This is a genomic window from Nonomuraea sp. NPDC049504 (assembly GCF_040676845.1).
Classification (GTDB): domain Bacteria; phylum Actinomycetota; class Actinomycetes; order Streptosporangiales; family Streptosporangiaceae; genus Nonomuraea; species Nonomuraea salmonea.
Window position 1 is genome coordinate 164986 of the sequence record NZ_JBFAPT010000014.1, and the last position, 55460, is coordinate 220445.

The window sequence follows — 55460 nt, forward strand, 5'->3', positions numbered from 1 at the left end:
AACGTGGCCAGCGCGACCAGCCCCGCCCCCAGCGACTCGGACTTACCGGGCAACGCGCTCTGCCAGGCGCGCCGGACGGCGTCCTCGGCCACCAGCGCGGAGGCGCCGTACAGGTTGACCGCTCGCTCCAGGCTCACCGTGCGAGTCTAACGACACGGGGAATCGCCCGTCAGCGCAGGAGCCGGCCGAGCCGTTTGCGGGTCTCGACGACCGGGGTCGTCTCCACGTGGGTGATGGCGGGCAGGGCGGCGACGCCTTCGGTGAGGTACCGGTACGCGTCGTGCGCGTCGGTGCAGAGCACCCTGGCGACCAGGCTGGTCGGGCCGGTGGTGGCGGCCCGCGTACCCGCCGGCGCCGATGCCGTGACCGGCACCTTGGAGGACCTGCCCGGCGCGTTGTCCGGCATCCACACGGTCTTTCTGATCTGGCCGTTCCTCACCACCGAAGGAGCGCCCGCCGTCGTGGAGACGATCGCCCGCCACACCCGCCGCCTGGTCTACCTGTCGTCGACCGGCGTGGGCGGCGACGAGGAACGCGACGACCCCATCTTCAGGATGCACGCCGGTATGGAACGCCTGATCGAGCAGTCCGGCCTGCCGAGCGCCATACCTACCGCCTGACCGGCCCCCAGCCGATCGGCCGCCTCGCACCTTCCGCCAGTGGGCCCACGACCACCGCGACCTCTTCCGCTGAGTGGCCCCATGTTAGGGAGCCGCCCTGCGCGGTATATGTGCTTGACGCACGCAAACAATGTGCATCGCCGGCGCATCTGGAGGAGCCCCCATGGCCAGAACATCCCGCCTGCTCACCAGGGAGGACCTGACGCGTGGTGCCTGCCAGGACTGGGTGAGGGAGGCGTACGAGGACTACCGGGCCGTGATCAGCGACCCGGACTTCCCCTGCACCTTCGGCACCACCGCCGAGGCCCAGGGCCACATCCGCTACACCTGGGTGGCCGGCGAGCAGGACCTCGGCGTGCTGCCCCCGACCCTGACCGACTTCATCGCGCTCTCCCGCGCGCACCCGCGCCGCCGCCACCTGCTCATCGCCTTCTTCCCGGACACCGGCGAGCGCGACTTCGCCGCCCACGAGCGGCGGTTCTGGGAGATCCTGCGCCGGTTGCGCGAGCAGGACCCGGAGCCGTGGCCCGCGCACATCCCCAACGACCCCGACCATCCGGAGTGGGAGTTCTGCTTCGCCGGCGACCCCATGTTCGTCTTCCCCTGCATCCCCGCCTACCGGCAGCGGCACAGCCGCCGCATGGGCGACCACTTCCTCATGTGCTTCCAGCCCAGAAGGGTGTTCTTCGGCACCAACCGCGACGACCCGGGCGGGGAGCGCATCCGGCAGCGCATCTACGAGCGGGTGGGCCGCTGGGACGACGTCCCGCCGCATCCCCAGCTGGTCGAGCTGGCCTATGGCGACACGGAGATGCGGGAGTGGAAGCAGTACGTGCTGCCGGACGCCAACGTCCCGCTCGTGGACCGCTGCCCGCTGCAGGAAGGGAGACCGGCGTGACCACGCTCGCGGACCCCGGCACCGACTGCGGCCGGATCTTCGCCACCGGGCGCTGGCAGGACGCCTGGCTGGCCGGCGGGATGGAGGCGACCGCCGCCCACGTCCGGCTGCGGGCCGGCGACGTGCCGGTCACGCTGCAGCTCGTGACGGACTCGCCGCTGTGGCGCGGGTACGAGGGCGACGCGGACCTGCCGCCCGTGTGGGAGGGCCCGGTGGCGTACCTGTCCACCGTGTACGCCGTCGCCAACCCCCTCAACCAGGTCCCCGACGCGTCGGGGACGGTGGCGCGAGCCCTGGGGATCGCCGGTGAGTGGGACGCGGAGGCGCTGGTCGTCACCAACCTGGAGCCCGGCCCGGCACTGGAGTCCCTGCCACGGCCCGACGCGCTCGTCCGGCTCGACGCCACCTGCCGCGTCCGGCTGGCGGACGGCATGGACGGCTACCTCGACGGGCTGGCCACCTCCCACCGGGGCCGGCTGCGGCGCTACCACCGGCGCGGCGCGCAGGCCGGGCTGACCTACCACGACAGGGACCGCACCGAGGCCGGCCACGTGCTGCCCGCGTTCGCCCGGCTCACCCGCCAGTCCGCCGAGCGGCACGGCACCCCGCCGCTCTACAGCGAGGCGGCGCTGCGGGCGCTGCTGGAGGTGCCCGGTACGCGGCTGCTCAGCGCCGATCTCGACGGGCGGCCGGCCGCCGGGCTGCTGTCCTTCGAGCGGGACGGCTGCCTGGTGCTGTGGGCGGCCGGGATCGACTACGCGCTGCTCAAGACCCATTTCCCGTACTATTTCCTGATTTATGAGGCGATCGCGGCGGCCGCCGAGCGCGGTTGCCGGTGGGTGGACTTCGGGCGCGGCAACCTGGAGTTCAAGCAGCGCCTCGGCTTCCACCCGGTCGATCTGTGGAGCCCGGTCTACCTGCTCGCCCGCAGGCCCGCCTACGCCGGACGGCTGGCCGAGATGCACCGCCGCATCAGCGACTTCTTGGGCAGACCCGGATGAGCGGCCGGGCCGGCGTGCGGTTACGGCTGGTCGCGCTGCTCGGCGCCGTCGGCGTGGCGAACGTGGCGTACACCGTCCTGATCCCGTTCGTCCCGACGCTCAACACGGTCTTCCAGATGAGCGCGGTGCTCATCGGCGTGGCCTTCGCCGGGTTCGCCGCGACCAAGGCGCTCTGCCAGCCGCTCGGCGGCTGGCTCGTGGACCGGATCGGCGGCAGGACCATCGCGATCGCCGGCCTGGCCGTCACCGCCGCGGCCACCGGGGCGCTGGCCATGGCCACCACCTCCGGCCAGGTGGTGGTCTGCCGGTTCGTGTGGGGGATCGGGGAAGGGCTGGCCATGCCGGCCCTCTACCGGCTCACCGCGCAGCTCGGCACCGAGTCGGGGCACGGCTCCGACCGCACGCTGGGCTGGTTCGGGACGGCGGCGGTGGCCGGGATGACCGTGGGGCCCGGCCTCATCGCGGCGCTGTCCGGGGTGATCGACTTCCGGTCCGCGTTCGCGGGCGGCGCGGTGCTGACGGTGCTGGCCACCGTGCTGGTGGCGCTGGCGTTCCGTCGTACCGGACGGCCCGCACAGCGCCAGCCGAGCGGCGATGCGCCGCGCGCGCCCGCCGAGCGGCTCTCCCGGCTGCCGCTGATCCCGCTCGTCGTCGTGCTCGGCCTGCTCGATCTGGCCAACAACGCGGTGTACGCGGCGCTGGAGCCGCTGTTCCCGCTGCACGGCACCGGGCCGCTCGGGGCGGGGGAGCGGGCGGTCTCGCTCAGCTTCTTCGCCGGGCTGGCCGTCTTCGCCGCCTTCTCCTGGGTGGGCGGCCGGGTCATGCACCTGTCGCGCCGCTTCCCCCTGGCCGCGGCGGTCTTCGCCGTGCAGGCGGCGGCCCTGGCGGTGGCCTGGCTGACCGGCGCGTACGGGGTGTTCACCGCGGCCTTCATCGGGCTCATGGCGGTGCAGCCACTGGTCTACGTCAACATGCGGGCGGTCATCGGACGGCTCGGGGAGGGACGTCAGGGATGGGCGTTCGGCTGGTTCGGGCTGATCTCCGACCTCGGCTGGGTCGCGGGTCCGCTCGTGGCGACGGCCGCCTACCAGGTGTTCGGCGGCGGCAGCTTCGCGCTGCTCGCCGTGGTGGCGCTGGCCGCCTCGGCGCTGGGCGCGGCGGCCTTCCCCTGGCTGCGCGCACCGTTCCTGCAGGACTCCGGGCCGCCGCCGGTGCGCGAGTCCACCTCCGCCTGAGCACGCGAGAACCGGGAGGACGGGCACCGTCCTCCCGGTCTCTCCCGGCCGTCGGCCCGTCAGGCGGGCTTCACCGCTTCGGCCAGGATGTAGTAGCCGAACCGGCTGAACGGCGGCGTCTCGTTCAGCGCCGTCTCCAGCCGCTCGACGATCGAGTAGATACCGGGGTCGGCGAGGATCTGGTCGGCCATCCACGCCGCGACCACGCAGTTGCCGCGCAGCCGCGCGGGCCGCAGCCCGGCGTCGGAGAACAGCTCCTCCAGCTCGTCGGGGGTGAAGCTGAACCAGGGGGCCTCCCGCTGCTCGCCGTCGCGGGTGCCGGTGAACACCAGGGTCTTGTTGTCGACGTCGGTGATGTCCACCGTCGCGAACCGGTCCGCCCGGGTGAGCTGCTCGAACGCGGCGTTCTTCACCCCGGTCAGGAGGCGTCCGCCGGGCCGCAGCACCCGGGCGATCTCGGCGAACGCGGTCCCCCGCGCCTCCAGCGGGATGTGCATGAGCGCCAGCGTGCTGGTGACGACGTCGAAGCTGTCGTCCGGGTACGGCAGGTCGCACATGTCGCCCTGGTCGAACCGGATGTCGGCCCCTTCCTCCTCCGCCTTGCGCCGCGCGACGGCCAGCATCCCGTCGCAGAGGTCGAGCCCGACGACCTCCTTGGCCAGCCCCGCGAGAGGGATGGTGAGCCGGCCGGTGCCGCAGCCGAGGTCGAGCACGGAGTCCTCGGGACCGACCCGGCCGAGAATGAAGTCGAGCTCGGTGTCGATGAATCTGCGGTCGGCCGGAGTGAGGCCGGGAATGCGGTCGTCGTACTCGGCGGAGATGAATTCGTAAACCTGCCGGATGGCTTCTTTCGGCTGCGTGGTCCGGCCATTGTACGGGCGATGCACGGTTTGCGTCATGCCTTTTTCTCCGGAATTCTGATGCAGGATTGTGCGTACGTTTCATCCCCTGCTTGAGCAGGAGTTATGAGCGCATGCGAGAGCCTGTTCTCCCATGGGGGGAAGGCTTGCGGAAACTGCGCCCGGGCTGACTCGACCTCCTTTCCTGGGGGGTGAGACAACTCCATACCCAGGAATCCCGGATAAAGCGCGGTGGCCTGATGATTTTTTACGCCCGGCGCCCTTCTTGGGAAAGTCCAGGAAGGGCGCGATGCCTTTTACCTCGACTTCTTCACTTTCCGTGAGCGAAGTGGCGAGAAAAGCAGTTGGAGCTTTCCGCCCGCCGGCGCGTCTTCTGGGCATGTACGAGGAGGGGACCGGCCGGATCAAGCTCGCCGTTCAGCCGAAGAAGCGGCCGGACGCCGCGGTGGGCGCCGGGGAGGCGCCCGACCGGACGATCTCCCGATACCGCCCTGGCGTGGTGCCGAACTCCCGCTCGAAGGCGTGCGAGAGCGCGTACGGGCTGCTGTAGCCGACGCGCTCGGCGATGGCCGCCAGCGTGTCCTTGGTGTCGCGCAGCAGCGAAGCGGCCCTGATCACCCGCCACCAGGTGAGGTACGCCATCGGCGGCCGCCCGACCAGGGCGGTGAACCGGCGCGCCAGCGTGGGACGGGAGACGCCCGCCTCGGCGGCCAGGCGGTCGATGGTCCACGGCGCGGCCGGCTGCGAGTGCATCGCCCGCAACGCGGCGGCCGTCACCGGGTCGCCCAATGCGCTGGGCCAGACGCCGCTGGTGGTCTGGGCCATCCAGGCCCGGATCATGTAGACGAGGAGCAGGTCGAGCAGGTTCGGGAGCGCGATGTGGGAGCCGGGCCGCACCTCGTCCAGCTCGCCGGCGAGCAGGTCGATCGCGGCGCGCAGCTCCAGGTGGGTGCCCACGCGGCTGGGCAGGTGGACGACCTCGGGCAACTCGGTCATCAGCGGGTGCATGCGGCTGCAGTCGAGCCGGTATTTGCCGCAGAGCAGCTCCGTCGCGCCGTGCCGGCGCGGCTCCGCCGCGGCGAGGCACCGCTCGAACGACACCGCCTTCTCCAGGTCGCCGGGGGAGTCGGCGATCACGTGACCGGTGCCGTGGGGCAGCAGCACCGCGTCGCCCACGTTGAGGCATACGGCGGTGCCGCCGTCGGTGCGGAGCCAGCAGCTGCCCTTGAGGACGATGTGGAAGCCCGCGCCGTCGTACGGGTCCAGCCGCGCGGACCAGCTCCCGTCCATTGCCACCCGATCGAACCGCGGGTGCCCGAGATGAACGGCGGAGATCGCGTCACTGACCACGTCCATCCGTCCACGATATCGCGCGTGATACGCATTCGTATTTATGTGAGCAGAACGAGCATTGAGCGGATCGCCCGCCGCTTCCTAGGGTCGTTGACCATGACGAACGAGAACACGCAGCGCATCATCCTGGGCGACGTCGAGGTCATCCGGGTCCTCGAGTGGCACGTGCCCTTCCTGCCCACCTCCGAGTTCTTCGCGAACGCCGACGACGAGGTGTGGAAGGCCAACGCGGGCTGGCTGGCGCCCGACCACTGGGAGCCCGCTACCGGCCGCATGGTGAGCGCCCTGCAGAGCTGGGTGCTGCGCAGCGGCGGGCGTACCGTGCTGGTCGACACCGGCGTGGGCCGCGACCGCGAGCGGCCCGGCATGGGACCGTTCCACCGGGCCAGGAGTGAGTTCCTCGCCCTCCTGGAGCGGGCCGGCGTCCGGCCGCAGGACGTGGACGTCGTGGTCAACACCCACCTGCACGTCGATCACGTCGGCTGGAACACCGTGGACGCGGACGGGCAGTGGGCGCCGGCCTTTCCCAACGCCCAGTACCTCATCCCGGCCGCCGACGACTTCCACTACGGGCCGGACAACGCGTACGGCGGGGGCGTACAGGAGGCGGACCGCCTGCTCTACGAGGACAGCATCGCGCCCATCCACCGCGCAGGGCAGGCGGTGCTGTGGGACGGGCACCACCGCATCGACGACCACCTCACCCTGGAGTCCGCGCCCGGCCACACCCCCGGCTCCGCGGTGCTGCGGCTGGCCTCGGGCGGCGACCGCGCGGTCTTCGCCGGCGACCTGCTGCACAGCCCGGTCCAGATCATCGACCCCTGCCTCAACAGCAACGCCTGCCTGAACCCCGCACAGGCCGAGGCCAGCCGCCACCGGATCCTCGCCCGTGCCGCCGACGAGCGCGAACTCCTCATCCCCGCCCACTTCGGCGGCCCGGGCGCCCTGGAAGTCCAGCGCAACGGCGCCGCCTTCGCCCTCGGCCCCTGGGCGGCCATCTGAGCCCCCCGGCCCTGTCCTGAGGCATCGGCCTGGGGCGCGCGGCCCGTGGCCTGAGGCGTCAGCCCGTCGGCTACCTGCCCCTGGTTCGTCGGCCCGTGACCTGGCACGGGCCGACGCCTCCCGCACGCAACACCTCTCGTTCTGGAGATCGTCCTTCATGACCCGCAGCTCAAGAGCCCTCGTCCCGGTGCTCGTCTTCGTGGGCATCGTGGTCTCGGTGATGCAGACCCTGCTCATCCCGGTGCTCCAAGACCTGCCGCGCCTGCTCGGCACCGGCCCGGACGACGCCACCTGGGTCATCACCTCGACCCTGCTCGCGGGCGCCGTCGCCACCCCGATCATGGGCCGCCTCGGCGACCTGCACGGCAAGCGCCGCATGCTGATCGTCAGCCTCGCGACGATGGTCGCCGGCGCCCTGATCAGCGCCCTGACGAGTGACCTTTACGTGATGATCGCCGGCCGCACCCTCCAGGGCGTCGTGATGAGCGCGGTGCCCCTCGGCCTCGGCCTGCTGCGCGACCTGCTGCCCCGCGAGCGGCGCGACCCGGCGATGGCGCTGCTGAGCTCGTCCATGGGCATCGGCGGCAGCCTCGCGCTGCCCGCCGCCGCGCTGGTCGCGCAGGTCGCCGACTGGCACGTGCTCTTCTACGGCTCCGCCGGCCTCGGCGCCCTCTGCGTCGTTCTCACCCTCCTCGCCGTCCCCGAGTCACGGGTACGCGCGCAGGGCACCTTCGACGTACGCGGCGCGGTGGGGCTGTCCGCCGGACTCGTCCTCCTCCTGCTGCCGATCAGCAAGGGCGGCGACTGGGGCTGGACCTCCGGCGTCACGCTCGGGCTGTTCGCCGCGGCGGCCACCGTCCTCGTCCTGTGGACGGTGATGGAGCTGCGGCTCCCCGCGCCGCTGGTGAACCTGCGCATCTCGGCCCGCCCGGCGGCGCTCTTCACCAACCTGGCCTCGATCATGGTCGGCATGGCCTTCCTGGTCGTCTCGCTGGTCCTGCCCCAGCTCCTGCAGTTGCCGACGAGCACCGGTCACGGGCTCGGGCAGTCCATGGTGGTGGCCGGACTGTGCATGGCCCCGCTCGGTCTGGCCATGATGCTCACGACCCCCGTCCACGCCCGGCTGTCCCGGACACCCAAGGCCGCCCTGATTCTCGGCATGCTCATCATCGCGTCCGGCTACGTCGCGGGGCTCGGGCTGATGAGCGCCGCCTGGCAGAGCCTCGTCGTCACCGCGATCCTGGGCGTGGGCACCGGCCTCGCCTACTCCTCGCTCCCCGCCCTGATCGCCTCGGCCACCCCCGCCGCGGAGACGGGTGCGGCGAACGCGCTCAACACGCTGATGCGGATGATCGGCTCGTCGATCGGCAGCGCGGTCATCGGTACGGTGCTCGCCGGCACCGCGTACCAGCTGGGCGGCGTCACCGTCCCCAGCCTGGCCGGTTTCCGCGCCTCCTTCCTGATCGCGGCGGGCGCGATGGCGATCGGCGTGCTCACCGCGCTCTTCCTGCCGCGTGAGCCGCACCGGCACTCGCGGCCCCGGCACCCGTCAGGGGTAGGGCCTTCCCTACCTCAAGTAGGGGGACGGCGGGCATGATCCGGGCCGGTCGCACGGTGAAGACTCCAGGGGTACGCACGCATCTGAGGAGGCCGTCATGACCGTCACCGAGCCCCGCACCGCCCCCGCCACACCTCCGCCCGTCCTCCGCACCGCCGCCACGCTGTGGCTGGCGGCGGTGGCGTGCGGCGCTTTCGAGGCCGCGCTCATGGTCGTCACGATGCTGTACGACGGCGTCCCGGTGACCGACGTGCTGCCGGGCATGGGGTTCCGGGTGGCCGTGTTCGCGGGGGCGACATTCCTGGCGCTGCGGTTGCGGCGCGGCGCGAACTGGGCGCGCTGGGCCCTCGCCGTCACCCTCGGCGTGTTCGGCACGATCTCGCTGGTCAAGGAGCCGATCGAGTACCTGCTCGCGGGCGGCTCGATCGTCGAAGCCGTGGCCGGTCTGGACGCGGTGGGCTGGGTCTTCGCCGCGAGCCGTGTCCTGCACGTGCTGGCCGTGGCCGGGGCGCTGACCCTGATGTTCCAGCCCCGGGCCAACGCCTACTTCAGGCACGAGCCGGTCTCGACCAGGTGAGGGCGGCGGCCAGGCAGGCGACGGGGATGACGGGCAGCACGTACCGGTGGTCGAAGTCCAGAACCGCGACCGGGCCGATCAGCAGGCCGAGGGACACGGCCCACGGCAGCAGCGCCGCGCCCGGCCGCCGGATCGCGGCAAGCGCTCCCAGCAGCAGGATCGCGGCCAGGAACGGGCCGCGCAGGTAGGCGACGTACTGGTAGGCGATGAGGACGTCCGCGTACGGCGAGACCGACGTCAGGCCCCGGATGTCCGGGTCGTACTCCCGCTTGACCTTGTCGATCAGCGGCTGGGCGGGCAGCTCCCATCGGCCCTCGCCGAAGCCGAAGGCGGGCGTCGTCCGGTCCGGGTGGGGGATCGGCGTCCAGGAGAAGGCGATGGCGGTGTCGCGGGCGACGTTCGCCAGGTAGTCCAGCGGCTGGGCCAGGATCGCCCGCACGGCGAACGCGCGGGCCAGGTCGTTGTGCGCGAACCGGTCGCCGGGCAGCAGGTTGAGCGAGGCCGCCGGTGCCCAGACGTACTCGGAGGCCGCGTCCACCTCGGTGCCGTTCGGGCACAGGCGGGCGAGGCCGGGCGGCGGCTGGATGCGGGCGCAGTCGGCGAACGTCATGGTGCGGGCCCACAGGGCGACACCGTCCGCGCCGCTGATCGCGAACCGGCCGTGGTGCTGGGCGTACCAGCCGGCGTAGGCGGCCAGCGGCAGCGCACCCGCCAGTGCCAGCGCCCCCACCGGCCGCCACCCCACCCGCCGCACCGCCAGCACCAGCACGACGAGCAGCAGCAGCGGCAGCGCGATGGTCCTGGTCAGCGCCGCCGCGGCGAACAGCAGGCCCGCGCCGGTCGCCGCCCGTAACGACAGCCGCGGCGACCACATGAGCACGGCCAGACCGGCCACGACGAGCAGGATGAACTGGGTGTCGGACAGGATCCCCGTCTCCAGCCGCAGGAACGAGGCGTCGAACAACAGCGGGACCGTCGCGACCGCCGCCACCCGGCCGGGCACCGACCCGCGGCGCAGCACGGCGTAGAGGATCAGGCCGGTGGCCAGTCCCATCACGTGCTGCACGGCCACGACCAGCTCCACGCTGTGGAACGGCAGCAGGGCCCGCAGCAGCAGCGAGTAGCCGATCGGGTGGAACGAGCCCGACGGGGCCGGGTGCACGGCCATGTCGAGGTAGGTGAAGGAGTCGTACCAGTAGAGGGTGGCGGGGCGGTAGCCGAGCATCGTCACCACCCGCAGCGCGGCGGCCAGGGCCAGCAGGACGGTGAAGAGCCGGTGGCCCGCGAGGGCGGAACGGCGCGGCGACGGCAGCGCGACGCGAGTGTCGGCGAGCACGGTGAATCCGATCGTGTGAGGGCATGCCGAGGAGAACGCACGGCGGCCGGAGAGCCGTGCGATGGGGAGGGCAGCCAGCGGCCGGCCGTACGGGGGGCGTGCGGCCAGGGAGGGCAGTCAGCGGCCGGCCGTACGGGGGGCGTGCGGCCGGGGAGGGGTCAGCAGCCGGCCGGCAGCGGGCGCTCGTCGCCGGGCTTGTCGTCGACGAGCAGGAGGGCCTGGCCGTCGGCGCTCATGACGCCGTCCAGCACGTACCAGTCGTCCGGAGGCGTGAAGCTGCGCTGTCGGCTGTGGGCGGTGTACGACGGGGTGACGCCGCGCTCGCGCAGCAGGGCCGTGACCTCGGCGACGGTCCGGTTGGCGTAGTCCACGCAGTGCAGGGGCTCGCCGGGCATGGCGATCCCGGTCGGCATCGCGTACCGCTCCCCGGGCGTGGCCCGGCGGCCGAGGATGACGCGCGCGCTCTTGTCGAAGCCGACCGGCACCTTGAGACCGACGGGGCAACCGCTGGGCCGCTCGCACGGCCCGGGACCGTCGATGGGCTTGATCGGCCCCTCAGCGGGCACCGGCTCGCCCGACCGCAGCCGGTCCATGTCGTTGATCACGAACAGCTGCCCGGCCTGGGTCGGGGACGTGGCCGCCAGCGTGAGCGTGATGTTGATCCCCCTGGCCCGCAGCTCCCGCTCGTACACCTCGGGCTCGGCCGCCAGGTCCTTGACCGTGATCACGTAGTGGTCGTCCACCAGCTTGATGTCCAGCGCGGCCGACGCGGGCGCCTGCGCGACGCCGAACGACATCAGCGCGGTCAGCGTGGCCAGCACCGGAACGGCCGTCCACCTGCGCAGCCTCGGGACGCTCGGCCGACGGCGGGCGGCGACGGGCACGGCGACGGGCACGGCGACGGGCACGGCGACGGGTACGGCGACGGGTACGGCGACGGGTACGGCCGTGACCTCGTCCAGCAGCTCCCTGGCGATCGGCGTCAGGCCGGGACCGGGGTCGGGCGCGATGCCGGCCACCAGGCGGTCGATCTCGTGCATCACAGAGCTCCCTTCGTCATCGCGACGGCACGCAGGCCGATGCGGGTCACGTCCACGCCTCTCGCCGCCAGTTGCTTGGCCAGCCGTTTCCTGGCCCGGTGCAGCCGCAACCGGGCGTTGCCGCGCGTACAGCCGAGCACGGCGGCGATCTCGTCGGCGCTCAGCCCCTCCCACCCGGCCAGCGCGAGAATCTCCCGGTCGCCCGGGCTCAGCCGGCCGAACGCCTCCCGCACGCCGCGCAGCTCGTCGCCGGGCTGCGCGGACTCCGCCACCCACAAGGCGAGCTGCTGCCCGAGCCGCTCGACCAGCTCACTCCGGCGCGACTCGGCCCGACGGCCGTTGGCGAGCACCCGGCGAGCCACCCCGAACAACCACAGGCGCGCGTCCCGCCCTTCGGGAACGTCGTCGAAGCGCCGCCAGGCGGTGGCGAACGTCTCGGCGAGCGCGTCGGCGGCGTCCTCGGGGGACTCGGTACGCCGCCGGACGTAGGCGAGGATGTCGGCGTAATGAGCAACGTAGATCACCTCGAAGCGCTGCTTACGGTCCACGTCGCCTGCCTTCTTCCGTACGAGTCCGACACCGGGTACTTGTCCGGACCCGCCCGATGGTTTCACCCCGATCGTGCGAGTATCGCCCGATGCTGACTGAAGAGCTGGTGGTCGACGCACGTCTGCCCGTCGGGCCGGCGATCTCGCCGGACGGGCGCCGGGTGGCCTACGGCGAGATGCCCGGCAGGACCATCTGGGTGGTGGACGTGGACGGGGACGCGCCACCGAGGGAGCTGGGCCAAGGGATCGACCCGAAGTGGTCGCCTGATTCGCGGTACGTCTACTTCCGGACGGAAGGCCAGCTCCATCGGGAGCCGGTCGAAGGCGGCGGCCGAAGATCGTGGAGCGGCGAGGCGGCCGCTTACCTGCCACTCGCCGACCACCACACCGTGGCCGTGCTGTCGCCGGACCCCGATGAGAGCGACCCGTGGGTGTGGAGCGAGGCCGCGGGCCGGCACCGGCTGCGGCTGCTCGACGTGCGAAGCGGCGAGGTCTACACGCCAGAGGTCTTCCAGGGGCGGCATGCGGCCGAGGTGGCCGAGCGGCCCGGGGGCGGCATGCTCGCCGTACTCACGCAGGAGTCGCCCGACCCCGGCGACCTGATGCCGCGCCTGCACCTGTTCGACCCGGCCACCGGCGAGACGCGGGAGCTGGGCGCGTGCGCCGTGCCGGCGGGATCGCTCACCTGGTGGGAGGCGGTGGACGGGTGGCACGTCGCCTACGTCGCGACGACGCCACCCGGCCCCGTCGGCGGGAACGCCGTCCTCGACGTCGCGTTGACGGACGGCAAGCACCGGAATCTCACCGAAGGTCTGCCGTTCTGCCCGCTCACCCTCACCTCAGGCGGGCTGGTGCTGGTCGCGGACGGGCTGGACGCGGCGATCCACCGCCTCGACCCGGTCACGCGACGGCTCGTCGAACTCCTGCGGTTGACGGGGCAGGCGTTCTGGCTGACGGCCGACGCGGACGGCGCGACGGTCGCGGTGGCCAGGAGCGAGGCGTACGAGCCACGATCGGTCTTCGCGGGGCCCGTCCAAGGCCCGCTGGTACGGCGCACCGACACCGCACCCGAGCTGCGCGCGATCGAGTGGGGCGCCCAGGAACGCCTGTCCTACCGGGGGCACGACGGGCTGGACCTGGACGGCCTGCTCGTCCTGCCACCCGGCAAGTCCCGCGATGACGGCCCGTTCTCCCTGGTCACGTTCGCGCACGGCGGCCCGTACGGACGCTGGGCCGACCAGTTGCTCCTGCAGCATCACGAACCCGCGCAGTGGCTGGCCGGCGACGGCCACGCCGTCTTCCTGCCCAATCCCCGGGGCGGCCAGGGTCACGGGCACGCCTTCGCGGCGAACGGCACCGTCGGCCGCGAGGAGTGGCAGGACGTGATCACCGGCATCGACCTGCTGATCGAGCGGGGGATCGCCGCCCCGGACAGGCTGGGCATCGGCGGCTACAGCCACGGCGGTTACCTGGCCGCCTGGGCCGTCGGCCAGACGGACCGCTTCAAGGCGGCACTCGTCGGCGCGGGGATCAGCGACTGGGGCATGCTGGCCGCGACGGGCGAGTTCGGCCCGTTCGAGGCGGCGCTCGGCGGCAGCCACGGCTGGGAAGGGAGGGGACCACATCCGCATGACGAGCGCAGTCCCATCTCGTACGCCTCCAGGATCCGTACGCCGGTCCTGATCGTGCACGGCGCGCAGGACACCAACGTCCCGCTCGGCCAGGCGGAGTTCCTGCACCGGGCGCTGCGCAGGTTCGGCGTCGAGCACGAGTTCGTCGTCTACCCGCGCGAGGGCCACGCCATCGCCGAACGGAACCACCGCATCGACCTGCTCCGCCGTACCAGGTCGTGGTTCCGCCGCCTGCGGTGAAGCGCTCACACCCTGGCGTGCGCCCGGCGGGCGGCGGCCAAGGAGGCCAGGACGAGGGTGGTGAGCACGCCCCAGTACAGGAAACCGCGGGCGCTGGTGTGCGGCAGGTTCTCGGCGAGGTAGACCAGGCCGGGGAACAGGTGGACGGCGGCGGCCAGCGCCCAGCGGCCGTCCCTGGCGGCGATCGTGGCGGCCAGCACCAGCAGCAGGGCCACCACCTCGAGGCCGGCTCGCGGGACGACCCAGGCCGCTTCCCACGTCGGCATCTGGGTGAGCTGCAGCATCCAGCCGGCCGGCGGGACGAGCAGCCACCACAGGGACCGGGCGGGCATCGTCGCGCCCCGCCGCACGGCCAGGGTCGTGGACACGACCGCGATCACCCAGTACGGCGCGACGGGCGCGAGGTCGCCGAACAGCGGGCCGATGTCGAGCGCCGGGGTGAAGAACCCGCCCGCGATCATGGGCCAGCTCGTCCACAGCGCGGCGAACAGCGCGAGAGGAGCCGCGACCCACATCCAGCCCCGCACGAGCGCCACCGTCAGGACGACGCCCAGCACCGTCCAGACCTCGTAGGCGAAGTAGGGCAGGACGGGAAACCGGGCGAAGGTGAATAGCGCCACGACCAGCGCGCCGAGGTGCAGCCCGTCGGCCCACGGCGGCACGCCGGCCGGACGGGCGGCCCGGACGCGGACGGCGAAGGCGCCGGCGAGGAGATGCCGCGTCTCGCGGAGCGACGGCCGGCGGGAGCCGGGCCGGGCCGCCTCCATCAGCGTGCCGGCCAGCTCCTCGCCGTGTGCGGCGCGGTACTGCTTCGGGTAGGCCCGCAGGAGGCGGCGGTAGCGCCGTTCGAGATCGTCGGTCATGCGCCGGTCGCTCCGCCCGGCCGCAGGACGAGTGCGGCGGCGCGCCGCATCCGCGCCGCCTGAGCCCGGACGGCGTGCACGCCGTCGTCGGTGATCCGGTAGTAGCGCCGCGGCCGCCCGTTGACGGTCTCCTCGCGGTCGAGCCGCACCCAGCCGGCCTCGGAGAGCCGGTCGAGCGCGCTGTACAGCGTGCCGACGGCGAGGTCGACCTCGCCGAGCGACTTGGTACGGGCCCGTTTGATGATCCCGTATCCGTGCAGCGGCTCCTCCATCAGGGCGGCGAGGATGAAGTACGTCGCCTCGGTCATCCCGATCACGTACGGACTATATATCGGCGGTCGAAGTATTGTCAGGCGGGCTGGCCCAGGGGGCGGATGGTCAGGGTGTTGAGGTCGACGCCGGGTGGCTGGTCGAGGGCGAAGCAGATGGCTTCGGCGATGGGCTGGGGTGGCAGGGCGAAGGGCGGGACGTCGGCGCCGCCCCAGAACGGGGTGTTGATCATGCCGGGGTTGACGAGGGTGACGCCGACCCCCCGGGACGTGGCGAGCAGGCGGAGGTTCTCGGCGAGCCCGGTCGTGGCCCACTTGGTGGCGGAGTAGAGGTTGCCGGGGGAGTTCTTCAGGCCGGCGACGCTGCCGATGAGCACCAGCCGCCCGCCGCTGGCCTCCAGGTGGGGGAGGGCGGCGTGCGCCAGCAGGGCGGGGCCGAGGACGTTGGTGAGGATCATCGGCGCCCACGACGCCGGGTCGCCGGCTCCGATGGAGTCGCCGGACATGAACCCGGCGTTGGCCACCGCCGCGTCGAGGGCGCCGAAGTGCGCCACGGTCTGGGTGACGGCCGACTCGGTGTCGGCCCAGTCGGCCGCGTCCGCGACGAGACCGAGCAGCCGGTCGGGGTGCCCCGCCTCGTCGAGGAACGTCTTCAGCCTGCTCTCGTCGCGGCCGGTGACGGCCACGCGGTGGCCGCGGTCGAGGAGCGAGCGCGCGGTGCGGGCGCCGATGCCGCTGGTGGCGCCGGTGATCAGTACGGTCTTGCCGGTCATGGTCAGGGCTCCTTGAGGTGAGGATGACACCTTCATGGAAGCGGCGCCGTCCGAGGGGGCCAAGGTCGCCTTTATGGGGGGTACGAACGCAACCTCCCTGGCGGCGGGACCACGGTTACGGTGGAAGCATGGAGGTCCCCGCCGACAACCGGTCGGACATCCGTGATTTCCTCGTCAGCCGGCGCGCCAAGCTCGCCCCGGAGCGGGTCGGGCTGCCCGCCGGCGGGCGCAGGCGGGTTCCCGGCCTGCGGCGCGAGGAGGTCGCGGTGCTCGCCGGCGTGAGCACCGAGTGGTACACCCGGCTGGAGAAGGGGCACATCGGCGGCGTCTCCGAGAGCGTGCTGGAGGCGGTCGCGCAGGCGTTGCGGCTCGACGAGGACGAGCGCACGTACCTGCTCGATCTGGCCAGGGCGGCCCGCCCGGCCCGCCGCAGGCCGCGGCGCCGCAAGGACGTCGCACTCCCGCCCTCCGTCCAGTGGATGGTGGACTCCATGACCATGGCCCCAGCCCTCGTCCGCAACGGGCGGCTGGACATCGTCGCGAGCAACGCGCTGTGCAGGGCCGTGTACGCGCCCATGTTCGCCAGCGGCACCACCGCCGACCGGGGCCGCGCCAACTTCGCCCGCTACCTCTTCCTCGATCCCGGCTCGCAGGGCTTCTTCGCCGACTGGGAGGACGGCGCCAAAGCCACGGTCGCGGTGCTCCGCGCCGAAGCCGGCCGCGAGCCGCACGACCAGGCCCTGCGCGAGCTCGTCGGCGAGCTGTCCACGCTCAGCCCCGACTTCCGCGCGATGTGGGCCGGTCACGACGTCCGCATCCGTCACGAAGGCGACAAGCGGCTGGACCATCCCGAAGCCGGCCGCCTGGAGATGACGTTCCGGCACCTGGACCTGCCGCTGCCGCAACGGGCCGTCCACGACCTGATCATCTATACGGCCGAGCCCGGCACCCCCACCGAGGAACGCCTCAAGCTTCTCGCGAGCTGGACCGCACCTACCGGCCGAAGGTGAAAGGTCCAGGTGTCACGCATGATGTGCCACCTCACGAAGCAGGTGGGTGGAGCGGGCGTGCCGCGTCCGCCCGTACGGTTCGACCAGATCAACGGCGGTACGCCCACCGGCATGGACCGGCCGATGGGCGCGGACGGCCTGCGGCTCATCCTCCCCCTGGGCGGCCATCGCGTCGTCGTAACCTGAGAGACGGAACAGCGGTGCATGGCGAGATCCGGCCTGGAACCGTCTCACGAGGTGAGAACATGGACGACCGCACCAGCGCATCGACCCGTACCGTCGCGAACCCCTCGCTCCCCTCGCCGGCCGGGCGCGCCGTCGCCGGGCGCGCCCTGACCTTGGAGCGCGCCGATCTCCTGCCCGAAGCACCCGGCCACCTGCATCCCGACTACGGCGGCCTGGTGGTGTGCGGCGCCGGCTCCTCGACCCGGCTGAACGCGCTGCGCCGCACCTTCAATGGAGTGCTGGCCGAAGATCGCGCCGCCTACGAGAAAGAGGTCGCCACCCCCGACGCGCCGTTCCGCCTGCCGGAGGACGCCCTGTTCGGCGGTGACCTGGACAGCGCGCTTCAGGAGCAGCTCGACAACGGGGCATCCTTCGCCATCACGCCGACCCGCTACATCAGGGCCGGCGACCCCGCGCCCTTGGAATCCGTGGTGAGGCAGGTCAAGGCGCTGCGGCGCGACGACGTCGTGGTGACGCTCCCCGTCTCGATCGGCTGGCTGCGGCCAGAGGCGCGCCCAACGCTGGTGGCCGCGATCCGCGCGATGGAACACCCCGTCGCGCTCGTCCTCGGCGGGCAGTACGACCCCCTGCAGCAGTTCGCGGCCGCCCCGCAGCAGCTTCGCCGGCTGCTGGCCGAGGTGCCGGGCACCGGGCTGTGGCGTACCGACCTGGCCGGGTTCGACGCGCTGGCCCACGGCGCCGGCTTCGCCGGCATCGGCGCGGGCGGCTCCTTGCGGCACCTCGTGCCCGCCGGTGAAGCCGCCGAGACCTCCGGCGGCGGAGCGATCCATCCGTCGGTGCTCATGCCTGAGCTGCTGCGCTTCAGCAGCGCCAAGTTCATCGCCGATCTCTATGCCAACACCGCCCCGCCCACCTGCACCTGCAGCCGGTGCCAGGGCAGACCGCTGGACGGCTTCCTCGGCCTCACGAACGCCATGAAGGCGGCGGCACACGCGCACAACAGCGCCACCTGGAACGCGTGGCTACCTGACCTGCTGGACCAACCCACCCCCGCCGACCGGCAGATCTGGTGGCGCGCCCGGTGCAAGCAGGCCGTGCAGGCACACGAGCTGGAGAACGCGCGCCTCAAGCAGCCCCATCGCCTCAAACCGCCCAAGTCATTGGAGAAGTGGGCCGACCTGCCGCTCGGCACCGATGATCAGCCGGTCATGCCTCCGCAGACAGCAGAGTGATCCGCCGGTAGGCCTGCTCAAGGAACAGCCATCCTGCGGCGGTGCGTCGGCGGCGTTCGAAGGGCGCTGGTGGCACGAGCACGCACGATTCGCCCTCGGCACCGACGATCACGCCGATGCCGTAGAAGTCGGCTTCCATCCGTACCACGTCGAGATCACGCGGCGGCTTGGGGAGCAGCATCGCGCGGGCACAGAACGGCGCGAACCGGCCCGCCCGCTCCAGCCCCGCACGCCACGATCGGGCCGGCACGAGCGCCAGGCGCGCCTCGATCGGCGCCACCGCCAACCGGGTCACCCAGCCTCGGTCCACCTGGATCGCGCCGCTCGGGAGCAGGTCGAGCGCAGCCCGGTCGATGACCGACAGCGGCACCGGCACGTTCACTGGCAGATCCAGCAGTACGCGCAACGCGTCCGGTGACGTGATGGCCCCCAGCCCGCAGCGCCGCCGCCGACCGAGCTCGGCCTGGACCGGCTCGTAGTGCAGCACGACCGAGGCGCCCCGCAGGACCACACGCGACCAGGAAGCCCGGCTCAGGGCGAGGTCCGGTGCGTCGGCGACGGCCTGGGGGAGTCCCGTCACGTCTCCACCTCCTTCGGCTCGCCGGCAGCGTACTCATGGCACGGCACCCGCCGTCGGCGCCGCACACCCGTGATGACGCACGAGCATACGCCTGCCCATCGCTCAGACCTGGAAGGTCCGCCTCGGCGGAGCCGGGCAACGCCGCCCGTACGGCCGCGGTGTGTCTGCCGCACGACTGGCTGACCTGGCGACTGTCCGGAGCCCCGGGGCTCGATGCGCTGCGCACCGACCGCAGCGAGGCCAGCGGGACCGGATCCTGGTCGGCCGCGACCGGTGAATACCGCCTGGACCTGCTCCGGTTGGCGTTCGGTCGTGACGACGTACTGCTGCCACAGGTGCTCGGGCCGACCGGTCAGCCCGGGCTGCTGCGCACCGGCGCCGCTGGGGGAGTACGTCGCCGACGGCGCCGCTCGTCAGGCGGCATGGATGTTGTCGGGCGGGCAACGGCCGCCGTCGTGGACGGTCGGGCAGGTTGAGACGCGCGAGGGGACAGCGCGCCGGAGATCCGCGAACGGTACGCCGTGGCCCGCGCAAACGTCCTCGACCGCGCTGGCTGTCGGCGGCAGAGCGTACCACTGCGATTGATCTACTTTGTAAAGGCGCCCGCTGATCGCCACCGTACATCGGATCAAGGCGCAGGCCGACAGCAAGGTGACCAAGGAGCTGATCAACGCGTTCAAGCGGGTGACTGGCAAGGAGAACATCCTGTTCAAGGTCGCCGACGCCGCGCTCGGCAACCCTGACGATCCGGTCCGCGCGGCCATCTTGCCGGCCGTCACCGGCGGTGAGCAGCCGCTCAAGGACCTGGTGCACAAGTTCACGGCCAAGGGCCCGGTCTACCGCACCACGGTGCAGACCACGCTGCGTGCCTCCTGCGCCAATCACTACAGGCGTGGCCTGATCGCGCTGCGGACACGTTGAGGGGGGCGATTGGACCACAGCACGGGAAATCCGGGCACAATCACTGCGGTCTGATCACGGTGGGAGGTCGCGCCAGCGTTCGGCCGACGCCAGAGCGTCCAGGCTGATCCGCTCGAGGAACGCACCGCCCCTGGCCAGGCGGCGTCCCACGGGTGTGTCGAGCCCGAGCGTCTGCCCCGCCGCCTTCGTGATCTCCGCCGCTGCGAGCGTCTGCTGGGCGCTGATCACGGTCGAGTGGTACCAGGCGTCGTCGTCGACCACGTAGATGTCGCGGCGCCGCTGCGGATCACGTTCGCGCCTGATCAGCCCCTGCTGGGTCAGGTAGCCCACCGCCATGGAGATCGAGGCGGGACTGACGTTCAGTCCGCGCGACAGCTCGGCCGCGGTGAGCCTGCCGTCCTCGCTCAGCCACAGGCCGATGAGCACGCGCGCCACCATCTTCGGCAGGCCCATCCCGACCGCCAGCTCGACGGCTCCCGCTTCCACTTCCAAGACCGTGCGGTCCTGGGGTCCGGGCGAACGGGCCGGAGTGCCGCGCCGTGCCCGCCGCGCCGCCGCCTGGTGCGCCCGCTCGGGGCGGTAGTCGCTGGGACCGCCGTTGCGGCCGACCTCGCGGCTGATCGTCGAGGTCGGCCGGTCCAGGCGCCTGGCGATTTCGGCGTACGAACGCCCTTCGGCGAGGCCGGCCGCGATGCGCTGGCGGTCCTGCCGGGTCAGCCTTCCGTCTGGCATGACGCCAGTATTGCGTTCGGCACCACACAATGCAACGTATCGTTGCATTCAGTCTCAGCGTCAACGCATCAAATTATTGGCTCTGGCCTGCATGGAAGGATATCGATTCATTGACGGAATTTCTGAAAGCAACGTAGCTTTCAATCATGTCGAACGCGAACTATCGCGTGGAGCCGGTCACTGTGTCCCTGGACCGCGCATCCGCCTGCCCCTTCGATCCCGCCCCTTCGCTCACCGCCCTGCGCGCGGAGCAGCCGATCGCCCGCATGGCCGCGCCTGAGGGCGCCCCCGGCGTCTGGATGATCACCGCGTACGACCTGGTCCGCCAGGTTCTCGCCGACCCGCGGTTCAGCTCCCGCTACGAGACCCACTATCACCCGCTGGCGGGCGGGCACCTGCAGCCCGCCCCCGTCGGCGACCTGACCGGCATGGACGCCCCCGAGCACACCCGCTTCCGCAAGCTGCTGGCGGGCAAGTTCACCGTCCGCAGGATGAACCTGCTCACCGAGCGGGTCACCGAGATCGCCCGTGAGCGGCTCGACGCGATGGAGCGGCAGGGACCGCCCGCCGACCTCGTCGAGGTCTTCGCGCAGCCGGTTCCGGCGCTGATGATCTGTGAGCTGCTCGGCGTGCCGTACGAGGACCGCGACCAGTTACAGAGCTTCACCCGTGCCCTGCCGGAGGCCGGGACCGCTGAGGCGCAGTACGCCGCCTTCGTCGAGCTGGGCACCTACCTGCGGGAGCTCGCGCTCGCCAAGCGGGCCGAGCCGACCGACGACCTGCTCAGCGACCTGGCCACCGGCGGCGACCTGACCGACGAGGAGCTCGGCGGCGTGGCCGCGTTCCTGCTCGGCGCCGGGCTCGACACCACCGCCAACATGCTCGCGCTCGGCACCTTCGCGCTGCTGCGCGACCCGGCCCAGCTTGCCGCCCTGCGCGGCGACCCCGGCCTGGCCGTCGGCGCCGTGGAGGAGCTGCTGCGTTACCTGTCCGTCGCCGCCACCGGTATGCGCGGCGTGCTGGAGGACGTGGAGCTCGGCGGCAGACAGCTCAAGGCGGGCGACACGGTCCTCATCGCGATCAACGCCGCCAACAGGGACCCGGCCAGGTTCGCAGGCCCCGACGTGCTCGATCTGCGCCGCTCGGCCGCCGGGCATCTGGCCTTCGGCCATGGCGTCCATCAGTGCCTTGGTCAGCAGCTTGCCCGCATCGAGATGCGCGTCGCGTTTCCCGCGCTGCTCATCCGCTTCCCGACGCTGCGGCTCGCCGTACCGGCTGAAGAGGTGTCGCTGCGCACCGACCCCTCGCAGGTGTACGGCGTGCAGAGCCTGCCCGTCACCTGGGATCGGGGGTGAACGCGATGCGAACCTTCGTCTCGGTGGCGGGGTTGCGTAAGTCCTACAGCGCCCACCGTGTCCTGGACGGCATCGACCTCGCCATCCCGCAGGGCACGGTCTTCGCGCTGCTCGGCCCGAACGGCGCGGGCAAGACCACCACGGTGCAGATCCTGTCCACCCTGATCAAGGCCGACGCGGGCGAGATCCGGGTGGCCGGGTACGACTTGGCCAAGGAGCCCGACAAGGTGCGTGCCGCGATCGGTGTCACCGGCCAGTTCTCCGCGGTCGACAGCTTCCTGACCGGCGAGGAGAACCTGCGGCTCATGGCCGACCTGCTCCACCTCGGCCGGGCCGAGGGCCGCACGCGCGCCCGCGAGCTGCTGGAGCGCTTCGACCTCACCGACGCCGCACGCAAGCCCGCGGCCGCCTACTCGGGCGGCATGCGCCGCCGCCTCGACCTCGCCATGACCCTCGTCGGCACGCCCCGGCTCATCTTCCTCGACGAGCCGACCACGGGCCTGGACCCGCGCAGCCGCCGCACCATGTGGCAGATCGTCCGCGACCTCGTCGAGCAGGACGGCGTGACCATCTTCCTGACCACCCAATACTTGGACGAGGCCGACGAACTCGCTGACCGCATCGCCCTGCTCAGCCAGGGCCGGCTGGTGGCCGAGGGCACCCCGCAGGAGCTCAAGCGCATGGTCCCCGGCGGCCACATCGTTGTGCGCTTTGCCGACCCCGACGGGTACCTCAGGGCGGCCTCTTACCTGAGGGCCGCCTCGCGCGATGAGGAGTCCCGCACCGTGCAGATCCCCGACACCGGCGTCGACGCGCTGCGCAGACTCCTGGAACGGCTCGACACGCAGGCCGTGGACGTCGCTGAACTGTCGGTGCACAAGCCCGACCTGGACGACGTCTTCCTCGCCCTGACCGAGGAGCCCACGCGATGAGGGCGATCATCGACTCCGCGACCATGCTGCGGCGCCAGATCAGGCACATGTGGCGTTACCCCACACTGATCCTCACCTACGCGGGCGTCCCGGTGGTGCTCCTGCTGCTGTTCGTCTACGTCCTCGGGGGCATCATGGGCGCCGGGATCGGCGGCGGCCGCGCCGCCTACGCCGCTTACCTCACCCCCGGCATCATGATCATGACGATCGCGAGCGCCGCGCAGGGGACCGCGATCTCGGTGGCCATGGACATGACCGAGGGCATCATCGCCAGATTCAAGACCATGGCCATCGCCCGCGTCTCGGTCCTGACCGGGCACGTGCTCGGCGCGCTCGTGCAGAACTTCATCGCGATGACGGCGGTGACGCTGACGGCCCTGCTGATCGGCTTCCGCCCCGCCGCCTCTGCGCTGGACTGGCTCGGGGTGGTCGGCGTGCTGGTGATGTTCACCTTCGCCATCACCTGGCTGTCGGCCGCGCTGGGCATGGTCACCAAGAACGTGGCCACGGCCAGCAACCTGCCGATGCCGTTGATGCTGCTGCCGTTCCTAGGCAGCGGCGTGGTCCCGCCGGAGTCGATGCCGGGCCCGCTGCGCTGGTTCGCCGAACACCAGCCGTTCACACCGGTCATCGAAACCCTGCGCGCCCTGCTGGCCGGGCAGCCGGCGGGATCCAGCTTCGCGGCGGCGGCACTCTGGAGCGCGGCCATCGCGCTGGGCGGCTACCTGTGGGCACGCAAGCTTTACAACCGATGAGGACAGACGTGTTCAAACGCATTCGTCCAGCACTTGGCCTGCTGGTTCTCGCGCCGCTGGTCGGCGAGTACCTGCTCGGTGACATCCGGGGGCAGACCAAGTACGGGAGAAAGGGATAGCGGGGTGTTGAGGTGCTGCTCAGAGGGTTTGTTTGTCGGGTGATGTGTGACCCTCCGCTTGGGTTTGGTCGCGGTTTGATGAACACGGCCGTTCGGCAGGGTTGATCATCGCTACGGTTTCCGGGTCCGGACGCCGGGATCGAGGCGAGGGACGGCCTGGGATGACGTAGAAAGGCTGCTGGCCGGTCATGGCCGAGATGCTGACGCTAACGGCCTCCCCGTAGTTCGGGGGAAATTCTGGTTGGATTTCGCTGACCTGCACTGATGCAGGCAGGTTCCTTTCGTTGATCACTTCCGCTACGGTTCGTACGGTTCCTGACCGGGGGCGGTATGGAGGTGGTCGATGTCGACCCGGATGTTCTCCGAAGACCAGCTGGACCGGTTGCGCTCGTACGTGTAACGGGTGCGCAGCCCGCGCAGTCCAGCCCCCGACAATGTGCCACCACCCTGCTACCAGCCCACATGCCATGACCGGCTTTTCAGACACCCTCCAGCCCGCCACAGCCATGCTCTGCTGTGCCTGGACGGCGCGTTCTTCGAGCTGAATGGTCGCGATGTGCCGTTGCTGTCGTGATTGTTCGGTTGTTCCGTTGATCAGGCCCGGGTGACCGCATCCGGCTGCGGGTCAGGGCTGTCGGTCGCTCGGCCCGGCGTGTGGGCGGCGTGTCGAACGGGCACGAGGGCCGCGGCGAGCGCGGCGCCGACGAGGAGCAGGGTCAGCACCGAGAAGCCGTGGGTGTAGCCGGAGACGTTGGGCAGGCCGGTGTGCGCGAGGTGGCTGGTGACGAGCAGGCTCATGATGGCGGTTCCGATGGCTCCGCCGATGGAGCGGAGGTTGGCGTTCATGCCGGTCGCGGCGCCGGCCTGCTCGGCGGGCACGCTGCTGACGATGAGGTTGGCCATGGACGCGAAGGCCAGGCCGACGCCGAGGCCGAAGACTCCCGCTGCGACGGCGATCTGCCACTGCTCGTCATGCAACAGGGCGAGGATGGCGCATGCGAGTGCGGCGAGGCCCGAACCGGCGATCAGCAGGTGCTTGGCGCCGAGCCGTGGCTCCAGGTGGCCGCTGAGGACACCGGCGACGAACATGGCGATCAGCATGGGCAGCATGAGCAGCCCGGATGCGGTGACGCTCGCACCGAAGCCGTATCCGGCCGAACTCGGCGTCTGCACGAAGCCCGGCAGGAAGGCCCAGACCGAGGAGAGGCCGGCGCCGAACAGCAGAGCGGCCGTGTTCGTGGTCCACACCGGCCGCGTGCGCAGAACGCGCAGATCGATCAGCGGGCTCGGACTGCGTGACTCGGCGCGCAGCCACAGGCCGAAGAGGACGACGGCCGCGGCGAACAGCGAGATCACGGAGGCGGAGTTCCAGCCCCACCGGCTGCCCCGGCTGACCGGCAGGAGCAGTGCCACAAGCCAGCCGGACAGCAGCAGCGCGCCGAGCCAGTTGACATGTCCCTGCGCACGGTGAGGCGATTCGGGGATGCAGCGCGCGGCTATGAGGGCGGTGACGGCGACGATGGCGACGGGGATCCAGAACAGCCAGCGGTAGTCGAGCGCGGCCACGATGGGCCCGGCGGCGACGATGCCGACGCCGCCGCCCGCGGCGATGATGGCGGACAGGTTGCTGATGCTGCCGCTGACCTGGCCGGCCTCGAACTGGTCGCGGATGATGCCGAACGAGAGCGGGAACACCGCTCCGCCGATGCCCTGGACGACACGGGCGACGATCAGGACGCCGATGGTGGGTGCCAGCGCCGCGAGCAGGCACCCTACGAGCACTGCCGCCAGGACGGCGACGAGCGTGCGCGTCTTGCCGAGCAGATCGCCGACGCGGCCGAGAATCGGGGTGAACACCGAGGCGGACAGCAGATAGGCCGTCATCACCCACGTGGTGGTGGACTGAGAGGTGTGCAGGGCGTGCTGGATCGTCGGCAACGCCGGCGCGATGAGCGACTGCAGCATCGAGAACACGCCCGCGCCACTGGCGAGGACCGCGAAGGTGAGGCGGGGCGACTTGCGGGGCATGGAATGACTCTCCGGGGAACGGAAGGATGGCGAAGGGCGCCGGGAGCAGTCGCACGCGGTGATTCGGGCGGCCACGGCTCGGGGGGCCTGGCCGGGTTCGTGCGGGCCGGCATCTCATGGGCGGGACCGAAGGTCTACCGCCGGTGTGCGACGCAGTGGGCCGGATGGGGGCCGGACGGGCCGGGCCGTGCCGAGGATGGGCCCGTGTCGTCGGTGGGCCGTTTCGCGGGCGGGCCCGTCCGGCGCGCGCGGATCTGGGCGAAGCCGCCCTGCGGTCATGTCGAAGGACAGGTAGGCGCTCCGACCAGGCCGGCTGAGCCGGCCTTCGGTGGTTACGTCGGCCTCCGGGGGTCGGGCAGCCGCGCTCCCGTGGTTGTGCCGACCTCCGGTGGTCGGGCAGCTCCCGATGGTGCCCGAGCGTGCGGGCGCATCACCGGAACGAAGTGATCAGGCGGTGGGGTAGTCCGTGGAGCGGCTGACCTCGGCCCACTCGCGGGCCTCGGCGAGGCGCGCCTCCTCGGCGCTGATGGCGATCTCCAGGGCATCGCTGCCGAGGAGCAGCCGACGCGGGGGCTTCGCCGCCTCCACCGCGCCGATGACCGCGCGGGCCATGCGGTCGGGGTCACCCGGCTCGTTGCCGGCGTACTCGGCGAACGTCGCGAGCCACGCGCCGACCGTCTCCTCGTAGTCGGAGGTGACGGGACCGGACGGCTCCGCCGCGCCCGCGGCCCAGCCGGTGCGGATACCGCCGGGCTCGACGATGGTGACCTTGACGCCGAACGGGGCCACCTCATTCGCCAGCACCTCGGAGAACCCTTCGACGGCGAATTTCGCGGTCTGATAGGCACTGAGGCCGGGCGTGCCGCCCACGCGTCCGCCGATGGACGATATCTGCACGATGTGCCCGGACCGCCGGCCCCGCATCACTGGCAGCACCGCCCGGGTCAGGTTGACCACGCCGTACAGATTCGCCTCGACCTGCGCGCGGAACTCGTCCTCTGGAAAGTCCTCGATCGAGCCGCTGGTGGCGTAACCGGCGTTGTTCACGAGCACATCGATCGAACCGAACTGCTCCACCGCCGTCGCCACCACGTCCCGGGCGTCGGACGGGGAGGTGACGTCCAGCGCCACCGCCATCAGTCGCTCAGGGTGCTCGGCCTGCAAGGAGTTCAGCTTCTCCGGCCTTCGAGAAGTCACCACCACCCTGTCGCCGGCGCTCAGCGCCGCGAGAACCAGAGCCTTGCCCAGCCCCTGCGAGCCGCCGGTGATCAGCCAAGTCCGTGACATAGCGCATCCCTCTTCTTGTGCGTCGTTTCGTCGTTCTCCCAGCGCTCCAGCGCTGGCTTGCCACTCCATGGTAGCGGTATCTCTGATTACTACAACATAGAAGTTGCATTTTGTATTGGTGGTGCGACTTGCACGTTGGATGTCGTGCCGTTAGTGACCACTGGACGTAGAATCTCCAGATCATGAGAGCTGACGCCGCACGCAACCTCACCGCTGTGCTCCAGGCCGGAGCCCAGTTGCTGGCCGAGGACCCGGGCGCCTCGATGGCGGCCATCGCCGCCGCCGCGGGAGTGGACCGCACCACCGTCCACCGCCGATTCGCCAGCCGCGAGGCGCTGCTCAGTGCCGTCTTCCAGGCCAAACTCGACTCCGCCGAACAGGTCCTGGACGAGGCGCGCCTCACCGAGGCCCCTGTTCCGGTCGCCCTCCACCGCTACCTAGAAGGGATCATCCCCGTCAGCCGTCAATGGCCTGTCGACACGCGCCGCATGATGCAGAAGGACCCCGAGGCCGACATCCGTCGCCAGGAGCAGAGCGCCCGGCTCGACGCCTTCGTCCGCCGCACCATCGACGAGGGCTACCTGCGCGCCGGCACCGACGCTGCCTGGGCGCGGGCGGTCCTTGACGGACTCGTCGACGCGGCCGCCCACAAGTTCCCCGCCATGGATCCCCCGCAAGCAGCCGACGTCGTCGCCGGCACTTTCCTCAGCGGTCTCGGCGCCACCTGACGACCGACCGGCCCGGCCGCGGTGGCTGAAGGCGGCCTCCGGCAACTCGCCCATCGACGGTTCTCACTCTCGTCAGCCGTGCGGATTGCCCTGCGGATGCGACAACTCGCCTGGGTGCGTGCGAACGCCCCGGACCGTGATCGGTCCGGGGCGCTTCCGCACATCCGGATCTGCGAGCTACCTGTCGGTGTCGTCCCCCGTCGGTCCGGTCAACATGTCGTCACGCCTGCGCGTCGTATCTCCTGGCATGCGGCGCCCCGGGGTCCGTGGCGGGGATGAGCGCGGCGATGGCGTCGAGGATGCGGTCGAGTCCTTGCCGGAAGCGTTCCTCGGGGGAGAGGTGGGCGGTGCGGGAGTCGAGGATCGATCGGTTGAACAGGGGGAAGGCGCCGGATGCGACGACGTGGCGGACGTAGGGGCCCATGTAGTCGCGCTTCCAGCGCTCGGGGTCGAGGCCGGTGCGGCGGGCCTCCTCCTGCCAGCCGATCTCGCGCCGGATCGCGCTGTGGACGTAGTCGTCCAGCATGCCGGCGAAGCCGGTGACGTCGTCGATGTCGAGCCCGGTCCCGTTGAAGGCGCCGAGCGCGTACTCGTGCACGCGCAGCAGGTGGGGGCCGAGCGTGGGGCGGCTGGTGAGCAGTGTGATCAGCCAGGGGTGGCGCAGGCCGGTGGCGCGGGTCCGCTCGGCCAGCAGCGTCAGGTCGGCGCGCCAGTCGCCGGAGGGGCCGTCGGGAAGTTCGATCTCGCTCATCGCCAGGTCGATCATGAGGTCGAACAGGTCGTCGCGGCGGGGGACGTAGCGGTAGAGCGACATGGCGCCGGTGCCCAGCTCGTCCGCGATCCGCCGCATGGTGGCGGCTTCGACGCCCTCGGCGTCGGCGATCCGGACGGCCGTGCGGGTGATCTGCTCGCGGCTGTAGCCGGGGCGCCGCCCGGGGCCGGAGCGTACGTGCACCTCCGGCTGCATCCAGATGCTGGTCACGTTCTCGTCGGCCATGCGCGTCCCTCCGCCGCTATTTGCGTACATGGTACCTGAATGGTTATGGTCCATTTCTCGTACGAGGTACGCGAATTGGAGGAAGCGTGGAAAAATCGCTCCGCTGGGGAGTGCTCGGCGTGTTGCTGGGCATGATCACAGCGCCCTTGGACGGCATGATGCTCGGCCCCGCGTTGCCGGCGATCATCAAGGACCTCGGCGGCCTGGAGTACTTCTCCTGGGTGGCCACCGCCTACCTGATCTGCATGGCCGCCTCGACACCGATCTGGGGCAAACTCGGCGACCTGTACGGCCGCAAGGTCGTCTACATGACCGCGATCGCGGTGTTCCTGCTGGGGTCCGCGCTGTCCGGGATGTCGCAGGACATGATCCAGCTCGTCGGCTTCCGCATGGTGCAGGGGCTGGGCGCGGGCGGGCTGATGACCGGCGCTCTGGCGCTGATCGGCGAGCTGGTGCCGCCCCGGCACAGCGGCAGGCTGATGGGGCTGTTCGGGGTGATGATGCCGATCGCCTTCATCGCAGGGCCGTTGCTGGGCGGGCTGTTCGCCGACGTGGGCTGGCGATGGGCGTTCTTCGTGAACGTGCCGATCGGTGTGGTCGCCTTGCTGCTCATCGGTGCGATCCGGCTGGAGCGCCGGCGGATCAGGGCCCGGATCGACTACCTCGGGGCGCTGCTGCTGACGGTGGCCCTGGTCGCGCTGAGCCTGGTCGCGAGCTGGGGCGGCACCCGGTACGCCTGGACCTCGCCGGTGATCCTGGCCCTGGTGCTGATCGGGCTGGCGGCGGTGGGCGTCCTGCTGGTGGTGGAGCGGCGCGCGGCCGAGCCGATCGTCCCGCTGCGCCTGTTCGCGGACCGTAACTTCACCCTCGCCCAGGTCATCCGGTTCCTCGGCGGCGTCGGCATGGTGGTGGCCGCGACCTTCCTGCCCCAGTACATGCAGCTCGTCCACGGCGCCTCACCGATCGCCAGCGGCCTGCTGATCCTGCCCGCCATGCTCGGCATGGTCGCCGTGCTGATCGGCAGCGGCCGGCTGATCAGCCGCACCGGCCGCTACCGGATCTATCCGCTCCTCGGCGGCGCCGCCGTGACGGCCGGGATGCTCGCGCTCCTCGTGCTGGGGCCCGGCGCCGACCTGGCGCTCGCCTCCGCACTGACGCTGATCGGCGGCGCCGGGGTGGGCCTGCTGATGCAGTCCACCACGATCATCACCATGAACACCGCCGAGCCGCGCGACATGGGGGCGGCCAGCGGCTCGGTCACCCTTTGGCACACCATGGGCGCCTCACTGGGCGTGGCCGCCCTGGGCGCCCTCTACACCGCCCGGCTGCAGGACACGCTCATCGACCGCCTCGGCGCGGAAACCGCGGGCGGGATCACCTTGACGCCCGAGGCGCTCGGCGGGCTCGCGCCGGCCGCGCGGGAGGCGGTCCGCGTCGCCGTCTCCGACGGCGTCCACGCCATGGCGCTGGGGGCCGCCGCGCTGGGCGCCCTCGCCTTCGTCCTGGCCTGGTTCATCCGCGAGGTCCCCTTGCGTGACAGTACACCGTCGGCCGAGCCCGCCCCGGCGGCAGCGTGAGGCACTTGATGCGAGTCCACCTCGTGATGGACGTCATCTGCGTCCACTCCTATCTCGGCTTCACCCGCTTCACCCGCGCCGCGGACCGGCTCAGGGCCGAGGGCGTGCCGGTGACGGTCGAGTTCCTGCCCTTCGAGCTCGCTCCTGGCGCTCCTGCCGACGGGCGTCCGCTGCTGGAGGTCCTGGAGCAGACCTTCGGCCCGCAAGCCGCCGCCGGCGCGCTCGCCTTCGCGGAACGCGTGGCCGGTGAGGGCCTGCGGCTGGAGTACGGCAAGGCGATCGCCACCGGCACCTTCGACACCCACCGCCTCATCGCCGACGCCGCCCTGCAGGGCAAGGCAGAGCTCATGGCAGAACGCCTGTTCCGCGCCCACTTCACCGACGGGCTGCACGTCGGAGACCCCGCCACGCTCGCCCGGCTGGCCGCCGAGATCGGCATGACCACCGGTCACGTGCCCGCCGCCGAGCTGCGCGCCCGGCTTGATCGCGTACGCCGCCTCGGCATCACCGGCGTCCCGGTCTTCCTCATCGAGAACCTGCCCCCTCTCACCGGATCCCAGAGCGAGACGACCTTGCTGGCGGCCCTGCGACAGGCCGCCACCACGAAGGGAGAAACATCGTGATCACCGACCCGCTGCGGCTGGCCGTCATCGTCGGCAGTGTCCGCGAGGGCCGCTTCGGCCCGACCGTGGCCCACTGGTTCGCCGGCCAGGCCGGGTCCCGCTCCGACCTGGACGTCGACGTGATCGACCTGGCCGAGGTGCCGCTCGGCGGGGCGGCCCCGTCGGCGTCCGCGCCCGCGCCGGTGCTGGCGGCCCTGGGCGGGCTGACCCCGCGCCTGGCGGCCGCCGACGCGTTCGTGGTGGTGACCCCTGAGTACAACCACAGCTACCCGGCCGCGCTGAAGAACGCCATCGACTGGCACAACCAGCAGTTCCACGCCAAACCGGTCGCGTTCGTCTCCTACGGCGGCTTCTCCGGAGGGCTGCGCGCGGTGGAGCACCTGCGCGCCGTCTTCGCCGAGCTGCACGCCGTCACCACCCGCGACACCGTCAGCTTCCACGGCGCCTGGGAGTGCTTCGACGGCAACGGACAGCCGAAGGACCGGGTCGGCCCGGCCGCGGCCGCCAAGACCCTGCTGGACCAGGTCACCTGGTGGGCGCGCGTGCTGCGCGACGCCAAGACCACCACCCCCTACACCGCATGACACAGAAAGGCATTCCCATGACGAGATCGACCGGCAAGACGGCTTTGGTGACCGGGGCGAGCCGGGGGATCGGGCGCGCTATCGCCACCCGGCTGGCCCGTGAAGGCGCCCGGGTGGCCGTGCACTACGGCGCCAACCACGCCGCCGCCAAGGACACCGTCGCCGCCATCGAAGCGGCCGGCGGACGAGCCTTCGCCGTCCAGGCCGAGCTGGGCGCGCCCGGCGACGCAGAGGCCCTGTGGGCCGCCTTCGACGCGCACGCCGACGGGGTGGACATCCTGGTCAACAACGCGGGCATCCTCGGCGACCAGAGCGAGATCGACGGCGTCACCCGCGAGGGCCTGGAGCGCCTGTTCGCGGTCAACACCACCGCCCCGTTCCTGATCACCCAGCAGGCCCTGCCGCGGCTGCGCGACGGCGGGCGGATCATCACCGTGGGCACCATGCTGACCAGGGGAGCGGCCATGCCCAGGGCGATCGACTACGCCATGTCCAAGGCCGCGCTCGACGTCATGACCGTCGCCCTGGCCAGGCAGCTCGGGCCGCGGGGGATCACGGTCAACCTCGTGGCGCCCGGCGTCATCGACACCGACATGCACGAAGGGCGGCTGGTCGGCCCGGCGCTGGCCTGGCTGACGTCCCAGACACCCCTGGGCCGGCTGGGCACGCCGGAGGACGTGGCCGGCACGGTCGCCTTCCTGGCCTCCGACGACAGCGGCTACGTCACCGGCCACCGGCTCGACGCCTCAGGCGGGACGACCATGTAGTCGTAACTTACTTTGTAAAGGCGCCGGGTTTTTGCAAGCCCATCCATACAAAGGCACGGGCTTCGCCCGTACCGCCACCGACAACCCGGAGGCGCCCTCGAGTGCCCCTGGGTTGTCGGTCTTTCTGCGCGTTCGCCGTACTGGAGATGGTGCCAGTGGTGGTGGTGCCGGCGCGGAGCACGGTGACTCTTTTTCGGTAAGTGACATTCCGTGACTGTTAGTGGGAATTGAGGATTATAACCGGCATCGGGCTTCCTTTAAAGGGGTGATATGGGGTTTACATAAAGGCTTTCCGTTCGTAATATCCACTTCATGGGAGCGCTCCCAAAAGCCGATTCGGCGATGAGACCGCAGCTTAGAGACGACGTACGGTTCGTCGAATGCCCCGACGGCGCCTACGTTCACAGCGACTACGGTGCGTGCACCTTGCGCGGGCGGCAGGCGTACGCGTGGCTCACCCGGCTGGCCCCCGCGCTGACCGGCCACCACACCCTGGGCGAGCTGACCGCGAGCCTGTCCGGCGACCGGAAGGCCATGGTCGAGCGGCTGGTGGGGCAGCTCGCCGAGTGGCGCTTCGTGGTGGACGCCCGGCAGGCCGGCGCCCACGGGCTGAGCGAGATGGAGCTGGGGGCGTACGCGGAGGAGATCGCCTTCATCGGCTACGCGCTCGACTCGCCGGAGGAGCGCTTCGAACGGATCCGGCGCGCGCGGCTGGCGCTGGTGGGTGCGGGGCCGCTGCTGGAGGCGCTGGCGGAGGCGTGTGTGGGGTCGGGATGGCGGCACGTCACAGTGATCGCCTCCAGCTCTGAGCGGGACGGGTTCGAGCGGGTGCGGCGGGTTGCTGATGCCGCTCGCCGTGATCCTCTTCAGGAGATCCGTACGCTGTCCCTCTCCGGCGGCATCCGGGCGATCGCGGAGAGCGCCGACATCGTGCTCCAGGTGAGCGCGGACCTCGATGAGCTGGTGGCGGCGGCCCGAGCCTGTGAGGCGGCCGGGATCGTGCTGGGGCAGGTTCTGGTCCGCCCGGCGGAGGTCTGGGTCGGCCCGGTGGGGCGGCCCTCGGAGACGGCGGCCGAGTCGGGCTGGCAGCGGCTCGCCGGCCTGCCCGCCGCGTCCCCGGCCCCGCCCGGCGAGGACCTGCTGATGGGGCCGGTGCCCACGGTGGTGGCCGCGATCGTGGCGCTGGCCTGCTTCAGCCGCGTCACGGGGCTCGACACGGGCTCGGAGCGTGAGCTGATCCGGGTGGATTTGCGCACTCTCGACACGCTTCCGCACCGCTTCCTGGCTCACCCCCGCGCCTCCGGTGTTCAAGGGGGCGGCTCTGATGCGGTCGAAGAGCTGGCGGAGGCGCTCGCCGCGCATGACGGGGTTCCTGCGGCGGAGAAGGCGGTGGCCGCTGTCGAGGTGGACGGGTTGCTCGCGCTCACCGCTGAGCTGGTCGACTCCCGGCTGGGTGTGCTCGGGATGCTGGAGGAGGGGGCGCTGGTGCAGTCGCCGGTGGCGGTGTGTCGGGCGGTGGTCTCTGATCCGTTGGGTGTGCTGCCCGGCTGGGCGCCGGCGCGGGAGGCGTTCGGCTGGGGCGCCGATCAGCGGACGGCTCGGTTGCGTTGTCTGCTCGCCGCGCTGGCCACGTACGGCGTGCTGGCTCTGCGCACCGAGGGGGAGGGGTCGGTCCGGGGGGTGGCCTTGCCCGATGGTCTGCCCTGCGGCGTGCGCTTCACCGGCCTTCGCACCCTACAGGACGGGTCGGGGCCGCCGGTCGGGACCGGTGCCGGGTTGAGCTGGATGGAGGCGGTGGCCGCCGGTCTGCGGGCCCACTGCGAGGATCTCCTGCGCGGCCGCCTCTCGAACGGATCGCCACCCGCTCGGACGGCGACCTCGATCGAGCCGTTGCAGGATTTTGAGGTTGAGGCGTTGATGCGGCAGCTTGTCCTCGCGGGTGGGAGCCCGGACGTTCGTGATCACACCGCGGTGCTGGGGGTGCCCGGCGTCGCGCTCGTGGTTCCCGGTCAGGAGGTGCTGGTGTCCGTCGGCCCTACGCTCACCGATGCGATCCGGGACGGGCTGGAGCGGCTGCTGCTGCGGTGGCAGTCCCCAGCGCTTGGGGGGAGGGTTCATCCCCTGTGGCCGCCGGGTGGTGATCCGGTGGAGGCCGTCAGGGTGATGGCCGGGGCGTTGCGGCGGATCGGGAAGGTGCCTGTTGCGGTGCCGCTGCACGGTGATCCTGAGGTGTCGCGGCGGTTGCCGTTCGTGGCTCGAGTCGTTCTGGTCGATGGCTGAGGCCGTCATGGGGTCCGTCGCGGATCCTGATCTGGTGACCGTCCTGGGGGAGGGGCGGCTGCATGGGGCGATCAGGCGGGCGCTCGCGGCCGAGCCGGCCGGGGCTGCGATCGTCGTGGCGAGTGATGCCGATGATGTGCGGCCGTATCCGGCGGTGGCGAGGCTGGCGGTGGAGCGTGGGGTGTCGTGGTTGCCGGTGCGGGTGGAGGCCGGGTGGGTGCTGGTGGGTCCGGCTGTGCGTCCGGGCCGGCCCGGTTGCCCGACGTGTGTGGCGCGTCGGCGGGCCGGTAACCGTCCTGATGCGCCGGCCCGGGATGCTCTGCGTGCGAAGTGGGGCGGCGACCTTGAGTCGCGGGCGACGACGCTGCTCACGCCGCTGGTGTCGCGGACGGTCGCGGCGCTGGTCGCTGAGGAGGTGCGCCGGTTGCGGCGGGATCCTGGCTCCGCGCGTACGGTCGGCGCGCTGCTGCGGGTGCGGCTGACGAGCGGTGCGGTGCGGCGGCACGCGTTCCTGCCGGATCCGTTGTGCCCCGAGTGCGGCGTGCGGGTGGACGACGGGCCGCAGGCCGGTCGGTACGTGCCGCGCCCGGCGCAGAAGCCGGATCCTGGGACGTTCAGGGTGGGGGAGATCGACGGCGCGCGGCTGGAGCGGTTGTTCGTGGATGCGGAGACGGGCATCGTGCAGGCGGTGGTGGCGCAGGAGCGTGGTGGCGGTCCGATGGCGGTGGCGCGGCTGAGCCCGTCGCGTACTGAGCACGAGAGCCATCACGGTTATGGCCGCAGTGATGATTTCGCCTCGGCGCGGGCGACCGCGATCGCGGAGGCGTTGGAGCGGATCGCGGGCATCCATCCGCGTAGTCGCCGGACCTGTGTCCGTGCGGCGTACAGCGAGATCGCCGATCGGGCGCTCGATCCGCGTCTGCTGGGTTTGTATCCGGACGACTGGTACGACCGGCCGGGCTTTTTGTTCACCCGTTTCGATCCGGAGCGTCCGACGACCTGGGTGTGGGGGTATTCGTTCGGCCGGGACGCGCCGGTGCTGGTGCCGGAGAGCTATGCGTTCTTCGGGCCCCGCCCGAGGAACGACCTCGGTTTCGCCTACGAGTGCTCGAACGGCTGCGCCTTGGGTGGTCATCCGGCGGAGGCGGTGCTGTACGGGCTGCTGGAGGTGGCCGAGCGTGACGCGGCGCTGGCGACCTGGTATGCGCGGATGCCCGTCCCGCGGGTGGATCTCGGTTCGGCGGCGGATCGGCGCATCCCGATGCTCGCCCAGCGGGTACGTGACCGGCTTGGCTACGACGTGCACGCGTTCGCGGCGCTGATGGAGCAGCGGGTGCCGGTGTTCTGGGTGATGGCGGTGGACGCGCTGGGCGGGCCGGGGCGTCCGTACGCGTTGTGCGGTTCCGCCTCGCACCTCGACCCGGAACGGGCGTTGCGCCGGGCGCTTGAGGATGTGAGCCCTATGCTGGCCGGCCATCTCGAACGCTACGATCCCGAGGCGTCGGCGCGGCTGGTGGCCGACTCCGAGGAGGTGCGGTTGCTGGAGCACCATCCTCTTGCCTGCGCGCACCCGGACGCGGCGGGCAGGCTGGGTTTCCTGCCGGTGGACGGGCCCGCGCTGTCTTTGCCGGAGATCAGGGCCCGTGCCGCCTGGCCTCGTCACGAGGACCTCTGCGGGGACGTGGCGGAGCTGGCCGGTCGTTACCTGGCGACGGGGCTGGACGTGATCGCCGTCGACATCACCTCGCCCGAGGCGCGGGCGGCGGGCATGTTCGCGGCGAAGGTCATCGTGCCGGGGACGCTTTCCATGACGTTCGGTCACCGCTACCGGCGTGTCCACGGCCTGCCGCGGCTGCTCGCCCTGCCCAGGCTCCTCGGTCATCGGGATCGCGACCTATGTCCCGACGAGCTGAACCCCTACCCGCATCCGTTCCCGTGACCGGTCACCGAGAGGAGGCCCGCGTGCGCACGACGACGGCGCCTGGCGCGGCCACGAGCCGTTATCTGGCCGCGATGCGGAAGCGGCGGCCGCTGGACATCGACTGGGCCGCCGCCCCGACCCGCCACAAGCGTTACCCGAGGGCTGAACGGGTGCCGCTCTCCTGGAACCACCTGGTGGGCGAGCTGCTGCGGAACCTGCTCGGCCTGACCCGGATCGTCTGGTCCCACCACCTCGGCGACGGCGGCCGGCCTTTGGGGCGGCCCCCGATGTTGCTCGCGGGCCGGCCCGCCCCGTCGGGCGGGGGTCTGTACCCGGTGGAGGCGTACGTGGCCGCGGGGGAGCCGCACCTGCCCGCCGCGCTGTACCACTATGACCCGGTGCACCACGTTGTGGAGCGGGTCCGGGGCGGCGACCATGTCCCGGCGTTGACCGGGCTGCTCGGCGGTGGTGATCGGGCGGATGTGGTGGTCGTGCTGTCGGCGGTGTTCTGGCGGTCGATGTTCAAGTACGGAGATTTCGGTTACCGGCTGGTCTGCCAGGAGACCGGGGTGCTGATCGCGCAGGCGCTGGCCGTGGCCGGGCGGCTGGGGCTGGCGGGTAGGGCGCAGTTGCGGTTCGCCGACGGCGAGGTGGATCGGCTGCTCGGTCTCGACGGTGCCCGCGAAGCGACCCTGGCCGCTCTCACCCTGTCCTTGCCTTCCACGAAGGACTCGCGGGCTGAGCCGCCGTCGCTCGATGAGCTGGTGTCGCGTCCGGCGGCGGACGAGAGCACGCCCCTTCCCCGGCCCATGCCCGGCGGGCTCGCCGCGGCCCTGCACCGGGCGTGCACGCTCGCGGCCCCTCACGCGTCGGACCCGCCTGTCCCGCCTGTCCCGCCTGTCCCGCCCGCGCGTGCGGTTCGCCCGGCCCCTGAGCCCGCGCCCATGCCGCGCCAGCCCGGTGGGGAGCGCCGTGCCTCGCCCCTGGCCGGCTACCGCCCGGTCCCGCTCGGGGGCGGGGCGCTCGGCGCGGTGCTGCGGGCGGCCTGCGCCGGTTACCCGTCCGACCTGCCCGGCACCGCGAAGGGCCCGGCCGCCACGGCCCTGTGCCTGCTGTCGCTGCGGGTGGACGGCCTGCCGTGCGCCGCCTACTGGTACGACCCGGCCGGCCACACCCTGCACGAGCCGCCCGCGACGATCCCGATCGACGCGGTGACCACCGGCCCTTTGCTGCCGAACACGCAGGTGGCGCTGCGCGGGGCGGCCGCCGTCCTGATCCCGGTGGGCGACCCGGTGGCGGGCGCGCCGGCGTTCGGTGACCGCTGGTACCGGATGCAGCAGATGGAGGCGGGCCTGATCGTCCAGCGGGCGGCGCTGGCCGCCACCGCGCTGGGCCTGGCGGCCCGCATCCACTCCGACGGCGCGAACGAGACCACCGACGAGGTGCTCGGTCTCGCGGCGAGCCCGTTGAGGAGCCTGTCGTTCCTGGTGATGGGCACCCCACCGACCGGCGGGCCCTTGGTGACCCGCCCGATCCACGGCCTCGTCAGCCAGGAGGTGATGCCGCCCGACCGACCAGCGTGACCCCTTTTCGACGGATACACAGCAGAAGGAGAAGTGCACATGTCCGCTGAGAACCTGAAGCTCGACCTGCGTGGCCTGGAGGTCGACTCGATCGACGTCGTGTCGGCCGACTCCATCGTGGCCGAGGGCCACGGCAGCATCGAGACCGGGGCGTCGTCGTCGCCGGGCTACTGCTCGTCGTACCTGACGGCGATGAGCTGCTGGGCTCCGGAGCTGTAGCGCCGGTGCCGGTCCTCCGGTGAGCCCGCCGCGGCCACCGGGATGACGAGCAGGGCCGAGGGCGCCCGTGCCGTGAGCGCCCTCGGCCCCTGACGAACCCCTTCGAGGAGCGCGTTTCCTTTGACCCAGATAGCGCATGCCGCCGTCCCCGTCGCGGGGGACGGTGACTCTTCAAGGCTCGCTGACCCCGATTATGCCCTGTCGCCCGTTGTCGCGGTCCGTGTCGCGGGGCTGCCGGTGGCGGGGCTGGAGCGGATGCGGTGCACCCGTACGTGGCGGCTGGTGGACGAGCTGGCGGACGTGTCGTCCCGGTTGCGGCGGGAGGGCGCGGAGCTGTCGGAGCCGTTGCACGAGGTGATCGGCGGTGTGGCGGCGGGGCCGCTGCGTGCCGGGCTGGTGGCGTTGCGGCGCGCGGTGTTCGCGGGCCGGCGCCTGGGCGGGCGGGCGGTGTCCGCCGAGGTGCTGGGCGCGCTGCCGGCGGGCCTGGCGGCCAGGATCGGGGCGTGGACGGCGTTGCGGCGGCGCGCCGACGAGTTGCGGGCGGCGCTTCCCGGTGTGCTGGCCGAGGAGGCGCGGGAGAAGACGGGGGTGCTGCGGGAGGCGGTGTCGGATGCCGGGTTCCGGCACGGGCTGGCGCAGGGCAGCGCGGTGCTGGCCGATCGGCTTGAGGCGTGGCTGGGCGGGCGGCCGCCGGAGCGGCAGGAGGTGTTGCGGCTGGCGCGTTATCTGGCCAGGGCGAGTGTCAAGACGAGTCCGTACGCGACGTTCACGGCCGGCGGGCTGGGCCGGTGGGAGACGGACGGGCCGGCGGTGGCCACGGGCGGTGAGCCGTCCTGGCTGGTCATGGCCGAGCTCGACCGGGCGGTCCTGCGCCCGCTGTGGGCGGTGCTGACGCGGCATCGGCGGGTGCGTGAGCGGGCTCGGCTGCGGGTGAATCCGTCCGCGGCCGATGACGGGGAGCGTGTGTGGTTCCTCAGCCCAGGGCCTGGGGAGCCGCTGTCGTCGGTGCCCGCGACGGCGCAGGTGCGGCAGGCTCTGGACTGGGTGCGGCGGCGGGACGACGCCACGCTGGCCGCCGCGCCGGGGATCGAGCCGCTGGCCGAGGCGGGGCTTGTGGAGTATGTGCCGCCGTATGACGAGCAGGGGCCTGATCCGATGGGGGAGCTGGCGTCGTGGCTGGCGGCCGATGGGGCGGCCCCGTACGCGCTGGCCGTCTCCCGGGTCGCGCAGGCGCTGCGGGCCGAGCCGGCGAGGAGCTCCGGCGTCGTACGGGCGGCGCTGCGGGAGGTGCTGCCGCCGGGGCCGTCCCTGCCGGAGAAGAACCTGCTGTGGCACAGCGCGGTCATCCCCGGTGTCGCGGGGCGGCTGAACGCCTCCGCCTGGCGCGGTGTGTGCGACGACCTCGACGCGCTGCGGGGGCTGCTGGGCCTGTTCGACCCTGACCTGCCCGTCAAGGTGGCCGCCGCCGCGTACTTCGTGGACCGGTACGGCCCCACGAGCCGCCTGCACGCGATGGCCCTGTACCGCGACGTTCACAGCGGCGCGCCGGGCGCGGGCGGGGAGTTGCTGCGGGCGATGCTGCGCGACCCGGTCGCGGGCACCCGCGCCCTGCCCGATGTCGACCCGCCGGCCGGCCTGCGACGCCTGACCGAGTTGCGGCGCGGCTTCTGGGACCGCCTCGGCGCAGGCCCCATCACGGACGCCACGCCACCCGGCCCGGCCGGGACCGGACCCCGCACGAGCGGTGAGGTGCCGGTGGTGGATGTCACGGCCGGCCGCCTGGCCGCGCTGGCGGAGAGCTGGCCGGGCTTCGTGCGGCCGCCCGGCTCCATCTGCTGCTACGTGCAGGCGGTGCCGGAGGCGGCCGGTGTGCGGGCCGTCGTCAACTCGGTCTCCGCCGGGTACGGGCGCGGCCTGTCGCGGCTGCACCGGCTGGTCGCGCTGGCCGGCGGTGAGGCGCCGCCCGTCGAGGAGCTGCGGGCGGCGCAGGGTGACGTGCTGGTGGCCGAGTGCCGGGGCCTGGCCGGCGGCGGTCTCAACGTGCGGCCCGCCACGGCGGACGTCGCGCTCGATCACCCGTTCACCGCGCCCGACGCGCATCTGCCGGCGGTGACGCCGGCGGAGCTCACCGTCGGCTACGACCGGGAGCACGATCGCCTGGCCCTGCTGGACGGGGCCGGGCGGCCGGTCAGGCCGGTGCATCTGGGCATGACGGCTCAGTACTGGCTGCCGCCGTGGCTGCAGTTCCTGGTGCGGGTGTTCGGGGAGCCGTCCACGGCGATGGTGCCCGGCTGGGTGTTCCGCACCCGGAGTGAGCCGCCGCAGGAGGGTGTGGTGGAGTGCTGGCCGCGCGTGGACGTGGGGCGGGTGACGGTGGCGCGGGCGGCGTGGCGGATGCGGGCCGGGGTGTTCCCGGTGCCGGCCAAGGGGGAGAGCGAGGCGGCGTACCTGCCGAGGCTGGCCGAGTGGCTGGCCGGGCACGGGGTGCCGCGCCGTTTCTTCGCCCGGGTCGTCGATGTGGGTCAGGGGTTGCTGGCGGGGCTGCTCAGCAAGGACCGCAAGCCCATGTACGTGGACGTCGCCGACCTGCTGCTGCTGACCGGTTTCGTGCGCACGCTGCGCGACCCGGGCGCGCTGCTGGTGGTGGAGGAGGCCCTGCCCGACCCCTCCCAGGCGCCCCGTTACGGCGACGAGGCGCGGGTCACCGAGTACGTCATCCAGCTGTCGGCGAGGCCGGCGTCATGACGGCGCATCCGATCGCGGGCGAGGACCGGTGGGTCAGCGCGCACCTGTTCCACTTCGGCGACCTGGACCCGCTGATCATGGGTGTGGTGCGGCCGGTGACGCGGGAGCTGGTGGCCTGCGGGACGATCCGCCGCGCCTTCTTCCTGCGTTATTGGGAGGGCGGCCAGCATGTGCGGCTGCGGCTGCAGGTGCCGGACCCCGCCCGCCAGCAGGACGTCCGTAACCTGGTGCGCGAGCGTGCTGCGGCGCATTTCGCCTGCCATCCGTCTCCGGTGGTGGATGCGGCCGCGTATCGGGCGTTCGCCGCCGCGATGGCCAGGGGTGAGCGCCGTGCCGACTATGACGATCGGCTGCACGAGCCGGGCACGGTGGCGTTCATCGGGTACCTGCCGGAGTACGAGGCGTACGGTGACGCCGCCTGTGTGGCCGCCGCCGAGCGTCACTTCGCCGTCTCCAGCCGTCTGGCCCTGGAGGTGCTGGCCGCCGGTACGGACATGGGCCGCCGTACGGCGATCGGGCTGGCGGCGCTGACGATGGCGGTCGCCGCGTGTGAGCCCGATCTGCCCTCGGCCGCCCATCGCCTGGCCGCCGTCATGCGTGGGCCCGCGACGGCGGCGGCCGGGGTGGAGGAGGACTGGCGGCGGCGGAAGGAGGCGCTGCTCGCCCAGACCCGCCGGTTGTGGGAGGGCCCGGAGTCGGCCGGCGGGTTGCTGGCCGCGTGGGCGGCGTCGCTGCGGGCCTTGCGCGACGAGCTGGACGTGCTGCACGCCGAAGGCCGGTGCGTGCCGCGCGATCCGGGTTCGCCGCACGCCGCTCTCGCGCTGGCGGCGCCGCCCGAGCGGCGCACGGTGGCGCTGATCTTGATGCGGTGCGTTCATCTGTTCCACAACCGGCTGGGGCTGCGTGCCGGAGCCGAGCAGCACACGACGTTCCTGGCGGGCCGCGCCGTGGCCGGTCTCGCCGACTCCCGGAGGTGGTCCCCCTGACTCCCGTCTGGCACTGCGTGCACGTCTACTATCACGCGCCCGACAAGGACGCCCTGCTGCTGGATGCGGTGCGGCCGCTGCTGGAGGGGTTGCGCGGCGAGATCGAGCAGGCGTACGTGCTGCGTCACTGGCGGCAGGGCCCGCACCTGCGGATCAACGTCAAGGCGGCGCCCGAGGTGTGGGAGCGGGTGGTGCGGCCGCGCGTGGACGAGGTGGTCGGCGCGTACCTGCGCGAGCACCCCTCCACGGTGGTGCTCGATCCGGCCGACAGTTTGCCCAGGCACCGGTTGATGGCGATGCGGGAGCAGGAGCGCGGCCCGCTGACGCCGTGGCCGCCGGACAACTCCGTCCGCGACGCCGCCTACGACTCGCGCCGCCACGTCCTGGGCACGGACGAGGAGGCCGAGCTGCTGGCCGCGTTCTACACCGACGCGACCCCGCTGCTGTTCGACATGCTGGAGCACGTACGGGAAGGCCGGGACGGCAGGACGGGGCTGGCGCTGAGCCTCATGCTGACCATCGCGCACACCTCGCAGCGCATCGACCGCAGCTACCTGTCGTTCCGGATGCACGCCGAGGGGTACCTGACGTGGGCGGCCGACCCGGCGGCGGCCCGCGCGTCGTTCGAGCGGGTGTTCGCCGAGCGGCGGGCGGCGCTGACGGGGCGCGTCCGCGACGTGGTGGCCTGCCTGGACGACCCGGGCGCGGCGGCGGTGCCGTTCGTGCGGGAGTGGGCGGCGCTGCTGGAGCGCTACCGGCCGCGGATCGCGGCGATGATGGACGACGGCCGGCTGGTGCAGCCGGCGCTCGAGCCCGGTGCGGCGTTCGCGGGCCGGCAGGGGGAGCCGCGCGCGCCGCATCGGGAGCCGAGCGAGCTGCAGCGGCTCGTGTTCGACAACCCGGCCTACCACGAGGCGATCTTCCGCAGCCCGGCCTTCCGGCGGTATCGGGTGCTGCTGAACTACACGTATCTGCATCTGACGCGGCTCGGGCTCACCCCGCTGGACCGGTTCAGGACCTGTCACCTGCTGGCGGACGCGGTGGAGGACGTCTATGGCGTGTCGGGGGTGGAGGCGCTGCGCCGCTTCACCGGCGTCACGGGGCCGGCGGCGCGTTCCTGAGGTAGGCGGTGAGTGCGCGTTTCAGCTCGGCGACCAGGTCGGCGGCGCGTGCCGGCGCCGTTCGAGACGCTGACCGGCGGCTGGCCGGCCCGCTCAGCTGGTGGCCTCGCCGCCCGCAGCGGGGGCGGCGGCGTGCAGCAGGAAGGCCAGCACGTCGGCGAGCAGCGCCTGGTCCTGCTCGCGGGTCGCGCCGGCGCCGTGACGCCGTGCTCCTCCACCTGCAGCAGCACCGGCGCCCGCGAAGCCGTGGCAGCCGGGTTCGCCCTGTTGTCCGGCGATCAGCTCTGTGGCGTGAGGGGGCCAAGGTCGCGGACGACCTCGGCCAGGGCCCGGATGGGCTCGTTGTCCGTTTCGCTGCGCCATACCAGCGCGTACGGCAGCGGTCCCATGTCGGTGACGGGCAGGTAGGTGATGTCGGGCCGTGCCCAGTAGCGGGTCATGTGGGAGGGGAAGAGCACGACGATCTCGGCCATGCTGGCGAGGGTGATGGCTTCTTCGGTGTTGTGCACCACGGGGCCGCGCTCGATCGTGCGGCCTCGGCGGGTCTCGCGGGGAATGTAGGCGTCGTACCAGTAGCCGGGCCGGGTGTCGGACTGCGGGTGCTGGAAGTCGGCGGCGATCTCCAGCGAGACCGACGTGCGCTGGGTGAGCTCGTGGCCGGTGGAGACGGCCAGCACCCGGGGTTCGGCGAGCACGACCGGTCCGACGGTGAGGTCGGGCTCGTCGACGGGCAGCCAGGCGATCAGGACGTCGATGTCACCGCGGCGCAGCGTGGCGAAGGCGTCGCTGAACTGGGCTTTCTGGACGCGCAGCTTCCACTGCGGATGCCGCAGGCGGAAGACGTCCCAGTAGGGGCGCAGGTCGTGGGCGTTGGCGGGCAGCATGCCGACGCGCAGGATGCCGGTGATTCCCTGGCCGGCGAGCTGGGCGCGTTCCACGCTGTGCTTCAGCCCGGCGTAGAGAGGCCGCAGGTCGTCGCGGAGCTGCCGCCCGACCGGGGTCAGCCGTACCGTGCGGTTGGTGCGCTCGAACAGTGGCGCGCCGATCTGCCGTTCCTGCTTCTGGATGGCCTGGGTGACGCGGGCGGGTGACAGGCACAGCCGGGCGGCGGTCCGGCCGAAGTGCAGCTCATCGGCCAGGGTCAGGAAGATCTCGATGTCGCGCAGTTCCACGCCTGACCTGCTCCGTTTACTCCCGCTGAAGGTGATCTTTCAGCATTCATCATTGTTCTGGGTGCTCACCGTACTTGATCCTCGAATCACATGATTCGTTGGTTCGATGGAGCAGGGTGATGGACGTCCTCATTTCCGGCGCCGGCCTCGCCGGGACCGCTCTGGCGTACTGGCTGCGCCACCACGGTTTCGCCCCCACCGTGGTCGAGCGGGCCCCGCGGGTGCGTGCGGGCGGGGGCGTGGCGGGTTTGCGCGGCGAGGCTCTGGACGTGCTGGACCGCATGGCCCTGCTGGAGCGGATTCAGCAGTTGAACACGCGGCCGGGCGGTGCGGCGCGTGCGGACCGTGACGGGAGCCCGTACCACCTGCAGATCCTCAGAGGTGAGCTGATCGGCCTGCTGTACGAGGCCACCCGCCAGGAGGTGGAGTACATCCTCGGCGACTCGATCGCCGCTGTGGAGCAGGACGCCGACGGCGTGCGGGTCACCTTCGAACGTGGCCGTCCGCGCCGCTTCGCCCTGGTGGCCGGCGCCGACGGGCTGCACTCGGGCACCCGCTCGCTGGTCTTCGGGCCGCGCGAGCGGTTCGTCCGGCACCTGGGCATCTACACGGCGACCTTCAGCCTGCCCCTCGGCCTCGGCCTGCCCGGCTCCGGCCGGCTTGCCGGCATGCCGGGCAAGGCGGCCGACATCCTCAGCATCCGCGACAACGCCGAGGCGCACGCGGCGCTGCACTTCACCTGCGGACCGCTGGCCTACGACCGTGACGACGTCGCGCAGCACAAGCGCATCGTGGCCGGGCAGTTCGCCGGCGAAGGCGGGCCCATCCCGCGCCTGCTGGAGGAGATGAGCAGGGCGCAGGACTTCTTCTTCGACGCCAACGCCCAGGTGGAGATGTGCCACTGGTCCTCGGGCCGGGTGGTGCTGCTCGGGGACGCCGGCTACTGCGCGGCGCAGGCCTCGGGCCTGGGCGCTTCCCAGGCGCTGATCGGCGCCTACATCCTGGCCGGCGAACTGGCCGTCGCCGGCGGCGAGCACCCGGCGGCGTTCGCCGCCTACGAGCGGGAGATGCGCGGCTTCGTCGCCGAACACCAGCAGATAGGACGCGAAGGCGCCGACCGGTTCTTCATGGGCATGCCCGCCCAGGAGGCGCCGGACATGATCGCAGCCGGCGCACGGGAGACGGCCCGCGCGCACCTCGTCAGGCTGAAGGACTACGCGCCCAGCTTCGCCGCACGGTGGCCGCCGTGACCGGCGGCGATCGAAGGCCCGGTCCCCACCGGCGTGCACGCGCTCATCCACGGCGCGGACAGCCATCGCGCTCAGCGCCGGCCAGACGCTGCCATGTCAGCGGCGAGGTCAGGACGGCAACCGGGCGGTATCCCTTCGCTTCCAGACCCCGCTGGCCATCAGCACACCCTTCCATCATGTGTCCGTTCATGTGAAATTTCCCCTGTTAAGGAGTACGTCACCATGTCCCTCACCCTTACCGAGCAGGACCGGCTCACCCTGCAGACCGCCGCGTGGGGCGCCGTGTCGCTGATGTCCGCGGCTGGTGCCGCCGGCTCGGCGCACCGGGCCGCCACCGAAGGATCTGTCGCCCTGACATCGGCGACCGGCCGCATCGGTCATGTGCTCGCCAAGGCGCCCAAAGGCGTGAAGTACGGCAAGACCGTGGCCGACCTCGCCGACCAGGTGCTGCCGGCCCTGACAGCGGCCATGACCCTGCTCAAGCAGCAGGATCCGGCCGAGGCCGGCGATTTCCGTCGCACTGTCCTGATCGCCGTCGAGGCAACCACCAGGGGCGAAGCCGGCCCCGCCATGAGGGAGATGGCTCGCAAGATCACCGAAGCGCTCGACGTCGCCTCGGCCACCTCCGGCGGCGGCAGCGGGGGCGTGCCGACGGACGCCGCCGCCCAGGATCGCCCGGAGCTGCAGAAGGTCATCCAGGAGATCGTCGATTCCGGTTTCACCGGAGTGTCGTTGCGCGTGCACGACAAGCGGGGTGAGTGGGCCGGCAGCGCCGGAGTGGCCGAGCTGAGCCAGAACACCGAGCCTCCGGTTGACGGGCATGTGCGGATCGGCAGCAACACCAAGACCTTCACTGCCACCGTGGTGCTGCAACTCGTCGCCGAGGGCCGGATCGCCCTGGACTCCTCGGTGGACGACTACCTGCCCGAGTTCGGGCTGGACCGGCGCATCACCGTGCGGATGCTGCTGCAGCACACCAGCGGGATCTTCAACTTCACCGGCGACTTCGACCCTGACGGCACGTTCGTGCCGGGAATCCCCGCCACCCCTGCGGGCAAGGAGTGGGTGGACAACCGTTTCCGCACCTACCGGCCCGAAGAGCTGGTCCGGCTGGCGCTGTCCAAGCCGGCCCGGTTCGAGCCCGGCACCGACTGGAGCTACGCCAACACCAACTACGTGCTGGCCCGCCTGCTGATCGAGAAGGTCACCGGCCGCCCGGTCGCCGAGGAGATGCACCGGCTGATCCTGGGGCCGCTCGGTCTGACCGGCACCTTCCAGCCGGTCGGTGAGACGGACATCCCCGAGCCGCACGCGCACGCCTACTACCGCTACGAGGAGGACGGTCAGATTCGGACAGTCGATGTCACTCGGCACAACCCGTCCTGGATCTCCAGCGGCGGGGACATGATCTCCACTACCCGTGACCTGCACACGTTCATCTCCGCCCTGCTGGGCGGCAAGCTGCTACCGGCCGAGCTGCTGGCCGAGATGTGCGCCCCGGAGGCCAAGGCCGGCTACGGCCTGGGCGTGTTCGTGCAGGAGGCGCCCGGCGGCGGCACCGTCATCACCCACAATGGCGGCATGGCCGGTCACGCCGCGCTCCTGTACAGCACCCCTGACGGCAGCAAGACCCTGACCGCCGCGCTCAACTACGTCGACGACGCCGCCCTGTCCCTGGGAGCGGCCTTCCAGCAGGCGACCCAGCGCCTCGTCGCGGAAGTCTTCGGCAACGAGCAGACCGGACCGGCTCAGTAGCCAGACCTGAGCACCAGACACGCCGGGGAGATGTCGGCAGGCGAGCCGACGAGCACGCGGCCCCCTACCGGCCCCCGGCCTGCCCCCAGCCTGTCCGTGGGATGGAGAGGTCCGTCTTGGGCTTCGCCCGTGACTCCCGCGCCGACACCGCCTGATCGAACAAGGCCACCACCTCATCGAGCTCAGCTCGCCGCGTCCATCGCGGCAGGGGGCGGCTGGCCGGCCTGACCCCGCTCGGGCGAGGTCTTGCCCGCGTCCGGCGCCGCCCGGCACCATGATCGGGGCAGTTGCCGAGCCGAGGGCCGAGGACGCGATGATCACCACCGAGAGGGTCGGCGACCGGGCGCGCCTGGACGCCGTCCACGCTCTGCTGCGCTCCGAGTTCGCCGCCTCCGAGCTCGAGGCGCAGGAGTCGTTCCCGGTCCGGGAGGTGGCGGGGGCGCGGCGGTTCGCGGTGGCGAGGCTTGCGGGCGACCGGGTGCTTGCCGCGCTGACCTGCGACTACATTCCGCTGGTCACCCAGCGGGAGCCGGTGGCGGTGATCGGCGGCGGGCACATCGTCACGGCTCCCGGCGAGCGCGGCCGCGGGCACGCGCGCATGCTGCTCGCGCGCGCCGAGGAGCTCGTCTTCGCCGAGGCCGCGGCGAGAGGCGAACGGCCGGTGCTCGCCCTGGTGGAGAGCAGGCCGGAGACCACCGCGTTCTGGGCTCGCAACGGTTTCCGCCAGGTCGAGCACGTCCGCTACGTCCAGCCGCCGATGCGCGTCGACCGCCTCACCGGGCGCCCCCTGACCCCGCCCCGTCCGCACCCGCTGATGGCCAGGACGGCCGACCCCGCGGCCACCGCCATCCCGGCCCGGCTGCTGGCCGACGCCGTCCACGCCCTGTGGCGGCACTGGTACGAACCCCCGGCCCTCACGCTCACCCCGGCCGCCCGCGCCCGCGCATCGACCCTGCTGTGGGCCGACCTCTACCCGGCCTTCATCGCCTCCTTACCGGCGGCCGGGGAGGTGCCGCTGGCGCCCTGAGCCCGGCGCGGTCAGTAGTAGGAGCTCATCAGCTCGCTCGCCCAGGCCGGCTGGGTGACCGGGTGGCGGGGGGCGAACTCGGTCAGGTACGGCTTGATGTCCAGGACGGGGGTGCCCGACAGCGCGTCCAGGTCGGCGACGTGCAGGTCAAGGCCGTCCACGGCGAGGAGCCTGCAGCGGGAGACGCCCAGCCGGTTGGGACGGTACGGGCCCCGGTGGGCGAAGATCCCCACGGGCGCCGCGGCCGGGTTTCCCCGTGGGGGACGGGGGTCGGTGCGCACCTCGGCCGGGTCGATCCGGTCGAAGACGAAGACGATCTCCAGGTGGGAGAAGTCCTCCAGGCCGAGCACCGCCGAAGGGGTGAAGGCGGAGTCGTCCAGCCGGATCACGGCCCGTACGTCGTGCCAGTCGTCTTCGACCCATTCGCTGCGACCGCCCATCACGCGGCCGACTGGTCGCAGGGTCACGGGGCCGGGTGTCATGGTGCTCTCCCTATGCGTCGGGGGCGCCGCTAGCCGTCGCGGCGCAGGGTGAACCAGAAGGTGGGGAACGGGTTGGTGCCCGGTGTGACGTCGAGGAGCTCCCAGCCGTCGAACCTGGCGCGGATCTCGTCGGCGGTGACGCCGGCCGCCCACGACGCGATCTTAGTGGCCGGGCCGCCGGCCGGTTCGGGGCCGTACCCGAACATCAGCAGCCGCGCCCCTGGAGCGGCGCGCCGGGTGAGGCCGGCGGCGTAGGCGTCGCGGCGGTGCAGCGCGACGCCGCAGTAGCAGCTCAGGTCGAAGAACAGGTCGAACGGGCCCGCCACGTCGAGGTCGTCGAGGCGGGTGACGCATCCGTGCAGCAGCTTCACCGTCACCTGCGCCTGGGCGGCCTTCTCCTTGGCCTGCTCGACGGCGCCGGCGACCAGGTCGACGGCCGTCACCTCCCAGCCGTGCCGCGCCAGGTAGACGGCGTTGGTGCCGGTGCCGCAGCCCAGCTCCAGGACGCGGCCGGGCGGCAGGCTCCGCGGCCCCTCGATCAGGCCGGCCAGCTCGGGCGGGGTCACGCCGGTGTCCCACGGTGCCTTGCCGTCGCGGTAGAAGCGCTCCAGCGCGCGGTGGATGGTCTCCTCTTCGGCGTGTTGCCGGGTCATCGTTCCCTCCAAAGCTTAGAGTTCAGCTCTAGTGATGGACTCTAGAGTTACACTCACGCACTGAAGGACGTCAAGCTCAGCGGGCGGCGACATGCCGATGTCCGCCCGGTCACGCGGACCGGACGGACATCGGGATGGGGAGATGGGCCCTTACGGACGGGCGAGGGCGTACATCTTCGTGGAGCCGATCTTCACCGTGGTGCAGTAGTACTCGGGGCCGGCGGCGTTGGCGGCGCTGTTGCACGACTTCGCGCCCGCGGTGGTGTACGGATACCAGCGGACGATCACTTCCGCGGAAGCCGGCGCCGGTGCGAGGACAGCGGTCATGGCGGCGGCAGCGACAGCGGTCGACATCGCCAGGGAGACGCGCCTCATGGCAAGCTTCATGCGCCAATCCTTTCGAGATGCGGAGCCGCGGGGGTCGCGAGCGGCTCCATCTGCGGAACTTCGATGCGAGCCTAAAGATCAGGTGTCTGTTTTCCGCCTGATTTCCGCACGGTTCCTGATCTTCACGCCCGTACACTCGTCAGGGCGCGAAACGGGAGGATCGTAGATGGAGAAGCCGGACGGTAACGCACCGGCGATACTGTTCCGCCTGCTCGGCCCCGTCCAACTGGAAGCGGGCGCCGGCAAGGTCACCTTCTCCGGCAGACAGGGCGCTCTGCTGGCCGCGCTGCTGCTGCAGGCCGACCGGGTGGTCTCCACGCAGCGGCTGGCGGAGGCGATCTGGGCGGAGCCGCTGCCCAGCGGCGCCGCCTCCCGGGTCAGGATGCTGGTGTCCGAAGTGCGGCGCGCCTGCGCGGCGCTCGGCGCCCCCGTCATCCACACCCAGCGGCCCGGCTACCTGGTACGGCTCGGCCCGGCCAGGCTCGACCTCGCCTGCTTCCAGGACCAGATCGCGCTGGCCAGGCAGGCGCCGGCCGAGCAGGCGCTCGGCCACTACGACGAGGCGCTGCGCTGGTGGCGGGGCGCCCCGCTGGCCGGCATCACCGGCTCCTATGCCGAGACGCAGGCCGAATGGCTCGACGGGCTGCGTCTCGACGCCCTGGAAGAGCGGCTGTCGGTGCTGCTCGCCCTGGGCAGGACCACCGACGTCGTCACCGAGGCACGCGCGCTGTCGGGCGAGGCGCCGTTCAGGGAACGCCTCCACGAACAACTCATGCAGGCCCTGTACGAGAGCGGCCGCCCCAGCGAGGCCCTGGAGGTCTACCGCCAGTTCCGCTGCCGGCTGGTCAACGAGCTCGGCCTGGAACCCACCGACGAGCTCCAGCAACTGCAGCACCGCATCCTGCGCTCCGAGGCCAACCCGCGCCGGCCGCACCGCCAGGACGGGCCGCCCGCCCTCCCCGTGCCCAGCCAGCTCCCCGCCGCGCCCGCCTCGTTCACCAACCGAAGCGACGAGCTGGCCGAACTCGACCGCCGCCAGAGCGTCGAGACCGGCCACGTCGGCGTCACCGTGATCAGCGGCCCCGGCGGCAGCGGCAAGACGTGGCTCGCCCTCCACTGGGCGCACACCCACCGCGACCGCTACCCCGACGGCCAGCTCTACGCGAACCTGCGCGGCTTCGACGCCGCCGAGGAACCGGTGCCGCCCGGCACCGTGCTGCGCCACTTCCTGACCGCGCTCGGCGTGCCGCCCGCCGTCATCCCCGACGAGCAGGAGGCGCGGGCCGCGCTCTACCGGTCCGTCCTGGCCGACCGGCGGGTGCTCATCGTCCTGGACAACGCCAGGGACAGCGCCCAGGTGACGCCGCTCATCCCCGGCCGGCCCGGCTGCACCGTCCTGGTGACCAGCCGCAACCGGCTCGTGAGCCTGCACACCACGCACGACGCCCGGCTGCTGGAGGTGGGCGCCTTCTCCGACGAGGAGGCGCGCCGGATGCTCGCCCACCACTTCGGCCCCGACACGATGGCCGCCGACCCCGATTCCGTCGCCGTGCTGCTCAAGCACACCGGCGGCCTGCCCCTGGCGCTCGGAGTGCTGGCCGCCCGCGCCACCGCCCACCCCGGCTTCCCGCTGGCCGTCCTCGCCAGGGAACTGCGCGACCCGGCCACCAGGCTCGACGCCCTGCAGACCGGGGACCTCGGCGCGGACCTGCGCGCCGTGTTCGCCTCCTCCTACGCGGCGCTCGATCCGCCGGCCGCGCGGCTCTTCCTCCTGCTCGGCACCGTCCCCGGCCCCGAGATCGGCCTGCCCGCGGCCGCCGCACTCGCCGGGCTCCCGCCCGCCGCGACGCGCACGCTGATCTCCATGCTGGAGACCGCCACCCTCATCCGGCAGCACGCCCCCGGCCGCTACTGGATGCACGACCTGATCCAGCTGTACGCCGCGGAACGGGCCGAAGCCGACCTGCCCGCCGAGACCCGCAGGCAAGCCCTGACCCGGCTCGTCGAGACGTACACCGACACCGCATGCGCCGCCGACCGGGCGCTCTACCCGCACCGGCCCGCCGTTGCCCGGCGCGGGGGCCGGCACGTCTTCGCCGACGCCGCCGCCGCGCTGGCCTGGTTCGAGGCCGAGCTGCCGTGCCTGCTTCCGGCGCAGGTCCTGGCCGCCGAGCTGGGCATGGACGCCGAGACGTGGCAGCTCGCCTGGGGCATGAACACCTTCCTGCTGCGCCGCTCCTACACCCGCGAACGGCTCACCTCCTGGGAGATCGCGCTGGCCGCCGCCGAACGGCTGCGCCTGCCGTACACCGCCGCCGTCGTCCACTGGCACACCGGCTACGCCCACGCCGCGGCCGGCCGGATCGACGCGGCGGCCGGCCACCTCGACCGGGCGCTGGAGCTGTTCGGCCAGGCCCAGGACCGGCCCATGCTCGCGCAGGTGCACCACACGTTCGGCTGGACGTGGAGCGTCCACGGGCAGCCGCGGCGCGGGCTCGCGCACGCGCAGACCGCGCTGCGCCTGCAGCGCGAGGCCGGTGATCCGATCTGGGAGGCGAACGCGCTCAGCGCCGTCGGCTGGATCCGCCTGCAACTCGGCGAGTACGACGCCGCGCGCGACGCCTGCGAGCAGGCCCTCACCCTCTTCCGCCGCCACCACGACGGCGGCGGCGAAGCGGCCACCCTCGACAGCCTCGGCCTGCTCGCCTTCCACCAGGGCGAGTACGAACGCGCGCTGGAGTACTACGGGCGCTGCCTCGACCTGCGCGAAGGCACCGGCAACGCCTCGCAGAGCGCCGACACGCTGGTGGCGTTCGGCGACACCCACCACGCGCTCGGCCACACCGCAGAGGCCAGGGCCGCCTGGCGCAGGGCGCTGACGCTGTACGACGCCCAGCACCGCCGCGCGGAGAGCGAACGGGTGCGGCAGAAACTGCTTCCGCCCTGAGGCTGTGCCCGTGGTCACACCCGGTCGCGCGCCAGTTCCCCTGGGAAGCCTCCATCGCCTCCCCGGACGGCGGCTACCAGCCCGATGGCGGGTACCCGCCCGGCTGACGGCCCAGGGCGTTCATGGGTTCTGCCCGGCGGCCTCCTGGGCGTCCAGGAAGGCGGCGATCTGGGCGACTCCCGTCCGCCGCAGCCAGGTGCGCAGGTCCATCAGGCCGGGGTGCAGGGCGCGGGTGAAGGCGACGTCGGCACGGTAGCCGCGTTCGTTGAGCCAGGTGTAGGCGTAGGCGAAGTCCGCGCCGAGCCGGGCGATCACCTCGAGGGGGATCTGGACGTACGGCAGCGGCCGGCCGATCGCCTCGGAGATGGCGGCGGCGATCTGGCGCGGGGTCAGTTCGTCCCCGGCCAGATCGACCGCGCGGCCGATCCACTCGCCCGGCCGGCCGAAGGCCAGCGCGGCGAAGGCGCCGACGTCGTCGACGGCCATGACCTGCTGCGGCACGTCGGCGGCGAACGCGGTGGCCACGGCGCCGTCGTGCAGGTGGTAGGCGCCGGTGTAGTTCTCCATGAACGACACCGGGCGCAGGAAGGTCGCGGGCAGGCCCAGCCGGATGATGTGCCGTTCGACCCGCCACTTGCTGATCGTGTTGCCCGGCAGTTTCTCGGTGTCGTGGCGGCCCGCGCCGGCGAGCGAGGCGTAGACCAGGTGCCGCACACCGGCGGCGTGCGCCGCGTCGGCGACGTTGCGTCCCCAGCGGACCTCGTCCTCGGCCGAGAAGCCCGCCGGGGTGCCCGGAGAGCCGACGGTGGGCTGCACGCTGAACAGGCCGTCGGCGCCTTCGGCGGCGACGGCGAGTGAGGCGGGGTCGTCCATGTCGGCGCGGACGAGCTCGGCGCCCGCCCGCGCCAGTGCCCGGGCGGCTGCGGCGCCCGGATCGCGGGTCACCGCCCGCACCTGCGAGCCGCCGGCGAGCAGGTGTGCTGTGACGGCCCGGCCCTGCAGGCCGGTGGCCCCCATCACCACGATGGTCTTCACGAGGTGTCTCCAGACGGAAGGCATGCGGAGACCACCCGCTTAAGTGGGGTGGCCCTCCGGTTCTGTGCGAGTACGATATGGAGGGCCACCCCGTTTATGCAAGCCCGCCGGAGAACACATGCCGCTCCACAGCCGTACGGCCACGCGTCCGATGCGCGCGGACGCCCGCCGCAACTACGACCGCATCCTGGCCGCGGCCGCCGAGGCCGTCGCCGAGCACGGAGCCGAGGCGTCGCTGGAGGAGATCGCCCGGCGCGCCGGCGTCGGCTCGGCCACGCTGCACCGGCACTTCCCCTCCCGGCAGCTGTTGCTGGAGGCCGTCTTCCGCGACAAGGTCGAGGCCCTGTGCGCCACCGCCGCCGGCCTGGCCGCCGAGCCCGGCCCCGGGCAGGCGCTGGCGGCCTGGCTGCGAGCCGTCGCCAGGCACGTCGTGACCAACCGGGGCCTGGCCGCCTCGCTGATGCGGGGAGCCCACGACGGCGATCCGAGCCTGGGCGCCACCTGCCACACGATGATCATCGACGCGGGAGCGGACCTGCTGGCCCGCGCATGCCGGGCGAACGCCGTACGGCCCGACGTCTCGATCACGGATCTGCTCACACTCGTCAACGCCATCTGCCTGGCCGTCGAGCACGAACCCGACGGCGCGGCCCAGGCAGACCGGCTGCTCACCCTCGCGCTGACCGGAGTCCGCCCGCAGCCGCCATCCTCATAGGCGACGGGCTGAGCCCGCCCGTCGCGGCGGTGGGGCGCCGGTCACGCGGACGAGGTTGCCGGCGGGGTCGCGGAAGGCGCAGTCGCGGACCCCGTAGTCCTGGTCGATGGGCTCCTGCACCACGTCGGCGCCCGCGGCCTGCAGCCGGTCGAAGAACCCGTCGAGGTCGTCGGTGGCCAGGGTGACGGCGGCGTAGACGCCCTTGGCGATGAGCTCCAGGATGGTGCGGCGCTCCTCGTCGGTGACGCCGGGGTCGGCCGCCGGCGGATGCAGCACGATGGACGTGCCGGGCTGCCCGGCCGGGCCCACGGTGATCCACCGCATGTCCTCGTAACCGGCGTCGGCCCGGACCTCGAAGCCCAGGACGTCGCGGTAGAAACGCAGCGCGGCCTCGGGATCGGTGTGCGGCAGGAAGGTGTGCTGGATGGTGACGTTCATGCCGCTCACGCTAGGCACGATCACCGGGCGCGGGCTTCTCGATTCTTGACCGGCCTGGTCACCTGCTTGCTCAGGCACGGCGGGATGCCCGCCGCGGCCTGGGACTGGTCACGCCGGTAGACGCTCGGCGGCACGCCGACCAGTTCGGCGAATCTCGTGCTGAACGTCCCCAGCGAGGAGAAGCCCACCTCGAAACACACCTCCGTGACGCTCAGGTCGCCGCGCCGCAGCAGCGTCATCGCCCGCTCGATCCGCCTGGTCATCAGGTACGCGTACGGGGACTCGCCGTAGAGGCGGCGGAACTCCCTGCTCAGGTGCCCGGCCGACAGGTGCGCTCCCCGGGCCAGCGCCTCGAGGTTGAGCGGCTTGGCGTACTCGCGGTCGATCCGGTCGCGGACCCGCCGGATCACGGCGATGTCGCGCAACCGCTGCGCCTGCGCACGCCCGTTGTCCATGGACACCATCGATCAAGATTCGAGAAGCGCCGGTTCGCGCGGCAGGGTTAGCGTCGTGAGCACGTAATCACC

The 55460-nt window shown here is 72.1% G+C and carries 54 protein-coding genes and 1 pseudogene (1 of these 55 running past the window's edge); 33 read left to right on the forward strand and 22 right to left on the reverse strand.

Going from position 1 to position 55460, the window contains the following annotated elements:
- A protein-coding gene (locus AB0K28_RS26500) for a MarR family transcriptional regulator (RefSeq protein ID WP_364375049.1) crosses the window boundary here: on the reverse strand, positions 1-137 show its 5' end (the start). Its footprint begins 397 nt before the window's first position; the window shows 137 of its 534 coding nt (coding positions 1-137); it begins with the start codon at positions 135-137; its stop codon lies beyond the left edge, outside the window.
- A 32-nt stretch (positions 138-169) separates the two neighbouring features.
- The gene (locus tag AB0K28_RS26505) at positions 170-301 is read right to left on the reverse strand and encodes a hypothetical protein (RefSeq protein ID WP_364375051.1); all 132 of its coding nucleotides are present in this window, start codon (positions 299-301) and stop codon (positions 170-172) included.
- Between AB0K28_RS26505 and AB0K28_RS26510 the strand changes: the two genes are divergently transcribed.
- The 4 genes from AB0K28_RS26510 to AB0K28_RS26525 all read left to right on the forward strand — a co-directional run bounded on the left by AB0K28_RS26510 (position 291) and on the right by AB0K28_RS26525 (position 3754).
- On the forward strand, positions 291-620 hold the full coding sequence (locus AB0K28_RS26510) for a hypothetical protein (RefSeq protein WP_364375053.1): 330 nt from the start codon (positions 291-293) through the stop codon (positions 618-620). The two genes, AB0K28_RS26505 and AB0K28_RS26510, sit on opposite strands and share 11 nt — an antisense overlap.
- Positions 621-783: 163 nt before the next feature.
- A complete protein-coding gene (locus AB0K28_RS26515) occupies positions 784-1518 on the forward strand; it encodes a YqcI/YcgG family protein (RefSeq protein WP_364375055.1) in 735 nt (244 codons plus the stop codon).
- On the forward strand, positions 1515-2519 hold the full coding sequence (locus AB0K28_RS26520; RefSeq protein ID WP_364375057.1) for a GNAT family N-acetyltransferase: 1005 nt from the start codon (positions 1515-1517) through the stop codon (positions 2517-2519). Before AB0K28_RS26515 ends, AB0K28_RS26520 begins: the two co-directional genes overlap by 4 nt.
- Entirely contained in the window at positions 2516-3754 is a 1239-nt protein-coding gene (locus AB0K28_RS26525; protein ID WP_364375059.1) for an MFS transporter, read from the forward strand. Before AB0K28_RS26520 ends, AB0K28_RS26525 begins: the two co-directional genes overlap by 4 nt.
- A 59-nt stretch (positions 3755-3813) precedes the next feature.
- On the opposite strand, the gene AB0K28_RS26530 is transcribed toward AB0K28_RS26525, so the two are convergent.
- Both AB0K28_RS26530 and AB0K28_RS26535 read right to left on the reverse strand, forming a co-directional pair.
- On the reverse strand, positions 3814-4653 hold the full coding sequence (locus tag AB0K28_RS26530; RefSeq protein WP_364375061.1) for a methyltransferase domain-containing protein: 840 nt from the start codon (positions 4651-4653) through the stop codon (positions 3814-3816).
- Between the two features lie 378 nt (positions 4654-5031).
- Positions 5032-5970 (reverse strand): AraC family transcriptional regulator, encoded by a 939-nt coding sequence (locus AB0K28_RS26535; RefSeq protein WP_364375063.1) that lies wholly within the window; start codon positions 5968-5970, stop codon positions 5032-5034.
- Positions 5971-6063: 93 nt separating this feature from the next.
- Between AB0K28_RS26535 and AB0K28_RS26540 the strand changes: the two genes are divergently transcribed.
- From AB0K28_RS26540 to AB0K28_RS26550, 3 genes are all read left to right on the forward strand, one after another.
- Complete coding sequence (locus AB0K28_RS26540; RefSeq protein ID WP_364375066.1) at positions 6064-6969, forward strand: MBL fold metallo-hydrolase; 906 nt, start codon at positions 6064-6066, stop codon at positions 6967-6969.
- 157 nt (positions 6970-7126) lie between these two features.
- Positions 7127-8566 carry an MFS transporter gene (locus tag AB0K28_RS26545; RefSeq protein ID WP_364375069.1) on the forward strand — a complete coding sequence of 480 codons (1440 nt, stop codon included), beginning with the start codon at positions 7127-7129 and terminating at the stop codon, positions 8564-8566.
- A gap of 58 nt (positions 8567-8624) precedes the next feature.
- On the forward strand, positions 8625-9104 hold the full coding sequence (locus AB0K28_RS26550) for a hypothetical protein (protein ID WP_364375071.1): 480 nt from the start codon (positions 8625-8627) through the stop codon (positions 9102-9104).
- Here AB0K28_RS26550 and AB0K28_RS26555 read toward each other — a convergent pair.
- The 3 genes from AB0K28_RS26555 to AB0K28_RS26565 form a co-directional block, all read right to left on the reverse strand.
- Positions 9076-10440 carry a hypothetical protein gene (locus tag AB0K28_RS26555; protein ID WP_364375074.1) on the reverse strand — a complete coding sequence of 455 codons (1365 nt, stop codon included), beginning with the start codon at positions 10438-10440 and terminating at the stop codon, positions 9076-9078. The genes AB0K28_RS26550 and AB0K28_RS26555 overlap by 29 nt on opposite strands.
- Positions 10441-10598: 158 nt before the next feature.
- The gene (locus tag AB0K28_RS26560; RefSeq protein WP_364375076.1) at positions 10599-11480 is read right to left on the reverse strand and encodes a hypothetical protein; all 882 of its coding nucleotides are present in this window, start codon (positions 11478-11480) and stop codon (positions 10599-10601) included.
- Positions 11480-12028: an RNA polymerase sigma factor gene (locus AB0K28_RS26565; RefSeq protein ID WP_345406421.1), complete on the reverse strand. Its 549-nt coding sequence runs from the start codon at positions 12026-12028 to the stop codon at positions 11480-11482. The genes AB0K28_RS26560 and AB0K28_RS26565 overlap by 1 nt, the downstream gene beginning before the upstream one ends.
- Positions 12029-12117: 89 nt before the next feature.
- On the opposite strand from AB0K28_RS26565, the gene AB0K28_RS26570 reads away from it, so the two are divergent.
- A complete protein-coding gene (locus tag AB0K28_RS26570) occupies positions 12118-13899 on the forward strand; it encodes a prolyl oligopeptidase family serine peptidase (RefSeq protein ID WP_364375079.1) in 1782 nt (593 codons plus the stop codon).
- 5 nt (positions 13900-13904) lie between these two features.
- On the opposite strand, the gene AB0K28_RS26575 is transcribed toward AB0K28_RS26570, so the two are convergent.
- The 3 genes from AB0K28_RS26575 to AB0K28_RS26585 are packed head-to-tail and all read right to left on the reverse strand — an operon-like array spanning position 13905 to position 15804.
- The gene (locus AB0K28_RS26575) at positions 13905-14762 is read right to left on the reverse strand and encodes a hypothetical protein (protein ID WP_364375082.1); all 858 of its coding nucleotides are present in this window, start codon (positions 14760-14762) and stop codon (positions 13905-13907) included.
- Positions 14759-15070, reverse strand: a complete 312-nt coding sequence (locus AB0K28_RS26580) for a PadR family transcriptional regulator (protein ID WP_345409862.1) — start codon at positions 15068-15070, stop codon at positions 14759-14761. Before AB0K28_RS26580 ends, AB0K28_RS26575 begins: the two co-directional genes overlap by 4 nt.
- 41 nt (positions 15071-15111) lie before the next feature.
- A complete protein-coding gene (locus AB0K28_RS26585) occupies positions 15112-15804 on the reverse strand; it encodes an SDR family oxidoreductase (protein WP_364375085.1) in 693 nt (230 codons plus the stop codon).
- A gap of 128 nt (positions 15805-15932) precedes the next feature.
- Here AB0K28_RS26585 and AB0K28_RS26590 point away from each other — a divergent pair, with 128 nt between their 5' ends.
- From AB0K28_RS26590 to AB0K28_RS26600, 3 genes are read left to right on the forward strand one after another with little or no spacing between them, the layout of a single operon-like run.
- Positions 15933-16814 (forward strand): helix-turn-helix transcriptional regulator, encoded by an 882-nt coding sequence (locus AB0K28_RS26590; RefSeq protein WP_364375088.1) that lies wholly within the window; start codon positions 15933-15935, stop codon positions 16812-16814.
- A 9-nt stretch (positions 16815-16823) separates the two neighbouring features.
- Positions 16824-17000, forward strand: a complete 177-nt coding sequence (locus AB0K28_RS26595; protein ID WP_364375091.1) for a hypothetical protein — start codon at positions 16824-16826, stop codon at positions 16998-17000.
- Between the two features lie 59 nt (positions 17001-17059).
- Positions 17060-18232 carry a hypothetical protein gene (locus tag AB0K28_RS26600; RefSeq protein ID WP_364375094.1) on the forward strand — a complete coding sequence of 391 codons (1173 nt, stop codon included), beginning with the start codon at positions 17060-17062 and terminating at the stop codon, positions 18230-18232.
- On the opposite strand, the gene AB0K28_RS26605 is transcribed toward AB0K28_RS26600, so the two are convergent.
- The gene (locus tag AB0K28_RS26605) at positions 18207-18812 is read right to left on the reverse strand and encodes a hypothetical protein (RefSeq protein ID WP_364375097.1); all 606 of its coding nucleotides are present in this window, start codon (positions 18810-18812) and stop codon (positions 18207-18209) included. The two genes, AB0K28_RS26600 and AB0K28_RS26605, sit on opposite strands and share 26 nt — an antisense overlap.
- 128 nt (positions 18813-18940) lie before the next feature.
- Here AB0K28_RS26605 and AB0K28_RS26610 point away from each other — a divergent pair.
- Positions 18941-19150, forward strand: a pseudogene (locus tag AB0K28_RS26610) (xylulose kinase); the annotation flags it as partial.
- Positions 19151-19463: 313 nt separating this feature from the next.
- A complete protein-coding gene (locus AB0K28_RS26615) occupies positions 19464-19733 on the forward strand; it encodes a hypothetical protein (protein ID WP_364375100.1) in 270 nt (89 codons plus the stop codon).
- A 54-nt stretch (positions 19734-19787) separates the two neighbouring features.
- Here the strand turns inward: AB0K28_RS26615 and AB0K28_RS26620 are convergent, their stop codons facing one another.
- Entirely contained in the window at positions 19788-20465 is a 678-nt protein-coding gene (locus tag AB0K28_RS26620) for a helix-turn-helix domain-containing protein (RefSeq protein ID WP_364375103.1), read from the reverse strand.
- Positions 20466-20611: 146 nt separating this feature from the next.
- On the opposite strand from AB0K28_RS26620, the gene AB0K28_RS26625 reads away from it, so the two are divergent.
- The 3 genes from AB0K28_RS26625 to AB0K28_RS26635 are packed head-to-tail and all read left to right on the forward strand — an operon-like array spanning position 20612 to position 23507.
- Entirely contained in the window at positions 20612-21820 is a 1209-nt protein-coding gene (locus tag AB0K28_RS26625; RefSeq protein ID WP_364375106.1) for a cytochrome P450, read from the forward strand.
- 5 nt (positions 21821-21825) lie between these two features.
- Positions 21826-22752 (forward strand): ATP-binding cassette domain-containing protein, encoded by a 927-nt coding sequence (locus AB0K28_RS26630; protein ID WP_364375109.1) that lies wholly within the window; start codon positions 21826-21828, stop codon positions 22750-22752.
- Entirely contained in the window at positions 22749-23507 is a 759-nt protein-coding gene (locus AB0K28_RS26635) for an ABC transporter permease (RefSeq protein WP_364375112.1), read from the forward strand. Before AB0K28_RS26630 ends, AB0K28_RS26635 begins: the two co-directional genes overlap by 4 nt.
- A 713-nt stretch (positions 23508-24220) precedes the next feature.
- On the opposite strand, the gene AB0K28_RS26640 is transcribed toward AB0K28_RS26635, so the two are convergent.
- Positions 24221-25654 (reverse strand): MFS transporter, encoded by a 1434-nt coding sequence (locus AB0K28_RS26640; protein ID WP_364375114.1) that lies wholly within the window; start codon positions 25652-25654, stop codon positions 24221-24223.
- 447 nt (positions 25655-26101) lie between these two features.
- Complete coding sequence (locus AB0K28_RS26645) at positions 26102-26941, reverse strand: oxidoreductase (protein WP_364375117.1); 840 nt, start codon at positions 26939-26941, stop codon at positions 26102-26104.
- Positions 26942-27123: 182 nt separating this feature from the next.
- On the opposite strand from AB0K28_RS26645, the gene AB0K28_RS26650 reads away from it, so the two are divergent.
- The gene (locus AB0K28_RS26650) at positions 27124-27669 is read left to right on the forward strand and encodes a TetR family transcriptional regulator (protein WP_364375119.1); all 546 of its coding nucleotides are present in this window, start codon (positions 27124-27126) and stop codon (positions 27667-27669) included.
- Positions 27670-27889: 220 nt separating this feature from the next.
- On the opposite strand, the gene AB0K28_RS26655 is transcribed toward AB0K28_RS26650, so the two are convergent.
- Positions 27890-28666 carry a TetR/AcrR family transcriptional regulator gene (locus AB0K28_RS26655; protein ID WP_364375122.1) on the reverse strand — a complete coding sequence of 259 codons (777 nt, stop codon included), beginning with the start codon at positions 28664-28666 and terminating at the stop codon, positions 27890-27892.
- An 86-nt stretch (positions 28667-28752) separates the two neighbouring features.
- On the opposite strand from AB0K28_RS26655, the gene AB0K28_RS26660 reads away from it, so the two are divergent.
- The 11 genes from AB0K28_RS26660 (at position 28753) to AB0K28_RS26710 (ending at position 43072) form a co-directional block, all read left to right on the forward strand.
- Positions 28753-30243 (forward strand): MDR family MFS transporter, encoded by a 1491-nt coding sequence (locus tag AB0K28_RS26660; protein WP_364375125.1) that lies wholly within the window; start codon positions 28753-28755, stop codon positions 30241-30243.
- Between the two features lie 8 nt (positions 30244-30251).
- Complete coding sequence (locus tag AB0K28_RS26665) at positions 30252-30866, forward strand: DsbA family protein (protein WP_364375127.1); 615 nt, start codon at positions 30252-30254, stop codon at positions 30864-30866.
- Positions 30863-31450, forward strand: coding sequence for an NAD(P)H-dependent oxidoreductase (locus AB0K28_RS26670; RefSeq protein ID WP_364375130.1), 588 nt, complete (start codon positions 30863-30865; stop codon positions 31448-31450). Before AB0K28_RS26665 ends, AB0K28_RS26670 begins: the two co-directional genes overlap by 4 nt.
- 17 nt (positions 31451-31467) lie before the next feature.
- The gene (locus tag AB0K28_RS26675; protein ID WP_364375133.1) at positions 31468-32217 is read left to right on the forward strand and encodes an SDR family oxidoreductase; all 750 of its coding nucleotides are present in this window, start codon (positions 31468-31470) and stop codon (positions 32215-32217) included.
- A gap of 342 nt (positions 32218-32559) precedes the next feature.
- The gene (locus tag AB0K28_RS26680) at positions 32560-34497 is read left to right on the forward strand and encodes a hypothetical protein (protein ID WP_364375136.1); all 1938 of its coding nucleotides are present in this window, start codon (positions 32560-32562) and stop codon (positions 34495-34497) included.
- 34 nt (positions 34498-34531) lie between these two features.
- Positions 34532-36436, forward strand: coding sequence for a TOMM precursor leader peptide-binding protein (locus AB0K28_RS26685; RefSeq protein WP_364375139.1), 1905 nt, complete (start codon positions 34532-34534; stop codon positions 36434-36436).
- 23 nt (positions 36437-36459) lie between these two features.
- Positions 36460-38001, forward strand: a complete 1542-nt coding sequence (locus AB0K28_RS26690; protein ID WP_364375142.1) for a SagB family peptide dehydrogenase — start codon at positions 36460-36462, stop codon at positions 37999-38001.
- Positions 38002-38040: 39 nt separating this feature from the next.
- A complete protein-coding gene (locus tag AB0K28_RS26695) occupies positions 38041-38220 on the forward strand; it encodes a hypothetical protein (RefSeq protein WP_355413690.1) in 180 nt (59 codons plus the stop codon).
- A gap of 120 nt (positions 38221-38340) precedes the next feature.
- Entirely contained in the window at positions 38341-40965 is a 2625-nt protein-coding gene (locus AB0K28_RS26700; protein WP_364375145.1) for a lantibiotic dehydratase, read from the forward strand.
- Entirely contained in the window at positions 40962-41951 is a 990-nt protein-coding gene (locus AB0K28_RS26705; protein WP_364375148.1) for a lantibiotic dehydratase C-terminal domain-containing protein, read from the forward strand. The genes AB0K28_RS26700 and AB0K28_RS26705 overlap by 4 nt, the downstream gene beginning before the upstream one ends.
- Positions 41939-43072, forward strand: coding sequence for a thiopeptide maturation pyridine synthase (locus tag AB0K28_RS26710; RefSeq protein WP_364375150.1), 1134 nt, complete (start codon positions 41939-41941; stop codon positions 43070-43072). The genes AB0K28_RS26705 and AB0K28_RS26710 overlap by 13 nt, the downstream gene beginning before the upstream one ends.
- A gap of 278 nt (positions 43073-43350) precedes the next feature.
- Here the strand turns inward: AB0K28_RS26710 and AB0K28_RS26715 are convergent, their stop codons facing one another.
- Complete coding sequence (locus tag AB0K28_RS26715; protein WP_345406507.1) at positions 43351-44244, reverse strand: LysR family transcriptional regulator; 894 nt, start codon at positions 44242-44244, stop codon at positions 43351-43353.
- A 119-nt stretch (positions 44245-44363) separates the two neighbouring features.
- On the opposite strand from AB0K28_RS26715, the gene AB0K28_RS26720 reads away from it, so the two are divergent.
- The 3 genes from AB0K28_RS26720 (at position 44364) to AB0K28_RS26730 (ending at position 48276) form a co-directional block, all read left to right on the forward strand.
- On the forward strand, positions 44364-45494 hold the full coding sequence (locus tag AB0K28_RS26720) for an FAD-dependent monooxygenase (protein ID WP_364375153.1): 1131 nt from the start codon (positions 44364-44366) through the stop codon (positions 45492-45494).
- A gap of 222 nt (positions 45495-45716) precedes the next feature.
- Positions 45717-47249, forward strand: coding sequence for a serine hydrolase domain-containing protein (locus AB0K28_RS26725; protein ID WP_364375156.1), 1533 nt, complete (start codon positions 45717-45719; stop codon positions 47247-47249).
- Between the two features lie 274 nt (positions 47250-47523).
- Positions 47524-48276, forward strand: a complete 753-nt coding sequence (locus tag AB0K28_RS26730; protein WP_364375158.1) for a GNAT family N-acetyltransferase — start codon at positions 47524-47526, stop codon at positions 48274-48276.
- Positions 48277-48287: 11 nt separating this feature from the next.
- On the opposite strand, the gene AB0K28_RS26735 is transcribed toward AB0K28_RS26730, so the two are convergent.
- The 3 genes from AB0K28_RS26735 to AB0K28_RS26745 form a co-directional block, all read right to left on the reverse strand.
- Positions 48288-48743, reverse strand: coding sequence for an SAM-dependent methyltransferase (locus AB0K28_RS26735; RefSeq protein ID WP_364375161.1), 456 nt, complete (start codon positions 48741-48743; stop codon positions 48288-48290).
- 44 nt (positions 48744-48787) lie between these two features.
- Positions 48788-49411, reverse strand: a complete 624-nt coding sequence (locus AB0K28_RS26740) for a class I SAM-dependent methyltransferase (RefSeq protein ID WP_345406529.1) — start codon at positions 49409-49411, stop codon at positions 48788-48790.
- Positions 49412-49561: 150 nt separating this feature from the next.
- Entirely contained in the window at positions 49562-49798 is a 237-nt protein-coding gene (locus AB0K28_RS26745; protein WP_345406532.1) for a hypothetical protein, read from the reverse strand.
- 166 nt (positions 49799-49964) lie between these two features.
- Here AB0K28_RS26745 and AB0K28_RS26750 point away from each other — a divergent pair, with 166 nt between their 5' ends.
- Positions 49965-52745, forward strand: coding sequence for a BTAD domain-containing putative transcriptional regulator (locus AB0K28_RS26750; RefSeq protein ID WP_364375165.1), 2781 nt, complete (start codon positions 49965-49967; stop codon positions 52743-52745).
- A gap of 120 nt (positions 52746-52865) precedes the next feature.
- Here AB0K28_RS26750 and AB0K28_RS26755 read toward each other — a convergent pair whose 3' ends face one another.
- A complete protein-coding gene (locus tag AB0K28_RS26755) occupies positions 52866-53780 on the reverse strand; it encodes an NmrA/HSCARG family protein (protein WP_364375168.1) in 915 nt (304 codons plus the stop codon).
- Positions 53781-53898: 118 nt separating this feature from the next.
- Here AB0K28_RS26755 and AB0K28_RS26760 point away from each other — a divergent pair, with 118 nt between their 5' ends.
- Positions 53899-54495 carry a helix-turn-helix domain-containing protein gene (locus AB0K28_RS26760; RefSeq protein ID WP_364375171.1) on the forward strand — a complete coding sequence of 199 codons (597 nt, stop codon included), beginning with the start codon at positions 53899-53901 and terminating at the stop codon, positions 54493-54495.
- On the opposite strand, the gene AB0K28_RS26765 is transcribed toward AB0K28_RS26760, so the two are convergent.
- A complete protein-coding gene (locus tag AB0K28_RS26765; RefSeq protein WP_345409865.1) occupies positions 54490-54933 on the reverse strand; it encodes a VOC family protein in 444 nt (147 codons plus the stop codon). The two genes, AB0K28_RS26760 and AB0K28_RS26765, sit on opposite strands and share 6 nt — an antisense overlap.
- A gap of 20 nt (positions 54934-54953) precedes the next feature.
- Entirely contained in the window at positions 54954-55388 is a 435-nt protein-coding gene (locus AB0K28_RS26770) for a helix-turn-helix transcriptional regulator (protein ID WP_364375175.1), read from the reverse strand.
- Positions 55389-55460 lie beyond the last annotated feature (72 nt).

Excerpts from the sequence above, each read along its gene's own strand:
- AB0K28_RS26515 (WP_364375055.1), top strand. The coding sequence starts at position 784 with ATGGCCAGAACATCCCGCCTGCTCACCAGGGAGGACCTGACGCGTGGT.
- AB0K28_RS26525 (WP_364375059.1), top strand. The coding sequence starts at position 2,516 with ATGAGCGGCCGGGCCGGCGTGCGGTTACGGCTGGTCGCGCTGCTCGGC.
- AB0K28_RS26530 (WP_364375061.1), bottom strand. The coding sequence starts at position 4,653 with ATGACGCAAACCGTGCATCGCCCGTACAATGGCCGGACCACGCAGCCG.
- AB0K28_RS26535 (WP_364375063.1), bottom strand. The coding sequence starts at position 5,970 with ATGGACGTGGTCAGTGACGCGATCTCCGCCGTTCATCTCGGGCACCCG.
- AB0K28_RS26540 (WP_364375066.1), top strand. The coding sequence starts at position 6,064 with ATGACGAACGAGAACACGCAGCGCATCATCCTGGGCGACGTCGAGGTC.
- AB0K28_RS26545 (WP_364375069.1), top strand. The coding sequence starts at position 7,127 with ATGACCCGCAGCTCAAGAGCCCTCGTCCCGGTGCTCGTCTTCGTGGGC.
- AB0K28_RS26550 (WP_364375071.1), top strand. The coding sequence starts at position 8,625 with ATGACCGTCACCGAGCCCCGCACCGCCCCCGCCACACCTCCGCCCGTC.
- AB0K28_RS26560 (WP_364375076.1), bottom strand. The coding sequence starts at position 11,480 with ATGCACGAGATCGACCGCCTGGTGGCCGGCATCGCGCCCGACCCCGGT.
- AB0K28_RS26570 (WP_364375079.1), top strand. The coding sequence starts at position 12,118 with ATGCTGACTGAAGAGCTGGTGGTCGACGCACGTCTGCCCGTCGGGCCG.
- AB0K28_RS26575 (WP_364375082.1), bottom strand. The coding sequence starts at position 14,762 with ATGACCGACGATCTCGAACGGCGCTACCGCCGCCTCCTGCGGGCCTAC.
- AB0K28_RS26580 (WP_345409862.1), bottom strand. The coding sequence starts at position 15,070 with ATGACCGAGGCGACGTACTTCATCCTCGCCGCCCTGATGGAGGAGCCG.
- AB0K28_RS26585 (WP_364375085.1), bottom strand. The coding sequence starts at position 15,804 with ATGACCGGCAAGACCGTACTGATCACCGGCGCCACCAGCGGCATCGGC.
- AB0K28_RS26590 (WP_364375088.1), top strand. The coding sequence starts at position 15,933 with ATGGAGGTCCCCGCCGACAACCGGTCGGACATCCGTGATTTCCTCGTC.
- AB0K28_RS26600 (WP_364375094.1), top strand. The coding sequence starts at position 17,060 with ATGGACGACCGCACCAGCGCATCGACCCGTACCGTCGCGAACCCCTCG.
- AB0K28_RS26620 (WP_364375103.1), bottom strand. The coding sequence starts at position 20,465 with ATGCCAGACGGAAGGCTGACCCGGCAGGACCGCCAGCGCATCGCGGCC.
- AB0K28_RS26625 (WP_364375106.1), top strand. The coding sequence starts at position 20,612 with ATGTCGAACGCGAACTATCGCGTGGAGCCGGTCACTGTGTCCCTGGAC.
- AB0K28_RS26630 (WP_364375109.1), top strand. The coding sequence starts at position 21,826 with ATGCGAACCTTCGTCTCGGTGGCGGGGTTGCGTAAGTCCTACAGCGCC.
- AB0K28_RS26635 (WP_364375112.1), top strand. The coding sequence starts at position 22,749 with ATGAGGGCGATCATCGACTCCGCGACCATGCTGCGGCGCCAGATCAGG.
- AB0K28_RS26640 (WP_364375114.1), bottom strand. The coding sequence starts at position 25,654 with ATGCCCCGCAAGTCGCCCCGCCTCACCTTCGCGGTCCTCGCCAGTGGC.
- AB0K28_RS26645 (WP_364375117.1), bottom strand. The coding sequence starts at position 26,941 with ATGTCACGGACTTGGCTGATCACCGGCGGCTCGCAGGGGCTGGGCAAG.
- AB0K28_RS26650 (WP_364375119.1), top strand. The coding sequence starts at position 27,124 with ATGAGAGCTGACGCCGCACGCAACCTCACCGCTGTGCTCCAGGCCGGA.
- AB0K28_RS26655 (WP_364375122.1), bottom strand. The coding sequence starts at position 28,666 with ATGGCCGACGAGAACGTGACCAGCATCTGGATGCAGCCGGAGGTGCAC.
- AB0K28_RS26665 (WP_364375127.1), top strand. The coding sequence starts at position 30,252 with ATGCGAGTCCACCTCGTGATGGACGTCATCTGCGTCCACTCCTATCTC.
- AB0K28_RS26675 (WP_364375133.1), top strand. The coding sequence starts at position 31,468 with ATGACGAGATCGACCGGCAAGACGGCTTTGGTGACCGGGGCGAGCCGG.
- AB0K28_RS26680 (WP_364375136.1), top strand. The coding sequence starts at position 32,560 with ATGAGACCGCAGCTTAGAGACGACGTACGGTTCGTCGAATGCCCCGAC.
- AB0K28_RS26695 (WP_355413690.1), top strand. The coding sequence starts at position 38,041 with ATGTCCGCTGAGAACCTGAAGCTCGACCTGCGTGGCCTGGAGGTCGAC.
- AB0K28_RS26705 (WP_364375148.1), top strand. The coding sequence starts at position 40,962 with ATGACGGCGCATCCGATCGCGGGCGAGGACCGGTGGGTCAGCGCGCAC.
- AB0K28_RS26720 (WP_364375153.1), top strand. The coding sequence starts at position 44,364 with ATGGACGTCCTCATTTCCGGCGCCGGCCTCGCCGGGACCGCTCTGGCG.
- AB0K28_RS26725 (WP_364375156.1), top strand. The coding sequence starts at position 45,717 with ATGTCCCTCACCCTTACCGAGCAGGACCGGCTCACCCTGCAGACCGCC.
- AB0K28_RS26730 (WP_364375158.1), top strand. The coding sequence starts at position 47,524 with ATGATCGGGGCAGTTGCCGAGCCGAGGGCCGAGGACGCGATGATCACC.
- AB0K28_RS26740 (WP_345406529.1), bottom strand. The coding sequence starts at position 49,411 with ATGACCCGGCAACACGCCGAAGAGGAGACCATCCACCGCGCGCTGGAG.
- AB0K28_RS26745 (WP_345406532.1), bottom strand. The coding sequence starts at position 49,798 with ATGAAGCTTGCCATGAGGCGCGTCTCCCTGGCGATGTCGACCGCTGTC.
- AB0K28_RS26750 (WP_364375165.1), top strand. The coding sequence starts at position 49,965 with ATGGAGAAGCCGGACGGTAACGCACCGGCGATACTGTTCCGCCTGCTC.
- AB0K28_RS26760 (WP_364375171.1), top strand. The coding sequence starts at position 53,899 with ATGCCGCTCCACAGCCGTACGGCCACGCGTCCGATGCGCGCGGACGCC.
- AB0K28_RS26765 (WP_345409865.1), bottom strand. The coding sequence starts at position 54,933 with ATGAACGTCACCATCCAGCACACCTTCCTGCCGCACACCGATCCCGAG.
- AB0K28_RS26770 (WP_364375175.1), bottom strand. The coding sequence starts at position 55,388 with ATGGACAACGGGCGTGCGCAGGCGCAGCGGTTGCGCGACATCGCCGTG.